Source organism: Endozoicomonas sp. ALC013, assembly GCF_049310205.1.
Lineage (GTDB): Bacteria > Pseudomonadota > Gammaproteobacteria > Pseudomonadales > Endozoicomonadaceae > Endozoicomonas.
On sequence record NZ_JBLYNS010000027.1, the window covers coordinates 1 to 43,999 of the forward strand.

General features: G+C 50.9%; 29 protein-coding genes. 13 read left to right on the plus strand and 16 right to left on the minus strand.

All coding sequences use genetic code 11. From position 1 onward, the window contains the following. Positions 1-54: 54 nt before the first annotated feature. The 3 genes from pckA to ACO6V1_RS07505 form a co-directional block, all read right to left on the minus strand. Complete coding sequence (gene pckA / locus ACO6V1_RS07495; protein WP_422466371.1) at positions 55-1,668, minus strand: phosphoenolpyruvate carboxykinase (ATP); 1,614 nt, start codon at positions 1,666-1,668, stop codon at positions 55-57. Between the two features lie 328 nt (positions 1,669-1,996). Beyond that, complete coding sequence (gene hslO, locus ACO6V1_RS07500) at positions 1,997-2,866, minus strand: Hsp33 family molecular chaperone HslO (protein ID WP_422466373.1); 870 nt, start codon at positions 2,864-2,866, stop codon at positions 1,997-1,999. 406 nt (positions 2,867-3,272) lie between these two features. Next, a complete protein-coding gene (locus ACO6V1_RS07505; RefSeq protein ID WP_422461036.1) occupies positions 3,273-4,583 on the minus strand; it encodes a TolC family outer membrane protein in 1,311 nt (436 codons plus the stop codon). A gap of 260 nt (positions 4,584-4,843) precedes the next feature. Here ACO6V1_RS07505 and pilG point away from each other — a divergent pair, with 260 nt between their 5' ends. The 6 genes from pilG to ACO6V1_RS07535 all read left to right on the plus strand — a co-directional run bounded on the left by pilG (position 4,844) and on the right by ACO6V1_RS07535 (position 15,535). Beyond that, positions 4,844-5,242 carry a twitching motility response regulator PilG gene (gene pilG / locus ACO6V1_RS07510; protein ID WP_101745268.1) on the plus strand — a complete coding sequence of 133 codons (399 nt, stop codon included), beginning with the start codon at positions 4,844-4,846 and terminating at the stop codon, positions 5,240-5,242. Positions 5,243-5,370: 128 nt separating this feature from the next. Continuing rightward, a complete protein-coding gene (pilH, locus tag ACO6V1_RS07515) occupies positions 5,371-5,745 on the plus strand; it encodes a twitching motility response regulator PilH (RefSeq protein ID WP_101745267.1) in 375 nt (124 codons plus the stop codon). Between the two features lie 98 nt (positions 5,746-5,843). Continuing rightward, a complete protein-coding gene (locus tag ACO6V1_RS07520; RefSeq protein WP_422449683.1) occupies positions 5,844-6,401 on the plus strand; it encodes a chemotaxis protein CheW in 558 nt (185 codons plus the stop codon). A 133-nt stretch (positions 6,402-6,534) separates the two neighbouring features. Continuing rightward, positions 6,535-8,511, plus strand: a complete 1,977-nt coding sequence (locus ACO6V1_RS07525; RefSeq protein ID WP_422450537.1) for a methyl-accepting chemotaxis protein — start codon at positions 6,535-6,537, stop codon at positions 8,509-8,511. 129 nt (positions 8,512-8,640) lie between these two features. Further along, positions 8,641-15,000, plus strand: coding sequence for an Hpt domain-containing protein (locus ACO6V1_RS07530; protein ID WP_422466375.1), 6,360 nt, complete (start codon positions 8,641-8,643; stop codon positions 14,998-15,000). A 67-nt stretch (positions 15,001-15,067) separates the two neighbouring features. Beyond that, positions 15,068-15,535 carry a chemotaxis protein CheW gene (locus tag ACO6V1_RS07535; RefSeq protein ID WP_422449681.1) on the plus strand — a complete coding sequence of 156 codons (468 nt, stop codon included), beginning with the start codon at positions 15,068-15,070 and terminating at the stop codon, positions 15,533-15,535. Between the two features lie 127 nt (positions 15,536-15,662). On the opposite strand, the gene ACO6V1_RS07540 is transcribed toward ACO6V1_RS07535, so the two are convergent. The 8 genes from ACO6V1_RS07540 to ACO6V1_RS07575 all read right to left on the minus strand — a co-directional run bounded on the left by ACO6V1_RS07540 (position 15,663) and on the right by ACO6V1_RS07575 (position 27,540). Beyond that, the gene (locus ACO6V1_RS07540) at positions 15,663-16,961 is read right to left on the minus strand and encodes a hypothetical protein (RefSeq protein ID WP_422449680.1); all 1,299 of its coding nucleotides are present in this window, start codon (positions 16,959-16,961) and stop codon (positions 15,663-15,665) included. Positions 16,962-17,236: 275 nt separating this feature from the next. Next, positions 17,237-18,196, minus strand: coding sequence for an FAD:protein FMN transferase (locus ACO6V1_RS07545; protein WP_422449679.1), 960 nt, complete (start codon positions 18,194-18,196; stop codon positions 17,237-17,239). Between the two features lie 71 nt (positions 18,197-18,267). Continuing rightward, positions 18,268-21,282, minus strand: a complete 3,015-nt coding sequence (locus tag ACO6V1_RS07550) for a flavocytochrome c (RefSeq protein ID WP_422466376.1) — start codon at positions 21,280-21,282, stop codon at positions 18,268-18,270. Between the two features lie 464 nt (positions 21,283-21,746). Then, positions 21,747-22,472 carry a 16S rRNA (uracil(1498)-N(3))-methyltransferase gene (locus tag ACO6V1_RS07555; protein ID WP_422461022.1) on the minus strand — a complete coding sequence of 242 codons (726 nt, stop codon included), beginning with the start codon at positions 22,470-22,472 and terminating at the stop codon, positions 21,747-21,749. 90 nt (positions 22,473-22,562) lie between these two features. Further along, on the minus strand, positions 22,563-23,423 hold the full coding sequence (gene metF / locus ACO6V1_RS07560; RefSeq protein ID WP_422461020.1) for a methylenetetrahydrofolate reductase [NAD(P)H]: 861 nt from the start codon (positions 23,421-23,423) through the stop codon (positions 22,563-22,565). 284 nt (positions 23,424-23,707) lie between these two features. Beyond that, positions 23,708-25,123 (minus strand): adenosylhomocysteinase, encoded by a 1,416-nt coding sequence (gene ahcY, locus ACO6V1_RS07565; RefSeq protein WP_422466378.1) that lies wholly within the window; start codon positions 25,121-25,123, stop codon positions 23,708-23,710. Positions 25,124-25,315: 192 nt separating this feature from the next. Then, the gene (gene metK / locus ACO6V1_RS07570) at positions 25,316-26,479 is read right to left on the minus strand and encodes a methionine adenosyltransferase (protein ID WP_422466380.1); all 1,164 of its coding nucleotides are present in this window, start codon (positions 26,477-26,479) and stop codon (positions 25,316-25,318) included. Positions 26,480-26,580: 101 nt separating this feature from the next. Next, complete coding sequence (locus ACO6V1_RS07575; protein WP_422466382.1) at positions 26,581-27,540, minus strand: ArsR/SmtB family transcription factor; 960 nt, start codon at positions 27,538-27,540, stop codon at positions 26,581-26,583. 288 nt (positions 27,541-27,828) lie between these two features. On the opposite strand from ACO6V1_RS07575, the gene ACO6V1_RS07580 reads away from it, so the two are divergent. Continuing rightward, positions 27,829-29,223, plus strand: coding sequence for an Npt1/Npt2 family nucleotide transporter (locus tag ACO6V1_RS07580; protein WP_422461013.1), 1,395 nt, complete (start codon positions 27,829-27,831; stop codon positions 29,221-29,223). Between the two features lie 39 nt (positions 29,224-29,262). On the opposite strand, the gene ACO6V1_RS07585 is transcribed toward ACO6V1_RS07580, so the two are convergent. Further along, positions 29,263-29,691, minus strand: coding sequence for a hypothetical protein (locus ACO6V1_RS07585; RefSeq protein WP_422449671.1), 429 nt, complete (start codon positions 29,689-29,691; stop codon positions 29,263-29,265). Between the two features lie 257 nt (positions 29,692-29,948). On the opposite strand from ACO6V1_RS07585, the gene tkt reads away from it, so the two are divergent. The 5 genes from tkt to ACO6V1_RS07610 all read left to right on the plus strand — a co-directional run bounded on the left by tkt (position 29,949) and on the right by ACO6V1_RS07610 (position 37,720). Further along, a complete protein-coding gene (tkt, locus tag ACO6V1_RS07590) occupies positions 29,949-31,946 on the plus strand; it encodes a transketolase (RefSeq protein WP_422466384.1) in 1,998 nt (665 codons plus the stop codon). Positions 31,947-32,291: 345 nt separating this feature from the next. Continuing rightward, positions 32,292-33,167, plus strand: coding sequence for a polyamine aminopropyltransferase (speE, locus tag ACO6V1_RS07595; protein WP_422449669.1), 876 nt, complete (start codon positions 32,292-32,294; stop codon positions 33,165-33,167). Between the two features lie 36 nt (positions 33,168-33,203). Then, positions 33,204-35,222: a biosynthetic arginine decarboxylase gene (gene speA, locus ACO6V1_RS07600; RefSeq protein ID WP_422466385.1), complete on the plus strand. Its 2,019-nt coding sequence runs from the start codon at positions 33,204-33,206 to the stop codon at positions 35,220-35,222. Next, positions 35,222-36,187, plus strand: a complete 966-nt coding sequence (locus ACO6V1_RS07605) for an adenosylmethionine decarboxylase (protein ID WP_422461055.1) — start codon at positions 35,222-35,224, stop codon at positions 36,185-36,187. Before speA ends, ACO6V1_RS07605 begins: the two co-directional genes overlap by 1 nt. Positions 36,188-36,481: 294 nt before the next feature. Next, positions 36,482-37,720, plus strand: coding sequence for a Bcr/CflA family multidrug efflux MFS transporter (locus tag ACO6V1_RS07610; protein ID WP_422466387.1), 1,239 nt, complete (start codon positions 36,482-36,484; stop codon positions 37,718-37,720). Between the two features lie 68 nt (positions 37,721-37,788). Here ACO6V1_RS07610 and ACO6V1_RS07615 read toward each other — a convergent pair whose 3' ends face one another. The 4 genes from ACO6V1_RS07615 to ACO6V1_RS07630 all read right to left on the minus strand — a co-directional run bounded on the left by ACO6V1_RS07615 (position 37,789) and on the right by ACO6V1_RS07630 (position 42,679). Next, complete coding sequence (locus tag ACO6V1_RS07615) at positions 37,789-38,805, minus strand: hypothetical protein (RefSeq protein ID WP_422449666.1); 1,017 nt, start codon at positions 38,803-38,805, stop codon at positions 37,789-37,791. Between the two features lie 172 nt (positions 38,806-38,977). Further along, complete coding sequence (locus ACO6V1_RS07620) at positions 38,978-40,045, minus strand: hypothetical protein (protein WP_422466389.1); 1,068 nt, start codon at positions 40,043-40,045, stop codon at positions 38,978-38,980. Positions 40,046-40,268: 223 nt separating this feature from the next. Beyond that, on the minus strand, positions 40,269-41,384 hold the full coding sequence (locus tag ACO6V1_RS07625) for a hypothetical protein (protein WP_422449664.1): 1,116 nt from the start codon (positions 41,382-41,384) through the stop codon (positions 40,269-40,271). Positions 41,385-41,605: 221 nt separating this feature from the next. Further along, the gene (locus ACO6V1_RS07630) at positions 41,606-42,679 is read right to left on the minus strand and encodes a hypothetical protein (RefSeq protein WP_422466391.1); all 1,074 of its coding nucleotides are present in this window, start codon (positions 42,677-42,679) and stop codon (positions 41,606-41,608) included. A gap of 184 nt (positions 42,680-42,863) precedes the next feature. Between ACO6V1_RS07630 and ACO6V1_RS07635 the strand changes: the two genes are divergently transcribed. Next, a complete protein-coding gene (locus ACO6V1_RS07635; protein WP_422466393.1) occupies positions 42,864-43,898 on the plus strand; it encodes a type I glyceraldehyde-3-phosphate dehydrogenase in 1,035 nt (344 codons plus the stop codon). Positions 43,899-43,999 lie beyond the last annotated feature (101 nt).

The following is a 43,999-nucleotide window of genomic DNA, read 5'->3' on the forward strand; positions in this document are numbered from 1 at the left end:
TCACCCAGGACGGGGAGATTATTGCCCCGTCCTTCCCACGGAACTGTATACCTATCAGCCCAGTGATGGACCGGCAGCTACCAGCGCCTTACCTTCTTCGTTATCGGTAAACTTAACAAAGTTGGTGATAAATCGATCCGCCAGGTCGTGTGCCTTACGCTCCCATTCTGCCGGGTCCTCATAGGTATCCTGAGGGTTCAGAATACTGCCATCAACGCCAGCAACACTTTGCGGTACATGCAATCCGAAGAAAGGCAGCGTTTTGGTTTCGGCCTTATCGATAGAGCCATCCAGAATGGCGTCAATGATCGCCCGGGTTGCCTTGATGGAGATGCGTTTGCCGGTACCATTCCATCCCGTATTTACCAGGTAAGCGTTAGCGCCATGGGCTTCCATCTTCTTAACCAGCTCTTCAGCATACCTGGTTGGGTGCAGTGACAAGAAGGCAGCACCGAAGCAAGAAGAGAACGTCGGTGTTGGCTCCGTGATACCACGCTCAGTGCCCGCCAGTTTCGCGGTAAAACCGGAGAGGAAGTGGTACTTGGTCTGCTCAGGGGTCAGACGGGAGACCGGCGGTAAAACACCAAAAGCATCGGCAGTCAGGAAGATCACTTTTTTGGCGTGACCAGCCTTGGAAACCGGCTTAACAATGTTATCGATATGATACAGCGGATAGGAAACCCGGGTATTTTCGGTTTTTGAGCCATCATCAAAGTCAATGTTACCCTGGACATCAACGCTTACGTTTTCCAGCAACGCGTCACGACGAATGGCGTGGAAAATCTCAGGCTCATTTTCTTCTCTCAGGTTAATGGTCTTGGCATAACAGCCGCCTTCAAAGTTGAACACGCCATCATCATCCCAGCCGTGCTCATCATCACCGATCAAGGCACGCTTGGGATCGGCAGAGAGTGTGGTTTTCCCGGTTCCGGACAGGCCAAAGAAAATGGCAGTATCACCCTGCTCACCCACATTGGCAGAACAGTGCATGGACGCTATGCCCCTGAGCGGCAGAAGGTAGTTCATAATGGAGAACATCCCTTTCTTCATTTCACCGCCATACCAGGTACCACCAATCACCTGAATCCGCTCTGTCAGGTTGAATGCCACAAAGTTTTCCGAGTTGAGACCGTGCTCCTGCCATTTCGGGTTGGTGCATTTGGCACCGTTCATGACAATAAAGTCCGGTTTAAAGCCCTGCAGCTCATCTTCGCCGGGCCGGATAAACATGTTCTTGACGAAGTGAGCCTGCCATGCCACTTCGGTCACAAAACGCACACTCAGGCGTGTTTCAGGATTAGCGCCACAAAAACCGTCAATAATGAACAGACGCTTGCCGGACAGTTGATTGGTGACCAGTGATTTAAGATCTGCCCAGACTTCTTCAGTAATTTCCTTGTTATCATTTTTACCCTGGTCTGACCACCAGATGGTATCCCGGGTTGTATCGTCTTTGACGATGTATTTGTCCTTCGGAGAACGGCCAGTGAAGATACCGGTATCCACCGACACTGCCCCCATTTCAGTAACTACCCCTTGTTCATAACCTTCCAGCTCCGGACGGGTCTCTTCCTCAAACAGCGTTTCATAAGAAGGGTTATAAACCACATCAATGACATCCTTGATTCCGACAGCAGCCAGAGCTTCCTTTACGTTTACATGGGCCATGCAAAGTTCTCCTAAGGCAATACGCTCAACTTAACGTTTTGTGTTGTTAGATTATGGTAATTTTTGTGACGTGCTATGATAGGGTATTGGATCTATTATTGAAATATAACTCTGGAATTACAGGTTATAGACCCCCTCATCACGCCTCTTGGTTAATTGAGTCTGGTAAAAACGTTAAACCTTTGTCGGCTTAAAAGTATTGCCCCGAGTCAAATTTATCATCAGTCACTGGAAGAAAATACAGACGAATACTGTCGCCTTTTACTCTGACTGGCCAGAAATTCAATGGAATTTCTGACCGGATCGGAAGGAGAGAAATCAGAAAACTTCAGTGAAGTTGTGGTTTTTCGTTAAAGATTGAATCGATGTCATCTTTACCAAAAACATATTGGTGATTGCAGAACTGGCAGTCCATCGCCACCTGACCTTCTTCTTCAATAATTGACTCAATTTCTTTGCGATCCAGAGTGCTGATGATTTTTGCACTTCTTTCCTGAGAACAGGTGCAGACGAAACGAACAGGCTCCTTGTCAAAAATACGGACCGTTTCTTCATGAAACAGTCTGACCAGCAGTGTTTCATGATCCAGCTCCAGCAGCTCAGCATCTTGAGTGGTTTCGGCAAGAGCCGTCATGCGCTTCCAGGATTCAGCGCGAACGTCCTCGGAAAGCTCCACACTGGCAGGCAGAGCCTGCAACAGAAAACCGCCACAGGTTTGGCCATCACAGGCCAGCCACAGGCGGGTCTGCAACTGTACAGATTGAGTAAAATAGTCTTCAAGACTGGCTGACAGCGTTTCCTTTTCCAGGGGAACAATGCCCTGGTAACGCTTACCTTTGACCGGGTCCACGGTAATCAACAGGCTTGCCTTGCCCAGAAGCTCCTGAAGCGTTCCCTCAGAAAGATCATCCTTGAATTGTGCAACCGCTCTGAACGACCGCTGGTCGGTACATTCCACCATAAGCAAAGTCAATGGCCCGTCACCTCTGGCCTGAAGGGTAAGCAGCCCCTCAAATTTCAGTGTTGTACTCAACAGAAGGGCAGAGGCCACCAACTCCCCCAGCAGGCGTCTGACCACCTCGGGATAATTATGGGCAGCCAGGGCATCAACATAACTGTGGTTAAGGGAAACAATTTCACCGCGAATATCGGTATTTTCAAAGATAAAGCGTTGTACTGCATTATCAGTTCTGCTCATGAGCAACATTCCGTTTCGGGCTTATCAGAAAACTGACGACAGCATAATAAGATGTTAACCAACTACTTAACTACCGACCAAGCACAGGCAAGCCACTGATTTACTAAAACACATAAAATTGGAAGCGGCGTATTATATTACGATTCAGACAAAAACACTTCGCCCTGTTTATAGCTTCTCTTTCTAAATCGTTGTTTGGGTATAATCCAGGGAGGCCAGCTTGAGCTGGGAAAGGGCATATCAGAAAGGTCAGGTGCTTAATAACACAGTATCTACATCACCCCATTTCACACCTTCCAAGCCAAAGATGAAGCATGGGCAGCTGATCCAGCCCAAACGCCATAGGTGTCGACACTCGCAATAATCCTCCTGTAGAAGGCTGACCGATTAGAAAATACGACGTTTTCTAACCATCCAGATGCCAGCTTTTCGGGATAGAAAATTCCACATTTTCCAGTAGCCTGCCCACCGCCGCCAGAACACGGTAACGGGCATAGGTTTCCTGATAGATGGCGGACGTTAAACTGTTGCTTGACTGAAATAATTCATTTTCGCTGTCCAGCAAGTCCAGCAGTGTCCGCTTACCAATGTTAAATTGCTCCCGGTATGCCGCAACCGTATCCCGGCTGGCATCTTCATGAAGCAATAAATACTCACGTTGTGCGCCAATAAACTGCAGAGCCGCCCAGCTGATACGCATTGTTTCTTCGACATTTCTCATGACCCTGGCTTTCTCGGAGCGCCGCTCTTCTGCCTGATGGGCACTCTCCAGCAAGCGAGCCTGATCACCGCCGCCACGGAATAAGTTGTAGCGAAGCCGAACCATGGCGACCGTATCACCATAATCACCCAGCTGGCCATCGGCATTGCGCCTCCAGCTTTGGTCTAACTCAGCATCCAGTGATGGCAGATAACTGCTTTTACGGGAAGAGTATGCGTGTTCCGATGATTCAACATCCATTTCAGCCGCTTTGACATTGGGGTGATCCTGCCTGCTGTTTTTAATGGCATTTTGCAAATCTTCTGGCAAATCAAGATGTGCAAAGCCGGGAAACTCCAAATCACCGGGACTGTGCCCGACCAGGGCACGGTACTCACTTTCAGCATCCATCAGATTATTTCTGGCACTGATGAGATTGGCATTTGCTCTTGCCCGCCGCCCCTCTACCTGAATCAAATCAGAGCTTCGGGCCACCCCCTGACGGGCACGACGCTCAATCTGATCAAAAATTTCGTGATGAATGTCCAGGTTTTCTTCTGCCAGTTCCACCAGGTCACGACGCTCAAGCACTTTGAGATAGACATTGATAACCTGCAGCGCCAGATCTTCCAGTGTAGAGTAGAGTCGCCAGTGCTCCGCCTCAGCACCTTTACGGGCACCCTTCACGTTGTACCAGGTATTAAAACCGGCAAAGAGGTTCTGTTTCAGAGAAAATGAAGCTTCCTTGCGGGTGAGCTTGTCCCCATCGGTATCTGGACTGGTATCCTTTTGCTGTCTGCCGATACCGGCCGCAAGATCAATCGTTGGCCAGAAATCGGCAGCGACAGCATCGATATTTTTTCTCTCAGCCTTTAGACGGCTAAGAGCGACTTTTGCCTGAGGGTTTGAACGCAGAGCCTGGCCCAGTGCTTCTTCCAGAGATTCAGCTGAGACGTCAGCATTCCATCCAAGCAGGCCAGAAAACACGCTGATCAGCAGAAATTGAAAACGGTTCATGGAGGTCCCTGTCTCTTTCGCACGGAGATTTATTATCTAGATACATCGCCATGAACCGTCGGGACTTTACAGTTGGTTGGAAAAATCGTGACTTGTAACCATTACGTTTCTGGTCAGCAATGACCAACTTATGATAAAAAAGGATATTAAACGGTCCAGATATCCGGTTAAAACAGAATTAAGCCATTGGGAACGGACCAACAAGAAAAGAATGGCAGCGAACCATTGTCGCTTCTTCTGCGGATTGCCAGGGGTAAAACATGCAAGGTAGCGGAACAGACCTCAAGGTCATGATCATCGATGACAGCAAGACGATTCGTCGTACAGCTGAAACACTTCTGACCAAGGCGGGTTGCCAGGTGGTTACCGCCACCGATGGCTTTGACGCCTTGGCAAAAATCGCCGAGTCCGAACCGGACATCATCTTTGTCGATATCATGATGCCTCGTCTGGACGGCTATCAAACCTGTGCGCTGATTAAAAATAACAACGCATTTAAACAGATTCCCGTCATCATGCTCTCCAGTAAGGACGGTCTCTTCGACCGTGCCAGAGGACGAATTGCCGGTTCAGATTACTACCTGACCAAGCCATTCAGCCGTGATGAACTGTTCACAACGATTCGGGAACACTGCCCTGACTATGCTCTGGCCGTTTAAACGTACGTGAATGGGAAACCCCTGACGACGTCTCTGTCAATGAGACCCGGAAGGGTTCAGAAAATAAATAAAAGCAAGTAACCAAGTTTGGTGCGGCCCTTATTCAGGCCAAAACACCCGGGGGATTTATGGCTAAGGTATTAATTGTTGACGACTCACCAACCGAACTGTACCAGCTGAGCGCAATGCTCGAGAAACATGGTCATACCGTAATGACGGCTGACAACGGTGCCGATGGTGTCGCCCTCTGCCGGGCAGAGCAGCCTGATGCGGTATTAATGGATATCGTCATGCCGGGCCTGAACGGCTTTCAAGCCACCCGACAACTCTCTAAAGATGGTAGCACTGGACACATTCCGGTCATTATTGTCACCACCAAAGATCAGGAAACGGATCGCGTCTGGGGCATGCGACAGGGAGCCAGAAACTATCTGACCAAGCCCATTAAGGAAACCCTGCTTCTGGAAACGCTGAACGAAGTCCTGAGTGATGCTGCGGCCTGAATCAGGCCCGGCTACTCCGAAAAACCCTTTCGGACACGAGGGCTATCCCGCATTCGTCACGGTCAATTGTCAAGGGAACAATGAAGGAAAGGAGTACTATGAGCAACTCCAGTCATCCGTTCGACTATCTGGAGACACTTGAGCAAAGTGCTTCCCTGTACAGTGCTCAAATCCCGATAGAGCAAACTGATCTGAGCTACTGGAAGGGTGTCAGCTTTGTGCTGGACGGCCAGCATTATATGGTTCAGGTTGGTTCAATATCTGAGATTCTTCCCGTTCCCCAGACAACGCCATTGCCCGGTGTGCAACGATGGGTCAGGGGATTAGCGAATGTCCGGGGACGTCTGATACCCGTCGTCAGCCTGGGCGACTTTCTGAAAAGTAACCAGGCCAGTTATGTTTCCAGTCAACCCAATCACAACAACCGGATACTTGTTATCGAGAAGAAAGACATTTCCGTTGGCCTTATCGTTGATGAAGTAAAAGGTATGCAGCAGTTTACCGTCGGCAGCCACGCAGATGAGATACCGGCATCCATTCCGGAAAATATTCATCCATTTACCCAGGGCTCCTATGTCAAAGATCAACGCTATGTCGTATTCAGTGTTGAGGGACTCGTTACCAACGAGCGTTTTCTAAAAGCCGCCAGCGAATAAACAGGATTTTGATTTCACGTCAGAAATCGGGGAATAAACCATGAAAGGCAATCAAGCGAATACGGGACAGGGAAGCAAGGCTAACAGAGCCACGATCGCTTCGATCACCATGCTGGTGCTGTCCCTGTCAGTAATGACAGGTGCATTTATCTATAATGACCAGCAGTCCCAGCTGCTGCACACCCATGAAACCAATGCCAGTGAGCTTCGGGTCCTTTCCCAGCAGATTGCCAAAAACGCCTCAGAAGCGGCCTCCGGTAAAGAAGAAGCCTTTCCGCTGCTGAAAGAAGCAACAGCGATGTTTGGCCAATATATTGATGAGCTGAACCGTGCCAGCCTTTCTGTTATTCCCTTTATTGACACATCCAGCAGTGCTACTGCCCAGCAAATTGAAGCCCTGGATTCTTCATGGTCTGAAATGAAGGTAGAAGCCGACAGTATTCTTGCGGCACAAGACACCGTACTGTCTCTGCATGAAGTTGCTACCACACTGAGTGAAACCATTCCCCAACTGCAAATTGAATACGACGAGGTGGTAGAAATCCTTCTGGATAATAATGCGCCCTCTGACCAGATTGCCATGGCTCAGCGCCAGCCCTGGCTGGCAGAGCGTATTATCCGGAGTGTTGCCAAGGTTCTGGAAGGTGGCGAAGACTCCATCATGGCGGCTGACAGCTTTGGCCGTGATGCCAAGCTCTTCGGTCGGGTACTGCAGGGTATGCTGGAAGGTAACCTTGCCATGCGCATCAGTCAGGTGACCGATGATGAGGCCGTTGACCGTCTTATGGAGATCTCTGACCTGTTTGAATTCGTCGATGGCAGTGTTGATGAGATTCTGGAAACCTCTCCTGAGCTGTTCCAGGTACGCGCCGCCTCCGACACTATCTTCACCGATTCACAACAACTGCTGCAGCAAACATCGGTGCTGGCAGATACCCTGTCCACGTCCACTATTGAACAGAAGGCACTGGAGCTGGCCATCATGGCTTCCGGAGGCCTTTCCCTGCTGTTTATCCTGCTCACCGCCATGTCCATCATTATGGATACCCGCCGTCGTCTGGAAGAAACCAAAACCCAGAGCGAGGCGACCAGAGCCCAGAACGCTGCTAACCAGCAGGCCATTCTGCGACTTCTGGATGAAATGGCGGATCTGGCAGACGGTGACTTGACGGTTAAAGCCAGTGTTACCGAAGACTTTACCGGGGCCATTGCCGACTCCATTAACTTCTCCATTGAACAACTGCGCGCCCTGGTTAACACCATCAACCAGACGGCCGTCAAGGTTGACGCAGCCGCCCAGGAAACACAGGCAACCGCCCGACTGCTGGCCGAAGCTTCCGACCACCAGGCCCAGGAAATCGGCGCTACAACCCAGTCCGTGAACCAGATGGCCGAGTCCATTGATAAAGTCTCCAGCGGAGCCTCCGACTCCGCAGATGTGGCCGAGCGCTCGGTACAGATCGCGGCTAACGGTGGGTTGGTGGTACGAAATACCATCGATGGCATGACCACTATCCGTGAACAGATTCAGGATACCTCCAAGCGTATTAAACGACTGGGTGAGTCCTCTCAGGAAATCGGTGACATTATCTCACTGATCAACGAGATCGCCGACCAGACCAACATTCTGTCCCTGAATGCCGCTATCCAGGCATCCATGGCCGGTGAGGCAGGCCGGGGCTTTGCCGTGGTTGCCGACGAGGTGCAACGTCTGGCAGAACGGGTATCGGCAGCCACCAAACAGGTCGAAGCGCTGGTATCAACCATCCAGACTGACACCAACGAAGCGGTCATTTCCATGGAACAGACCACCTCTGAAGTGGTACACGGAGCCCGTCTGGCGCAGGATGCCGGTGTGGCACTGGAAGAGATCGAGCAGGTGTCCAACAGCCTGTCAGGCCTGATTCGGAACATTTCTGAAACCGCAAAAGTCCAGGCACAGTCAGCCTCACAGATCTCCAGCCGCATGGTGGCCATCCGGGATATTTCGATTCAAACCTCCTCAGGTACCAAGGCAACCGCTCAATCCATCGGTGATCTGGCCGGTATGGCCATGGAGATGCGTCAGTCGGTTACGGGTTTCAAACTGCCTGAAACCTCAGAGTCCTGACACTGACTCTGCAAGAGACGAGAGTATGACAACAAGCATAATGCCCGCCGCTCGGGCGCTCTTGTTAAACAGAGCGTTAAAAAGAGCGCATACGACAGCGGGAATGGTAGCTGGAAACGGGAGCCAGGCATGGTCGAACAGCGTGAATACATAGGTCTGGACTGGGTTATCGGAGAGATTGAAGGCACCCTCACTGAAGCCCGTCAGGACCTTGAACAGTATGCTGATTCCACAGATGAGGCTGTGTTTCTGGAGAATTGTCGTACCAAAATCCAGCAAATTCACAGCACGCTGAAGATATTGAAACAGAAGGGAGCCCGGTTACTGACCCGGGAAATTCTGCTGTTATTAGATAGCCTGAATGAGACTCCGGCGAATAACAATCAGCAACGGCTGGTGGTACTGATGCAGGCGATGCTTCAGCTGCCAGGCTATCTTGTCCATACCTCCAGATCTGGCAGGGATACCCCCAGCCTGCTGAAGCAACTGCTCAATGAAATGCGCCAATTACGCGGGCAGCGGGCGCTGTCTGATATTGATTTTTTTGCACCGGCCATCGTTCACACCATTGCACCAATCCCGGAAGCACAGCTGAACAAGCTGCTGGCCAGCGGCTTTGCGGTTCTGGTACGGAAAATACGGCAGAAATATCAGCTGTGTCTTGCCGGCATTCTCAGGGACAGCCAGCGGGACCAGCAACTGACGGTCATCAGTAAAATATTTGCCAAGCTGCAAAACCTTTGCTGGGACTCGCCAATATCCCCGCTATGGGATGCCTGCACCGCATTCTCCGAGGGCCTCAAGGAAGGCTCTATTGCCATAGACAGTCACGCCATAAGAATCCTTCGTGAAATGGACAATCAGTTCAAGTGTCTGGCCAGTGAGGAAGCCAAACGCCTGAACACCCCGCCCTCGGAAGAGATACTGAGAGGGATTCTTTATCGGATCGCCAAAGCAAACAGTGATCATGCGCTTATCCTCTCTCTGAAGCGACGATACTCTCTGGACCAGGCCCTGGAGGCAGAGCCGCAGGATGCCAGGCTGCTCAACATTGATGCAGCAACATCGGTGGTGAAAGCCATCAAGGAAGAGCTCACTCATATCAAAGACGCTCTGGATCTCTACCTGCTGAACCCCGGGGACAATCAATCCAGGCTTCGGGATCAACTGGCCACCTGCCAGCAAATCTCTGACACATTAGGCATGCTTGGCCTCGAATCGTTGCAGAAAATCATGCACAGAGAGCATCAACATCTGCAGATGATTCTTACTGGTGACCACTCACCCGAAAAAGTGAACGACACCCTGATCAATACGGCGGCCCGGTTGCTTGAAGTGGAGTCCGGACTGAACCAGTTCATGGGCCTCAACCGATCGGTAACCGGCCAGAGTTCTGTATCAGCACAGATAAACGATATTCACCAGAAAGTAATTTATGAAGCCCGGAACAACCTGAAAGAGGCCAAAGGCGCTGTGGAGGGCTATCTGGGCAGTGATTATAATCCGGAGTTCCTGGTCAAGTTATTACCCCTGATGAAAAGCATCCAGGGCAGTCTTGCCATGATTCCTCTGGACCGTGTTGCTGAGTTAATCAGTCGCTGTTCAAGGCATATTCAACAGCAATGGCTGGACAAAAACCTCAAGCCCGGCCTCGATGAGCTGGATGCAATGGCCGATAGTTTGTCCAGCATTGAATACTATCTGGAACAGTTGAGTGGTGGGGCTTCTGCCTACGTCGAAAAAACGCTGGATATTACCCGGAAAAGTATTGATCGGCTTGAGTCATTCGTTACCGTCACAAAAGCAGAACCTGCGGTGCCAGCCATTTCATCCACCCCGAAACCTGAAGCCAAAGCTAACCCGTTCGCTGCCCACCTGCTTTCCGATGAAGAGAGAGCGGCCCAGGAGGAACAAGCGGCTGACAATGACGTTATTGAGTTTCACTATGAAAAGCCTCTGCCGTCAGCTACCGGAGCGGTTGCTGCCAGTGAAAAAGAAGCAGACTACGGCCCAACCATAGAGTTCTCAACCGACAGTCTGAGCCCCTCCCAGGCAGTTACCGGGAAACAGGACACGACCGACTCCAACTCGATCAATATAGTCCACAGGGAGAACCTGATTCCGGCAGCGGCGTCTATTGAAAGCCCGCTAACAGTGAGTGATGAGCTGGCACAGACGATTGATTTTTCGGCGAATGAAGAAAATCTGTCGGACCTGGAAAGCGGCTCTTCTGAAGAAACGTTCTCACTTTCTGAGGTTTTGACCTCTTCACCAGATAGTACCTTAACCACATATAACACCCCGGGCAGCGATGACATCACCGGGGATCTGACACCGTCACACCACTCTTCCCCAAAGGACACTCTCTCTAAAGAAGACACGCTCTCTAAAGAAGACACCTTCAGCCTGTCAATGGATGAAGATGATGACGACGACCTCCATGAAGTTTTCGTCGAAGAAGCGACAGAAGTTCAGCAACAGCTCAAAGCGCTACTGCCACAATGGCGCAGTAATATCCATGATGCAGCCACCACCAATGAGATCAGAAGAGCCTTTCATACATTAAAGGGCAGCGGCCGCATGATCGGTGCTGACGTTATCGGTGAGCTGGCATGGTCATTGGAAAACATGCTGAACAACGTGGTCAAAGGCACGATTAAAGCGTCTGAGCCAATAGCTGAGTTACTCCATGAAGTCATCGCTATGCTGCCTGAACTGGTGAATGATTTTGCCAGGGACAGTCAACAGCTAACACCGGAAGTTCTGCTGTGCATGGAAAAAGCAGATGCCCTGGGGAAAGGAAACCACTTTGTCGTTGATAGTGAGGAGCTGGTAGAGCCTGAGCAGCAAGAACCGGCCATGATGTTTGGCAACATTATCGAGGACAATGCCGAAGAAGCCCTGCATAGCGACGTTGATGAGCTGGATAATGAACTGACAGAGCCTCCGAAAACTGAGGCAATCAGTAACGTTGCAATTGAAGAGCAAACCGTTGAGCTGGATAGCGGGTATGACCAACAGTTACTGGCCATTTTTGATACAGAAGCCAGAAGCCATCTCAGTGTCGTCAAAGAGTTCATCGCCAGTAGCTATCAAATGGGTGGCGATATCCAGATTACAGATTCTGTCCAGCGGGCACTGCACACCCTGAAAGGCAGTGCCTTTATGGCAGAGATTACCCCCCTTGCCGAGCTGGTTGCCGCTATTGAAAAGACCATCAAGGAATTCCGGGCACACCTGGTGCCTGCTGATAGCCAAGTCATCAGCATGCTTGAACAAGGGGTAGACCTGATTGAGGATGCACTGCAACAATTGCAAACCAACTCCCACCCTCTGGAACTAAAAGTTGATAGCTTTCTTAACTGGCTTGGTGCGCTTCATAACCAACTACTCAGCAACAGCTTGCATGATGAGTCTGCCCCGGAGCCTGCACCAGTAAAGCAGCCAACAGGCCAACAGGCAGCACTTTTCCTGGCCAGCGACCTTGACCTGTTACTGGATGCCAGCAGCCATCTGAAATCATGGGTTAACGGCACGCCCCACGAGGAGCTTGACCGGTTCAAGTTTGAACTGAAAGTGCTTGCTGAGAATGCCAATGAAGCAGGTTTGTCGGCTATCACAGAGCTCTGTGATGTGTTACATGATGTCTGCACTTATCTGGAGACCCATGAGACCCGCCTTCCCCAACAGTTACTGCCGCCATTTACAGACGGCTTCGAAGCCCTGGTTGAAATGATGAACCAGGTGGCTTCACAGCAAACGCCGGAACCCCCACACGCAATTTTCAGCGCTCTGCGTGAAGCACTGGAGTCTTTGCTGTTTGAGCAGGCATTAAGTCAGGCAGACCCAGACCTGACGTTCGAAGAAGACCTCGAGGATCATGACTTTGATGCCCTGCTTGATTTTGATGTCGAAACAGAGGCAGCAGAAGACATCGACTTATCGTTCACTGAAGATAATCGTTTCAAACCGATAGCCCAGCCGTCCTGGAGTGCTTCAGTCACGGCAGAAGGCACCTCTTTTGCTCCGTACAGCAATGGGTCAGAGCCCGAGCCGGAGTTGCATAAGCTGTTTATCGAGGAGGCTTATGAGCTGCTCGAAGACTCAGCCCAGTCTCTGGAAACATGGCTGGGCAATACCAGCGATTTACAACCGGTTCATGAGCTTCAACGATGCCTGCACACCCTGAAAGGGGGAGCAATGATGGCAGAACTTCATGAGCTTGGAGAACTGAGCCATGGGCTGGAAGATATCTATGAATCCATTGCCAATGGCAGCTGTGAGCCTGAAATCGCCCCTCTGGCGCTGATTCAGAAAACTCACGACACCATAGAGACAACACTGAAAAACCCTGGCAACGGGCAGCCATCCCCTGACGTACAGCGCATGCTGGAAGAGCTCAGGCAATGGCAGCATAGACTGAACACCAGCCACTCAACCGCTGAAGAGCCTGACACTCTTCCTGACTACCTGGGGCAGGCTGCGCCAGCCAAACCTCTCGCCGGGACCTTTGATGAAGATACATGGGTCAATAACCTGTCAGAACTGCCAGCACCTGAACTACCGAAGCCGATGCCCGGTCAGGTACCGGAACCCGTTTCTACCATCCGGGTAGTGCCCCAGACCACTGCCGATGGGTCAGAGACAACGCTTCAGTCATCACTCAGTGAAATGGTCCGCATTCCCCCGGAACTTCTGGAAACCCTGATCAATCTTGCCGGGGAAACCAGCATCAGCCGCTCCCGCATTGAGCAGCAGACGACAGATGCCTCCAGAACCCTGGAAGAGATGAATCGAACCATTCTGCGGGTTCGGGAACAGTTGCGGCGACTCGATATCGAAACGCAGAGCCAGATCATCTCCCGGCACCAGGGCGATCTTGGTGATAACCCTGATTTTGATCCACTGGAAATGGACCAGTACTCAGAACTGTCACAGCTCTCTCACTCACTGGTGGAGTCCGCCTCTGACCTTATGGATCTGCGGGAGGCCCTGCAGGAAAAATCCCGGGATACAGAAACGCTGCTCCAGCAACAGTCCAGAACCCAGATTGAGCTCCAGGAGCAGCTGATGAAAGCCCGGATGGTATCGTTCAGCCGACTGGTTCCCAGGCTGCGCAAGATTGTCCGTCAGGTGTCTGATGACCTGAACAAGCCCGTCAAGCTTGTGGTCAGTAATGCTGAAGGTGAGATGGACCGAACCATGCTTGAGCGCATGCTTGCTCCGCTGGGTCACATGCTCCGAAATGCCATTGGTCACGGCATCGAAGATTCATCGGCAGAAAGACAGAATTCAGGCAAACCTGAAGTGGGCCAGATTGCCTTATCGATCCGACGCGATGGTGCCGACGTGGTGGTTGAGTTGTCCGACGATGGTCGTGGCATCGATATTGAAGCCGTAAAAGCCAAAGCGATTGAACAGCAACTGATCAGTCCTGACGAACCGGTAACGGATCAGGAAGCCATCGAACTGATCATGAAGTCCGGATTCAGTACCGCAAGCGAGGTGACCCACCTTTCTGGCCGCGGTGTCGGGATGGATGTTGTGAATAACTCGGTTCGCCAAATGGGCGGCAGTATACAGGTTAAGTCTGAGGCCGGGCTCGGCACACAATTCTCTCTCAGATTGCCATTTACCCTGTCCATTAACCGGGCGTTGATGGTGGAAGTAGGCAGCAGCCTGTACGCACTGCCGATGCATGCCATTGATGGCATCTCCATGGTGTCAGCAAGCATGCTGGCCGATTGCTACCAAAACAGAGCGCCACTCATCTATGGCAATGGTACCGAGCACCAGCTGATCTACATGGGCGCTCTTCTCGGTACTGGCAGCCCCAAAATAAGTGACGGCCAGTGTCCGGTCGTCATGGTGCAAAGAGGCAGTGAGAATATAGCGGTTCAGGTTGATGCTATCGTGGGTAGCCGGGAAATCATTACCAAGAGTCTGGGCATTCAGTTCTCCGGTCTTGCCGGGGTAAACGGTGCCACCATTCTTGGTGATGGTCGGGTTGTGGTCATCCTTGATCCGGCGGCACTTTACCGCAAACATCAGCTGGTCATTCAGGAAGCCAAACCTGACGCCGTGGAAAGGCATGAACCGGACAGCAGTGATCAGGCCATGAGAGTGCTGGTGGTGGATGACTCGGTGACCGTAAGAAAAGTCACCAGTCGTCTGCTAACCCGTCAGGGATACGAGGTGATCTCGGCACGGGATGGTGTGGAAGCCATGACCCGTCTCGCTGAACAGAAGCCAGACATTATGCTGCTGGATATCGAAATGCCCCGTATGGATGGTTTTGAGGTGGCCAGCGCGGTCAGGAATGACCCTGGGCTTCAAGACCTGCCGATTATCATGATCACCTCCAGAACCGGTGAGAAACATCGCCACCGGGCCTTAAGCCTGGGTGTCAATGAGTACATAGGCAAGCCTTTCCAGGAAGGGCCATTACTCGAAGCGATTGAAAAACTGATTGAAGTTGAGACAGCGTGATAACAGGGCTTCCCGGGAAGCCCTGCCCTTCACAACAACCGCACAGTAGCAGAAAGAAGAGGAAACCATGTCCCACAAGCCCATTTCGTCCGTGCTGATCCCCATGCAGCAGCGCCCCCTGCTGATACCTTCAGTATGCATCGCCGGTATTCAGGACTACAGTCGGCCGGAAGCCAATTACCCGGAAACCGAATGGCTGCTGGGTGATCTTGACTGGCGGGGCACAAAGATCCCGGTGGTTTCCTTTGAAAGACTGAACCAGGGACGATTTGCCGAGTTCTCTGCCACCAATCGTATTGCCATTATGCATCGCACCAGCAAAAACGATAGCCTGCCATTCTATGCCATGGTGGTGCAGGGGATTCCACAGCCATTAACACTGGTACGGGAAGAAGTACGGAATTCAGCCGAGGAAAAAGGCCCCATGGAGAAATATCGGATTATTATGAGAGACGTTCCTGCTTCAATTCCGGATCTTTCTCTTGTGGAACAGAAATTGACATCCTCCAGCGATTTAGCTGGTGGAGGTTGTTAATGAAACGAAAAAGCCAAACCATTACCTATTTGCCCGTTACTTATCCACAATTTGGTGACGAAAACTGTTCGCAATTTGATAGTAAGGCCATTCGTTTAATAATCAGTTCCCCGGTCCTGTAACTTATCTACCGAACTGCATCACGAACGTTGAGATAAAGGCGGACAGGATCAAAAGTTCTTTTTAACCGATTTAAAACACCAGATGTTAGTGATGTTTTTGCTATAAAATTCAAATTGCTATCTTTTATAGTGGTTTTGTATATCTGAAATAATTCAGATCCCAAATTGGCTTCCTGCTTGATTGTTGCACCATACCATTTTGGTGCCAACAACCTGTGCTTCACGCTAACGTTAAGTTTTGCTTCCAGAACCTGTTGGCAAAAAGCTTCCGTACTGTGAGCTTTGCCTTTAAGAAAAGCACTGTAGAGACCCGGCCTCAATGGCCATTCAACTTGATTAGCTGTTATCAGATTCTCTTTGATATGAACGCTGAGATTACTGGCTAAAACTAATTTACAAAAAACCTTAACACACTCACTGTGGTTTTTTTCCATGGCTTCGTGCAAAGCGGGCGCTCGATAATCTGGCCCGTCTAACCCTTCAATAGGAGATAAATCAATAGCCATTAGCTGTTCTTCTTTCCAGCAATCAGAGTTATTTGTTGATAGTATCCATTCGCAATAGGTGCGGGCAAGGTCAGCTTGGCCATTTCTCATAGCCAGAAGAAGACCTGGCGTGTTGTTTAAAAGGGCTTGGGGTGCCAACAGTTTCTGCTTCATTTCAACGTTCAGGTTACTGCATTGTACCTGATCGAGAAAGGCACTGATGCAGTCGGTATGACCTTTTTTGAGCGCTATGTAGAGACCGGGAATACCAGCAGGGTTTTTGGCTTCCAGCAGTGTTTGCTTTACCCACTCATCGCGGGGGCTGCCCAGTATTTGCTGACAATACTGGATGACAAGTTGAGCATTGCCAGCCTGGAAAGCATCAAACAGACGGGAAGAAGCCTCACAATCACTATTGTTGAGCACGGGCAAAGACTGATTCTTGCCAACTGACTGATTGGTTAATGCCACTGCATTTGCAAACGGGCCATTTACCGCAGTATTACTACCATTAGCTGAAGGACTCACTTCGGCTATCCCGATCTGAGGTGCAGTACCTTCAGGCACAATTGCCACTTTATTGGTAATTAATCTGCTGACATTTTTCTGGTCCAACCGGGGAAAACCCGGTTCACCCAGCTGAGGTTTGAATAATTCAGTTTGATTAACAAAAGCTCTGGTAATTTTGTCGGTTTGGATTTGCGTTACTTCATACAAACCCTGGAAAACATGACTGGCAGATGTATCATCCGGACGTGGGCTTTCAGGATTATAATTAATACCTGCACTGGGATTATTGTCATTATTAACTGCAAACATACAAATTATTTCTCTAACTGGTTATGGCGATTCAGGCAATCCTGTGCATGAATAAATTATCATAGTGCAATATTTATTCTTCGCAAACGATTCAATAATCCCAAAAATTTTCAGGTGGTTTTTAATTCAACAGTTAATATTCCTTCTGTTTTAAATCGGATGCTTTTTCGGCAACGTGTGTTTAAACCGTCATGGTTGCTGGCGGGATTCCCGCAGCCAGTGCTTCTCATACCGCAGACATGAACTGGAGCAGGACTGGCTGGTAGATGGTCTATTCACCGCAAAGCAATATAACGACCATGGTCAACCAGTCCATCGGTCATCTTAACGGTGCCATCCTTTGCCACAACAACGGCTTCGATAAATGCCTGTTGACATAAATAGTGCAACGCATCATCCGCCGAGGATAAAAAGCCGGCAGTACTCCAGATTTCACCATCAACGGAGTGTTTGGAAATAATGGTCAGACTGGCAATATCCGTGGCAATGGGCATACCGGTTTGTGCATCCAGCAGATGGTGGTAACGCTGACCATTGACATCAAAATAGCGTTCGTTGATGCCAGAGGTGACCATGGAAGCATCGTTCAGTGGCAGCGCACGAATAATGGCACCCCGCTCTGCCAGAGGGTTTTGAATACCCACATTCCAGGCCCGGTTGGCATTGGTGGGGGAGTGACCGATGGTGACCACATTGCCCCCAAGACTGATAAAGCCATGGTCAACACCGGCGTTGACCAGCGCTTGTTTGACCTGATCGGCAAAATAGCCTTTCGCGATGGCCCCCAGGTCGATCTCCATACCGGGTTGACGCAAAAATACCGTTCTCTCCTGCTCGTTCAGGACAATGTTATCGGGATCAACCAACGCCAACCGTGCCGATATCTCCGCCGCTGAGGGCAGTCTGGCATCCCGAAAGCCGATGCGCCAGAGCTTGACCAGAGGGCCAATAGCAATATTGAAGGGATTGTGCCTGTCCTTACTTACCGCCTTGGCGACGTTGATCAGGTGAAAAAGATCAGACTCAACCGCGATGGGTGCGATACCCGCATTTTGGTTGATCGCCATCAGCTCACTATCTGGTTGATTGACAGCAGGCTGATTGACCGTGAACCGCTGGGCGTATTGGGAAAGTTGGTGATAGGCCGCTTTGAGCAGCTGCTCACCATTTTGATGATAAACGACCAGATCAATCAATGTTCCCATCATCTGGAATCTGGTCTGGTACTTTTGCATGAAATAGTTCGCTGCTAAAAAGCCCGCCCCGCCACTTGGCAGGGCAGGCTTTTGGTTGTCGCCGCTACACCTTAAACAAGGTCCGCCGCACTTTCACCAGCAATACGGCCAAACGTGAAGATATCGATCAGGGCGTTACCACCCAGACGGTTACCGGCATGGATACCGCCAGTGACTTCACCCGCTGCGTACAGGCCAGGAATAACGTTACCATCCTTACCAATCACTCGTGTGCTGGTATCGATCTTCAAGCCACCCATGGTGTGGTGAATAGAAGGCTGACGTGGTGTGGCGTAGAACGGTCCGTGCTCCACCTTCAAGCCGAACGCACTCTTGTTGAATTCAGGATCGTGGCCCTGCTCAACACATGTGTTGTACTGCTTGATGGTTTGCACAAATTCCGCCTGTGGCACACCAATCTTGTCGGCCAGTTCTTCCAGCGTATCCGCTTCCAGGATGATGCCTTCGCTGATTTCACGGGCGATGGTTTCATCGGAGGTGTTGGCCGCTGTTTTGCGAATCTCGGCATCGGCAATCATGTAAACAGTACCACCGTTGTCGAAGAAAGAGTCGGCCAACTTGTCACGGGTACCGCACTCATCAACAAAACGCTTGCCCTTCTGGTTAACGAAGACAAAGTTCTCCGGTGGTACAATCAGGCCAGTCAGCAGAGCACCGGACTTCGGATCACCGATTGGCATCAGCTGGGCAAAGCCCATTCCCACCAGCTCGGCACCGACTTTTTCACCCATTTCGATACCATCACCCACCAGCGCAGGGGAGTTGGTGGTTTTGATATCGTCAGCAATATTTTTCCAATAGGTGTTGTACTTCTTGATCATCTGGGTATTGGCACCAAAGCCGCCAGAAGTCATGACCAAACCGTGGCTCGCTTTTACAATCAGATCATTACCGTTGGCCTGGATCGCCTTGACACCCACAACCTTGCCATCTTCAACGATCAGGTCAGTAGCCCGGGTATCGGTGATGATGCGACCATTCTGTTCCAGAATGCGCTTTTGCAGCTTATCAACAAACTCAACACCTTTTGGACGCTTTGGCTTGTGGGCACGACGCCACAGGGCACCAACAGCGATATCCACCAGGCCACGCTCAAACTCGATGCCTTTCTCGCTCAGCCAGTCAATGGACTCCATGGAGCGGGAAGTCAGCTGCTTGACCAGATCGTATTGACCATAGATGGTTTCGCCATTCAGGTCGGTACGCTTACCGCCCAGGTAGGTCTGGATGCGGTGCAGTTCAACCGAGTCGAACAGGTATTTGTTGCCATGGTCGTGCTGGTTGAAGTAATCATCCAACTGTGACTTCAGGGTACGGAAATCGTCCAGATATTCGCCGACGAACTCAGACTCTGGCGTCTCAGCCAGGGCCATCAGGGTCTCTTTTTCACCCGCCAGTGCCGCGAAATCAACCTGCCACGCGGGCTCAGCAGCGTTAACCCAACCGCCGGTACGAACCGTGTTACCACCGATGGCCGGGAACTTCTCCAGCAGGATAACTGACTTGCCTTTGTCCAGGGCTGTCAGTGCCGCACTCAAACCGGCACCGCCACCACCGATCACCACCACATCGGCGCTCTCTTCGATGGTTTGCGCGATCCACTCAACTGCCTTACGCGCTTTCACACGCAGAGCCTCGGAGTGACCACCGGCCAGATCAACCGCATTGGAAACACCGTCGATTACCGCCTGACTACTGACGGTTGCGCCGGAGATCACGTCAATATTGAGCGTCTGCTCATCAACGATCTGCTGTGGAATACGCTCAAAGGCCGGGTTGGCGATACCGTCTGACTCTCTGGAAGAGTCCACCACAATCTCAAGAATCTCATCTTCAGAGAAGGTTACCGTCACCGGCAGGTCACCATTGTGGCCACGGCCATAAGCGGTATAAGTTCCTGGCTGGAAACGGATCTCAATACCTTGCAGCTCTTTGATGCGCTGATGTTTTTCCGCTTCTGCCGCACTGTCGACAATCATGTAATCCATGATGTCCCACAGCGGCGTCGGGATCAGCAGGGCTTCCTGCTGAGCGATATCGGCGAACTCGGCGCAGGTTTCATTGTTCAGAGCCTTGGTTGCCCAGGTAGGTTCAACCAGGTAGCCCTTGCCCACGGCCACCATATCATAACCCTGGGCCAGTGCTTTTTGTGCATCGGCAGTCTGGGCAATACCACCCACACCGATCACCGGTACGCTGGCCACCGCCTCAGACTGCAGCTGACGATACTTGTTGATCAGTGGCTCTTTGTCTTCCGGGTTTACGATGGAGTTACGTGCCCAGCTGCCCATAGAGAAGTGGAAATAGTCCAGGCCTTCTGTCGCCAGTTTATCCAACAGGAACATGGTATCTTCAAAGCGGATACCCGGCTCTTCGATCTCTTCAGGTGAGAAGCGATAACCGACAATGAAATCAGCCTTGTTATGAGACTGTGCCACCTGCTTGGTTTTGGCCAGAACAGCCAGCGGGAATGTGGTGCGCTTTTCAATATCGCCACCCCACCGGTCATTTCTGCGGTTGGAGTGTGGCGAGAAAAACTGCTGGATCAGGTAAGTGTTGGCACCGTGGATTTCAACACCATCAAAACCGGCGATAATGGCACGGTTCACGGCATTGCCGAACAACTCGATCATCTCTTCGATTTGCTCTTCGGTCATCTCCAGCGGGGTTTCCGCATTATCACGCAGCGCAGCGACAGGGCTGGCCGAGATCGGTTTATGGCCACCATTAAACTCAGGCGTTGCCATACGACCGGCGTGGTAGATTTGCAGAATAGCTTTTGAGCCTCTGGCCTTGATGGCATCCGCCAGTTGCTTCAGACCAGCAATTTTGCCGTCAGTATCGATACCCAGTGCGCCGGGGAAAGCTCTGCCGTAATTTTCCACAAAAGCACTTTCGACAATTACAGCACCCGCATCGCCAGAGCGAGCGGCGTAATAGGTAATCATCTGCTGGGTGACGCCGCCATCAAAAAAGGCGGATTGAATCGTCATCGGAGCCATCAAGATACGATTCTTGAACTTGTTACCTGATTGAAACAGAACTTCGTCGATCAAATGAGCCATCAAGACTTCCTTATTTCAACCCAATGACCGTACAAACGTTTGCTCACTGGGCTGACTGTTTATGGAATAAATACTTTTGTTAAGACCAGTATCAAGACAAGGGCTCAATATTAAGCCCAGCGAAAAATCATCGGCATTTTTTCACACCATCAACTTTGCATGTATAGTGATAAACACCCATATATCCCTTTGAGTTGCATGAAGTTTTGCTATAAAAATGGTTTTGGGGCGCTAATTTAGGCGATACCGAAAACAGCCGCTGAAACAGGACCAGAACACGAGATGGCCGGTGGTTTCTGATAAGGTGGGCGCAGGTCTTTTTCGGTAATAAGAAAGTCAGTAGCAAGGAGAAGTGGGGTAGTTTCGTCAACCCTTCTATTCTGATCCTGAAAACGGCCCGGACACCGACCAATAGTGTGAAGAATCACAGAATAACCGTTATGGCAGCACCGGGCGACAAACATTCAGTAGTCTCCCCAGAGGTACTGCATCAGCGTAATCGCCACTACCGGTGCAGTTTCCGTTCTCAGCACACGGGGGCCTAACGCCAGCGGGTTGAAGCGGTGACCCTCAGCCAACTCAATTTCCTGAGCGGTTAATCCACCCTCCGGGCCAATCAACAGAGATACCGATTCTGGCTGGGCAAAACCACTGAGTTTCTCTCTGGTTCGATGATGCAGTACAAAGTTCAGTTCAGTCGCCCGGGTGGTGAGCCAGTCTTCCAGCTTAACGGGCGTATGTATGGTCGGTACGATGTTACGGCCACACTGTTCACAGGCACTGATAGCCACCTGTTGCCAGTGTTTGACCCGTTTATCCAAACGTTCTGCATTCAGCTTCACCTCACAACGCTCACTCCATAATGGGGTAATGGCGGTAACACCCGCTTCCGTTGCCTTCTGAATGGCATAATCCATACGCTCACCACGGCTGAGTGTCTGACCCAGCTCAATAGTCAGGGGGGACTGGGCATCACCCTCGATAAACGACTCAAGATAAACGGTAACCGACTTTTTGCTAACGCTCTCTACGGTTCCCTGCCAGGCTCCCCCTTGACCATTAAACAGCACCAGGGGCTCTGAGGGTCTCATGCGCAAAACACGGCCAACATGATTGGCGGCATTTTCAAAAAGTTCGATGGAGCTGTCAGCCTGAAGCGGCTGCGCTGAATAAATACGAGGGTTTCTCATGGAGGGGCACTGGGTTGAGAGTTATGAGTTACGGAGGAACAGGAATAATAATACCATTCACAATTCCCTCACAACTCATAACTCATGCCATCAATCAGCCAAAATGCCCAGGTTATCGCAGATACCCTGGCAGGGAACCGCCTGATTAAGGGTATAAAAGTGCAAACCCGGAGCACCACCTTGCAGTAACCTCTCACAGAGCCGGGTTACCACCTCTTCACCAAACTGCTTAATACTGCTGATATCATCGCCATAGGCTTCCAGTTGCTTACGAATCCATCGTGGAATCTCGGCACCACAGGCATCGGAAAAGCGAGCCAGGCGGCTATAGTTGGTGATCGGCATGATTCCGGGAATCACCGGGAGATCAATGCCCAGTGAGTGCGTACGCTCCAGGAAATAGAAATAACTGTCTGCATTAAAGAAATATTGGGTAATCGCCGAATCCGCGCCGGCATCCACCTTACGCTTGAAGTTTGCCAGATCCTTTTCCATATTGGGTGCCTGCGGATGAACTTCCGGATAAGCGGCAACCTCGATATGAAAGTGATCCCCGGTTTCAGTACGAATAAACTCCACCAGCTCATTGGCGTAGCGCAGTTCGCCACTGTCACGTCCCATACCTGAAGGCAGATCACCTCTCAGGGCAACAATACGCTCAATGCCCTGGTCACGGTAAAAATTCAGCAACTCTTTAATCTGCTCCCGGGAGTCACCAACGCAGGAAAGGTGAGGAGCGGTTGCTATTCGAGTCTGGCTCTGAGTTGACAGCACAGTTTCAAGGGTTCTGTCCCGTGTTGAGCCACCAGCACCGTAGGTCACCGAGAAAAATTCCGGTTGGTATCTGGCCAGGCTGAGGGCATTCTGCTCAAGTTTCCGGGCACCCTCTTCTGTTTTAGTGGGAAAGAACTCAAAGCTGACAGGAGTATTATTGGTTATTGTATTTGCCATGGTAATCACCAGCAGAGGTCGCTGGCTGGTGAAGAGACATCAGCCAGCGAAAAAGACATCCAGGAGGCTGTCCGAGAATAGACTGCCCTACGCGGCAACTGCTCCTGCGTTGCTCTAGCTCCTGCGTCCATGCAGTCGTGCGGTGGCAGCAAATTGGTCTAAAAATTCGCTTTTGTTCGGCAAATAGCCCCGCTATTCACCTCACAAAACCGAATTTTTATCCTCAATTTTCTGTCATCCTCGCTACGGGGTCGCCTAGACGGGCGCTATTCTCGGTCAGCCTCCTAGTACTTGTAATCGTCGCTCTTGAAGGGGCCATCAACAGGTACATTAATGTAGTCGGCCTGGCCTTGAGTCAGCCGGGTAATCACACCACCAAAGCCTTCCACCATGTAGGCAGCGACTTCTTCATCCAGTTTCTTGGGCAGTACGGTCACCGCCAGCTTGTCTGATTTTTGATCGGCTGGCAGATCAGCAAACCCTGCTTCATAAAGATGAATCTGGGCCAGAACCTGATTGGCAAAGGAGCCGTCCATGATACGCGACGGGTGTCCGGTAGCATTGCCCAGGTTTACCAGTCGCCCTTCGGACAGCAGAATCAGGTGATCATTGCAGGAGTCATCCCGGACGATCTTGTGAACCTGCGGCTTGACCTCTTCCCAGGTCCAGTTATCCCGCATGAACTGCGTGTCTATTTCGGTATCAAAATGGCCAATATTGCAAACCACACAGCCATTTTTCAGGGCTTTCAGCATGTGCCGGTCACAGACATGAACGTTACCCGTGGTGGTCACCAGCAGGTCAGTGGTGGTCAGCAGCTCCCGGTTGATAGAAGCGTCGGTGCCATCGTTAACACCATCAATATAGGGTGAAACCACTTCAAAGCCATCCATACAGGCCTGCATGGCACAGATCGGATCCACTTCCGTGACCTTTACAATCATCCCTTCCTGACGCAACGAAGCGGCGGAACCTTTGCCCACATCACCGTAACCAATCACCAGCGCTTTCTTGCCCGCCAGCAGATGGTCGGTGGCCCGCTTGATGGCATCATTCAAAGAGTGGCGACAGCCATACTTGTTGTCGTTCTTACTTTTGGTGACCGCATCATTGACGTTGATGGCCGGTACTTTCAGGGTACCTTTTTCCAGCATCTCCAGCAGGCGGTGAACCCCGGTGGTGGTCTCTTCAGAAATGCCGTGAATGTTGTCCAGCAGTGCAGGGTACTTGTCGTGTAACAGCAGTGTCAGGTCACCGCCGTCGTCCAGCACCATGTTGGCTTGCCAGGGCTTACCGGCACCATCGAGGACCGTCTGCTCAATGCACCACCAGAACTCTTCTTCGGTCTCACCCTTCCAGGCAAATACCGGTATGCCAGCTGCGGCAATGGCGGCGGCGGCGTGATCCTGGGTAGAAAAGATATTACAGGAAGACCAGCGTACCTCAGCACCAAGTGCGACCAGCGTTTCAATCAGTACCGCAGTCTGGATGGTCATGTGAATGCAGCCCATGATCTTTGCGCCTTTCAGCGGCTGAGAATCACGGTATTTGGCTCTGATCGCCATCAGTGCCGGCATTTCACCTTCAGCAATCTGAATCTCGCGCCTTCCCCAGTCCGCCAGGGAAATATCAGCCACCCGGTAGTCCGGGCCCTTGGTGGCGCTGTGCAAATCAGCAATTAACTCAGGGTTAGCACTCATAAAACGTATCCTGTTCTGCGTATTATCCGAATTATTTTGCAGTCTAGCAGCGGCAACAACCTATATCAACAAACTTTGATATAGATACCGCATTCGCTTTATTGGCAAGGTTGAACAATACAGAGGAAAGGAAAGAGTATTGAGAAAAGCAGGTAAAAAAGGCAGCCAACCGGCTGCCTGAAGAAGGAAAAATTAAAGGCCTGCCGCCTTGCGAAGCTGTTCCGCTTTATCGGTGCGCTCCCAGGTGAACTCGGCCTCTTCCCGGCCAAAGTGGCCATAGGCTGCCGTGGATTGATAGATTGGACGCTTGAGATCCAGCATCTTCACCAGTCCACCGGCACGCAGATCAAAATATTCACGCACCAGTTCAACAATACGCTGATCGGACACCCTACCGGTGCCAAACGTGTTAATGGAAATCGAGGTAGGCTCAGAAACACCAATGGCGTAGGACACCTGAATCTCACAACGATCCGCCAAACCGGCAGCAACAATGTTCTTGGCAACATAACGGCCGGCGTAGGCGGCAGAACGGTCAACCTTGGATGGATCCTTACCGGAGAAGGCACCACCGCCATGACGGGCCATGCCACCGTAGGTATCAACAATAATCTTGCGTCCGGTCAGACCGCAGTCACCAACAGGCCCGCCAATCACAAATATACCCGTCGGGTTAATGTGGTATTTGGTGTCTTCATGGAGCCAGCCTTCCGGGAATACAGGCTTGATAATCTGCTCCAGCACTTCACGACGAATTTCATCCAGAGAGACATCCGGAGAGTGCTGGGTAGAAAGCACCACAGCATCGACACTCTGCACCTTACCATTCTGGTCGTAACGCATGGTTACCTGACTCTTGGCGTCAGGACGCAACCAGGGTAACACACCATTCTTGCGCAACTGCGCCTGGCGCTTAACCAGCTCATGGGCATAGTACACAGGGGCAGGCATCAGCACCGGTGTTTCATTGGTAGCATATCCAAACATCAGGCCCTGATCACCAGCGCCCTGTTCGTGTTCGTCGGTTTCATCAACACCAACGGCAATGTCCGGAGACTGCTTGCCAATGGCATTCAGAACCGCAACGCACTCACCATCGAAGCCCAGGTCTCCATGGTTATAACCAATGCTGGTGACGACATTACGAACCAGCTCTTCAATATCAACATAGGTGGTGGTGCGTACTTCACCGGCAACAATCACCATGCCGGTTTTCACCATGGTTTCTACCGCAACCCGTGCTTCCGGGTCATCCTTGATGATGGCGTCCAGAATAGCATCAGAAATCTGGTCAGCAATTTTGTCTGGATGCCCTTCAGATACCGACTCCGATGTGAATAGCGAATACTCAGACATAGCCGTTTTACCCTCTTGAAAAAATTGAGTGCGCCTCTTTGATTTCATGAAACCATCTGCTCATAAAATACGTTCAATTGAGGCGTTAACCAGGTCATCGTTTATCCGGCAAGGAAGAAACGTCGGACCTGGATCTGAAAACCATTGCGTAACCCCAGATACTGGGATTCACCGCTGATTAATCCCGCTTTATCCGCCCATTGAGCCAACTCACTGGCACTGAAACCAAGCCACAGATCACCACAGGACTCCCGAACCCAGTCCTGGTCATGATGGCTGAGTTCACTGATAAACAGGCTCCCACCAGGCTTCAATAGCCGGGAAGACCAGTTAAAGATGTCCGCCGGACTGGGAACATGATGCAGCACCATATTGATGACGATACAGTCAAAGGCGCTGGTCATGTTGCTCAGCGACTGGATCTCGCCATGAACAAAAGTGACATTGCCAATGCCTTGCTGTTTGGCCAGCGCCCGGGAGTAACTCAGCATTTTTTCCGAGTTATCCAGTGCGTAAACCAGCTTGAACACAGAGGCGAGTATTGGCAGAAAGTTTCCCTCACCGGGACCAAGCTCCAGGGCCAGGCTCTGTTCAGGAAAGTCGGTAGTCTCAATAAGGTCTGCCACCGTTTCAGCATAGAGCTGGTGCTCGGCAATCAACTCCTGGTGCTGACGGAATTCTTCGCTATTGCGGGCAAAAAATGCCTGGGACAGTTCCGCCCGCTGCAGGCGAATGGCCTGAAGCTGTTCGGCAAGATCTTGAGGTAGCGGTATACCATCCACCGCCTGAAACAATGAGCGGACAACCCCTTCAAGATGACCTGCCGATGTGGGCAGTGCCCGACGGTAGAAAACCGTGTTGCCTTCTTTGCGGGTTGAGACTAACCCGGCCTGAGACAAAACCTTCAAATGATGGCTCATGGCTGGCTGACGCATGGCAAACACACCGCTCAGCTCCAGCACACCGAGAGACTCTGTGCTCAAGACCCTCAGAATCTGTAATCTCAGAACATCGCCACTGGCTTTGCTCACCGTGGCCAGCTGCTCAAAAGCATCCGTCAACACACGTCATCCTTTCCAATCACTTAAGCACAGTAAATCATTGACTCATTTACCGGGATATTCGAAGGGGGAAGTTTAGCAAGAGCCAAAATCTATATCAAAATATTTTTATATACAATCAATAGACACAAGAAATCCAATCTCTGCACTATATTTATCCAGCACTTTCTGTGCCTGAATGACAACAGCCTGCTGAGCATCAGTATCTGGAAGCAATAACGGGAGGTAGGAAACACGCGGTATATGACTAAAAATTCATCCAGAAACGTTGCTGGTAATTCAAATTCGATGCTTTATCTGCAAATTGCCATGCTGTCCTGTTGCACCTTCAACTTTGACATACTCTGGAACCTGAAAGAGTCATTGCTCATAACCCGGCTTGGTGCGGAAGCCATTCCCTTCATCAAGTTGATCGTTGTCATGCCTGTCGCTTTTATTTTTTTAATCACCTACAGCTTTCTGGCTAACCGGCTCAGTAAACGTACCCTGTTTGCCGTTGCATTAATCCCTTTTCTGATCTGGATGCCGTTGTTTTCCATGGTGATCCATCCAAACCTGGAGTCTTTCGCCCCCACCGCAGCGCTTGCCCTGCTGTCCCCACTCATCCATGAAAACCTGCAATTTATTGTCGGCATGGTCTATTACTGGCCCCTGACGCTGTTCTTTGCCGTGGCGGAACTCTGGGGATCGGCGGTGATCTGCACCCTCTTCTGGACAGCCGTCAATGATTTCCACAATGCCCAGAGTGCCACCCGGCAATATCCCCTGATCACCATGATCGGCAGCAGCGCATCCATTATTTCCGGCCCTATGCTTTACTACTGCGTTTCCAGGGGAGTTATGGCCCCGGATTCAGGCTGGCAGGAGAGCCTGGAGATCTTATCACTTCTGTTCGTGCTTTTCGGGCTGTTGATTCTGCTGCTCAATGAATACTGCTACCGCTTAACTTCGAACAACCTCACAGGTAGCGCCAGCGGGAAGACACACACCCCAACCAACCTGCCGTTGCTGGCCAGCGCACGATACCTGTTGCGCTGCCCGTACCTGGCCAGCATTGCGCTGGTTATGCTGGCTTATTGCATCGCCATTAACATGGTTGAGCTGGCCTGGAAAAGCCAGCTGGTGCAGCTGTACCCCTGCGAGGCAGACTACTCGATGTTTATGGGCAAGGTGGCCATGATCAGCGGCATAGGCAGTCTTATCTGTGGTCTGCTAACGCCAACCCTGCTGAAGATCAGCTGGTGGGCAGCGGCTTTCGCAACCCCCATTATTCTGACAGCCACGGCCCTGCCTTTTTTTCTCCTGGCCATGTTTCAGAAATCACAGGTCAGCTTTTTCGGTATTTGTTATATGGATCTGACCATGATCGGCTTGCAGATCGGCATGTACTGCCATGCCCTTGGCAAGTCGGCAAAATATACGCTGTTTGATGCCACCAAAGAGATCACTTTCGTACCTCTTGATGCTGAGCGAAAGTACAAGGGAAAAGCAGCTATTGAGTTAGTGGTGACTCGGGTTGGCAAGTCAGGCAGCTCTTTTTTTCAACAGATTTTAATTACCCTTTTTGGCTCCCTCAGCCTTGCCATGTCCTGGCTGGCAGGGGCTTTTATACTGGCCATTGCCCTGTGGCTGATCGCCATCAAGCATTTGGGCAGACATTACCATGAGCGAACGGAACTCTAGGAGGCTGACCAACTGATGCCCGGATTATGAAGCCTGTCTTTATCTCCAGTGCTTACCGATCAGCATTGCGCCTTCCGGAATATGGCCTGCACAACCAGGCACAGGACACTGAGGATAACCTGCAATGTTCACGCCATTCAGACCCCAGGACCAGATGCCATCCTGGCGGTAGTCATGCATCACTTCCTTTTTACTGACACAGGTATTGGAGTTATTCTGCTGGTCAGCGGCCATCCGGCATTTTGCACAGTATTCGTCGTGCATTTTTCCTTCTGCACCGACAGTTATGGCATTTCTTTTACCGTCAACCTTGATATTGTAATCTGACAGCCCTCTCTGGTTACTCTGTGGCAAGGATTGCTTTGACTCTATCGACATGGCTCTCTTATCGACAGCCTTCTCCTTCTTTGATTCTGGCGTGGTAAAACTATCCCTGGGGAGCGGTTGGGTACCAGTTAAGGGGCTCATAAAGCCTCCGGAATTCAACGTACAAAACACGTACATATGTGACACCACGCACCGATGATAGTTCAACGTTTCAATCACTTCATTAATAGGCCTGCCTTGTTTTCCATCTCACCTGTTGTTTTCAATCTCACAGACAGTAATAGCAGATTATTTCTCTGCATCTAGTCAGTAAACCAATATGGATGAAGAATGCTGCCGGTTTCGCTAAACTAGCGCGCGAATTTAACCAGACTGGATTCCCAGGAGCAAAGATTCCCATGTCCTCACGTCGTGAGCTTGCCAATGCCATTCGCGCCCTCAGCATGGACGCCGTACAAAAAGCCAAATCCGGTCATCCCGGTGCCCCCATGGGGATGGCTGATATTGCTGAAGTGCTGTGGCGCGACTATCTGAATCACAACCCCGCCAATCCAGAGTGGGTGGATCGTGACCGTTTTGTGTTGTCCAATGGCCATGGTTCCATGCTGATCTATTCCCTGCTGCACCTGACCGGGTACGATCTGGGCACTGATGACCTGAAAAACTTCCGTCAGCTGCACTCCAAAACGGCAGGCCATCCCGAGTATGGTTATGCACCGGGCATTGAAACCACCACCGGTCCCCTGGGCCAGGGCATCGCCAATGCCGTTGGTATGGCCGCCGCCGAGAAGGCACTGGCCGCTCAGTTCAACAAGCCTGGGCACGATATTGTTGACCACCATACCTACGTCTTTATGGGTGATGGCTGCATGATGGAGGGTATCTCCCATGAAGTTTGCTCCCTGGCGGGCACCCTGGGCCTGGGCAAACTGGTGGCATTTTACGATGACAACGGCATCTCCATTGATGGTGAAGTGGAAGGCTGGTTCACCGACGACACCGTCAAGCGCTTTGAAGCTTACAACTGGCATGTCATTCCGGCGGTTGACGGTCACGACCCTGAAGCGATCAAAGCCGCCATTGAAGCCGCCCGCGCCGAACAGGACAAACCCACGCTGATCTGCTGTAAAACCATTATCGGCTTTGGTTCACCCAACAAAGCCGGTAAAGAGGAGTGCCACGGCGCGCCGTTAGGCGATGATGAAATCAAGCTGACCCGCGAGCGTCTCGGCTGGCAGCATGCACCGTTTGAAGTGCCTGCTGACATCTACAACCAGTGGAATGCCACAGCAGCCGGTGCCGCCAAAGAAACCGCCTGGAATGAAAAGTTCGCAGCCTATCAGGCCGAATACCCGGAGCTTGCGGCAGAATTTACCCGTCGCCAGAAAGGTGATCTGCCCGCTGACTTTGCCGAAAAGGCATCGGCTTATATCAAGTCCTGCCAACAGGAAGGTGAAAAGATCGCCAGCCGTAAGGCCTCCCAGAACACCCTGAACGCTTACGGTCCGATCCTCCCGGAACTGCTTGGTGGTTCGGCAGACCTGGCGGGCTCCAACCTGACCCTGTGGAGCGGCTCCAAAGGCATCAAGCGTGACGATGCTGATGGCAACTACCTGTTTTACGGCGTCCGTGAATTCGGCATGACCGCCATGATGAGCGGTATTGCCCTGCACGGTGGTTTCATTCCTTACGGCGCAACCTTCCTGGTCTTTATGGAATACGCCTGCAACGCCGTCCGTATGGCCGCGCTGATGAAACAGCGCTCAATCCTGGTCTACACCCACGACTCCATCGGCCTGGGTGAAGATGGTCCAACCCACCAGCCTATCGAGCAAATCGCCAGCCTGCGCATGACACCGAACATGAATGCATGGCGTCCATGTGACACGGTAGAATCTGCCGTCGCCTGGAAACATGCCATCGAACGTGTTGATGGCCCCAGTGCCCTGATCTTCTCCCGCCAGGGCCTGCCATGCATGGCCAGAACCGATGAACAGATTGCCCGGGTTGAACGGGGTGGTTACATCCTGAAAGAGTGTGAAGGTACGCCTGAGCTGATTCTGATAGCTACCGGCTCAGAAGTAGAACTGGCTATGAACGCCGAGGCGGCTCTCTCTGCCCAGGGACATAAAGTACGTGTGGTCTCCATGCCATCCACGGATGTGTTTGATGTCCAGGATGCTGAGTACAAACAGTCCGTTCTGCCCCTGGAAGTGCCTGCCCGTATTGCAATTGAAGCCGCTGCTGCTGACTTCTGGTACAAGTACGTTGGCCTGGATGGGCGCATTATTGGCATGACCTCCTACGGTGAGTCCGCTCCGGCAGAAGACCTGTTCCCATACTTTGGCTTTACTGTTGACAATATCGTGGCAATTGCCGAAGAACTGCTCGGTTAAATCCATTCAGCCATCCCGGTAAAGGGATGGCTGTCCTCTCATCGTTGAAAACGACCATCTGCACTATTGGCCTTTTTTTCCTCACTATCCCAACTTGCCATCCAATATCCATGCAGGTTTAATTCAGCTTTTTTAAAATAAAACATTTCAATCTGACAATGTCGTCTTATTTCCCCTGGGTGGGCCTTGCGGCAACAGGGAATAACCAAAGTTCATACCCGTGAACAACCGTTTCCCCATCAGGCCCGCTGCCAATCATTTGGCTATTGGTCCAATATTCAACAGATTCATCGGCATACAACGAGTATTTGCGGTTCTTTTTATTTATCGACAGGATTGGCAACAATGCACTGCGAAGATACCTATCAGGAAACACTGTATTCAGGCTATGGACAGAATTTTTCGATTGACCGGCTGCTGTTTGAAGATCACACCGAACACCAGCATCTGATCATCTTTGAAAACCGGTTCTTTGGCCGCATCATGGCCCTGGACGGCGTGATTCAAACCACCGAAAAAGACGAGTTTATCTACCATGAAATGCTGACCCATGTGCCCATCCTGGCCCATGGCAAGGTAAAGCGCGTACTGATTATTGGCGGTGGCGATGGCGGTATGCTCAGGGAAGTACTCCGGCATCAATCCATTGAACAGGTCACCATGGTGGAAATTGACCGGGCTGTGGTCGATCTCTGCCGCCAGTGGCTGCCGAACCATTGTGCCGGGGCCTATGATGACCCGAGAGTTAACCTGGTGATTGAGGATGGCGTCCGGTTCGTCAACAACCACGGGATCGCCGACCATAGCTTCGATGTTATTATCTCTGACTGCACCGACCCTATCGGTCCGGGGGAAGTCTTGTTCTCCTCTGAATTTTACCGGGGATGCAAACGACTGCTGACTGATAAAGGCATTTTCGTTGCCCAAAACGGGGTACCGTTTATGCAGTTGAATGAGGTAACAACCACCGCCCATCGCCTGGCCAGCTATGTATCGGACCTGCATTTTTACAGCGCCGCCGTTCCCACCTACGCCTGTGGCATCATGACCTTTGCCTGGGGCACCGATGACCTTAAAGCCCGCCATATCCCCCTGGTCGAACTCGAAGCAAGGTTTGCCCTCAGCGGTATTACCACGCGCTACTATACTCCATCGGTCCATCAGGCAGCTTTCGCCCTGCCCCGTTACATTGAAACAGCTATTTCAGAAGCAATGGCGTAAAGCAGTAAGGCAGCCTCCCGGGGGTTAAGGCAGGTAATGGCGAAAAAAACAGAGTTAACGAACACAACACCAGCCGGGAGCAGCGATGGGACTGAAGCGTTAACCGCCAGAGATCCGCAATATTCTGGCAATAAGGATCGCGACGGGTGGAACCTTGATCAAGCACGCTCCACCTATAACATCCGTTTCTGGAGCCAGAATCATTTTGATTTGAACGATCAGGGTCATGTCACGGTCAATATCAAAGGCATACCACCGGTTGAACTGAGTACCATTGCCAGCCAGCTGAACCGTCAGGGCGTATCCCTGCCGGTACTGGTGCGTTTTCCGCAGATTATCCATCAGCGTCTGGATAATCTGTGCCACGCCTTTAACCGGGCCATCCGTGATTACGGTTACAACCATCGATACCTGGCCGTTTACCCGGTCAAGGTCAACCAGCAGCGGACGGTGGTGGAAGATATTTTGAACAGTCAGTCCTCCGGCAAACAGCCACAGCTGGGCCTGGAATCGGGTAGCAAACCGGAACTGCTGGCAGTTCTGGCCCTGGCCAAACGGGCCAGCTCAGTGATTATCTGTAACGGCTACAAAGACCGGGAGTATATTCGCCTGGCCCTGATCGGGGAAAAGCTGGGTCATCAGGTTTTTATTGTTCTGGAAAAGCTCACCGAACTGGACATGGTACTCAGCGAAGCGGCCAGCCTGGGTGTTCAGCCCCGTCTGGGCCTTCGGGTACGTCTGGCTTTTCAGGGCAAAGGCAAGTGGCAGGCCAGTGGTGGGGAAAAATCCAAGTTCGGTCTTTGCGCCAGCCAGGTACTCCATGCGGTGGAACGGTTAAAGCAGGCCCGGCAACAGGAGTCTTTGCAGCTCCTGCACTTCCACCTGGGTTCCCAGATCGCCAATATCGAGGATGTGCGCAAGGGCGTCAGTGAATGTGGCCGCCTTTATGCCCAGTTGCACCGTATGGGCTTGCCGATCCGGTTTGTTGATGTGGGCGGCGGCCTGGCGGTGGATTACGAAGGTTCTCGCAGTCAGAGTTCCTGCTCCATGAACTACAGCCTGCAGGAGTACGCCAACAATATCGTCTTCACCCTGGGCGATATCTGCCAGCAGTACGACCTGCCGGTTCCGGGTATTATTTCCGAGTCGGGCCGACACCTGGTGGCACACCATGCAGTCCTGATTACCGATATCCTGGGGGTGGAAAGCTATGAACCGGCAGTACTGACACCACCCACCGCAGATGCCCCCCTTCTGCTGCATAATATGTGGAGTTCCTGGCAAGACCTGAGTCATAGCCGGGGTGAACGCACCCTGACCGAGATTTATCACAACAGCCAGGCTGACCTGGCAGAAGTCCACACCCAGTTTGCCATGGGACTGTTGGGGCTTGAGCACCGGGCCTGGGCAGAAAACACCAGCCTGCGACTCTGCCATGAACTGAAGGCCCGGCTCTCCCCCCACATCCGGGCCCATCGCCCGCTGATTGATGAACTCAGTGACAAACTGGCGGACAAATTCTATGTGAACTTCTCCCTGTTTCAATCCCTGCCCGATGCCTGGGGTATTGATCAGATCTTTCCGGTCATGCCCCTGTCCGGTCTGGATCGCCCGCCAAGCCGCCGGGCAGTAATGCTGGATATCACCTGTGACTCCGACGGCGTCATTAATCAGTACGTAGACGGCCAGGGCATAGAAACCACCCTGCCAGTGCCTCAATGGCAGCCGGAAAACCCGTTCCTGATCGGTATTTTCATGGTGGGTGCCTACCAGGAAATTCTGGGGAATATGCATAACCTGTTCGGGGATACCGATGTGGCCTCGGTCCACATCAATGGGCAGGGAGAAGTGGAAGTCACCGGTTACCAGGCGGGCGATACCGTGGAAAAGGTGATGCGTTATGTCAACCTGCAGCCGGAAAGCTTTCTTCGCACCTACCGGCAGCTGGTCAGGGAAAACCTGCCACCAGGACAACAGCGGGCCATACTGGCGGAACTGGAATCAGGGCTCCGGGGCTACACCTACCTGGAGTTTATTGGAGGGAGCCTGCCGTGATGTTTTTTGAAGGCTCAGAAAAAAAAATAGAGATCGTCACCAGCCCGGAATGGATTTCCCTGAGGACCCTGGGCAGAAGCTTCTGGGCACAGATGGTGGCCAGAGCCCGGGCCGACATCCTGGCCATTCTCAGCAACGAACACTGTGACGCTTATCTATTGTCGGAGTCCAGCCTGTTTGTCTGGCATGATCGGTTTCTGATGCTTACCTGTGGCACTACTACTTTGGTGGATGCTGCCCTCTACTTTTTTGAACAGACCCCTCTGGAGCATATCCGCTGCGCCCGATTCCAGCGCAAAAATGAGTACCAGCCCCATCTTCAGATGACGTCCTTTATGGACGACGTTGACCGACTGAGCCAGCGTGTGCCCGGCTGTGCCTTTCGTCTGGGCTATCCGGATGGCCATCATAGCTTTGTATTCCATCTGGACAAGCCCTATGGACCAGCGCTTGATGACACCACCAGCGAACTGCTGATGTACCATATCCGGGGGGAGAATGCTGACAGCCTGCGCTGTGAGCACCAGACGATTAAAGACATCCGTCGTTTGCTTAAACTGAACAGGCTGTTTCCGGACTTTGCCCTGAGCGACTGGCTGTTTACCCCCTGTGGTTACTCCCTGAATGCGATTCGGGGTAACCGCTATGCCACCATCCATATCACACCGCATAAAAACAGCTCATACGTCAGTTTTGCCACCAACCTTGATCTGGCCAACTCACCGATTGTCACCATACTGCTGAAACAGCTGAACCCTGGCTGCTGGGATCTGATCGGTTTTAATGCCCGGCGACCAGAAGAGTTACTGGCGGAAAATACGCCATACCAATGTCTTGCAACCGGTGAAATCCAATTAAGCTGCGGCTATCGCATGAGCTTCAATCACTTCCAGCACCCGAATCACAGGAACGTGGCGGCAGAAAAATTATCACCAGAGAAGCGACCGGCAGTAAATGCATGGTAAGTACTATTTATACAAGTGTACTTTTCTATTTATCGCTTAATGCTTTTATGAAAGAATTATTTATAGCCGTATAAACTATAAATTGATGCCGTTACCTGTCCGTTACCAACCATTGCTTTAGCGGACAAGACGTTCCCTCATAAACAATAAACCAGTGTCGTGCATTTCTCAAAGTGCTACAGCGGTTCGGCTGTTAAGTCAGACAATTTTTATATAAATGCAGCCACCGCCATTTCGGGACAAAAACCTCTTGAAACCCAAACTCCCGGCTGCCCGAAAATATGAGCCTGAAAAATGACAACGTCAACTCATCTGGTAACAACAGAGAACCGGGGCGAGCGCTTGTTCCTGATTCTGACCCTGGGGGCGCTAACAGCACTTGGGCCGTTGGCCATTGACCTCTACCTGCCCGCCATGCCCACCATCGCAAAGAGCATGGGGGAGCCATTAAGCCGGATACAGTACACGCTGAGTGCCTATACCATTGGCTTTGCCATAAGCCAGCTGGTGTATGGCCCGTTATCGGACCGGTTCGGCCGGAGAACGGTCATGTTCCCGGGCATCATCTTCTATATCCTGACCAATATTCTGGCCGCCCTGTGTACCAGCGCCACCCAGCTGATTATTGTCCGGGTACTGCAGGCGATGGCCGGAGCGGCCATTATGGTGACGATTCCGGCCATGATCCGGGATCTGTTCCCCAGGGAACAGGTAGCCAAAGCACTGTCCTCCATTCTCATGGTCATGACCGTGGCACCCTTGGCTGCGCCACTGTTGGGCGGGCAGATTCTCAAGTTCTTTGGCTGGCAGAGCCTGTTTATCTTTCTGGCGATAACCGCCTGCCTGTCATTAATTCTGGCCTTTTTCCGGGTTAAGGAGACATTGCCAGCTGAAGACCGGCTTATGGTGTCGCCAGTACAACTGGCACTGAACTACGCCAACATCCTGAAAAACCGGGAAGCCATTGGCTGTATTCTCTGCCATGCTTTTTTCTTTGGTGGCATGTTTGCGTTTATTTCCGGCTCTCCCTTCGTCTACATTGAGCTGTTTGGCATCCCCGCTGAACAGTATGGGCTGTTCTTTGCCATTAACATCCTGGCCATGGGGATCACCAATATGGTGAATATCCGCCTGGTTGAGCAGTTCAAACTGTTTACGATTCTGCGCTCAGGCAGCCTGATCGCAGCGGTCTCTGCACTTTTGCTCCTGCTAAACACGGTTACCGGCTTTGGCAGCCTGCCCGGACTGATGATCCCGATTGCCTGCTATATCGCCTGTATTGGCTTGACGGGTCCTAACTCCAACGCCCTGGCCCTGGCCCACTTCCCCAAATCGGCAGGAACAGCAAATGCCCTGGCAGGCGCACTGCGTTTTACCATGGGGGGGATTGCCTCTGCTTTGGTTGGTTACCTGCATGATGGAACAGCCATTCCCATGGCAGCGGTGATGGCTGGTTGCGGAATACTCTCTATCGCTTCACTGTCGTTGGTAAAGAAAGAAGGAGAAATAGAAGCGCCTGTAACGGTAGGTTAAGGCTGTCCGAAAATTGTCCCTGAACTTTATCTGGTTCAGGGACGCTGAAATAGCCCACTCACTCACATTTACGGTGTGGTTTGTGCAAAAATATTTCTACATTTCTGAACAGCTTTAGCTGCTTTTGACATCTTGCGTTGCAGTTTTTCATCCGCCCGGATCAGTCCAGCAATGGCACTTTTGTCAATGCGGGATAACAGCGAATCAAAAGCATCCAGATGCTCCTTCATTATTGCTCTCTCAATATCTGAAACCGGATCTGGTACGCGAATTGACCTGTCTGGTAGAACAAAGGATTTCAGGTTATGTTTAATGTTATCGAGATCCGCCATTAGTTTAAGAGTGTGATCCTGTTGCACCTTAGTCACATCCTTCAGCTGTTGATACTCCCTTTCTAACAACGCAATCTTTTCAGATTTATCAATACGCTGGTGACCATTAATAATCGATTGGTCTACGCGTAAAAGTTGTGCCAATTCCAGAAAGAGCTTGTCATCAAATGGTTCTTTAGTTTTTAGAATATCCAATTGTTTCCTGGGATTAAACAGGTCGGGAGCGTTTGTTAAGCAATGGATAAATAGGTGATTAAGAACAATACCAACTTTTCCTTGCCCGCGGCACAATTCGAGCTTACACGTCTCCAGATCAGCTAAACCCGGTCTAACCGGTGTCGGCGCGCCCCTGTAAACCGAGCTTGTCGTATAATTGGCAGGAGTATGGGTCTTGTGGGTGGCCAACTGACTGAGCGGTTCTGACTGATCTGTGCTACACAGTTCGACTGCGCCTGTATCATCAGGATCATCTGACAATGACTGCAGGCTTGCCCCTGATGGATCCACGTTATGGTGACTATTGCCAAACAGCAGGGATAATCCGGACACCGCGAAAATCGCGCCACATACCGCAGCCAGAACATAGAAGCCAGTGGACAGGGCAGCCACAGCGGCTACTCCCGAGACAAAACAGGTCACTGCTTTAAGTGCTTTAATAGCGCGACCAAGCCAGCGGCCAGAACCAGTAGATGCCGGATCATCTTGAGCAGATCCCAAGCTATTTGGGGGGGGCATCGGGGCTTCAGAGATCATAAATTATATTCCTTTAGAATGCCCTAATTAGAGTGTGCAGCTGTTAAAAAGTTTTATTTATGAAAAAAAATAATTGCTGCTGGAACAAGCCCCGGCTGGAGGAATGCCTGGGAGGCTGTCCGAGAATTGGTCCCTGAACTTTCTCTGGTTCAGGGATACTGAAATAGACCACTCACGACCATTTACGGTGTGGTTTGTGAAGAATATTTCTACATTTCTGGACAGCTTCAGCTGCTTTTGACATCCTGCGTTTCAGTTTTTCATCAGCCCGGATCAGTTCAGCAATGGCACTTTTGTCAATGCGGGATAATAGCGCATCAAAAGCATCCACATGCTCCTTCATTGTTGCTATATCAATATCTGAAACCGCATCAGATTCGCTAATTAAACTGTCTGGTAGAACAAAGGCATGCAGGTTCTGATTAATGTTCTCGAAATCCTCCTTTAGTTTACAAATACTATTCCGTTGCAACTCAGGCACTTCCGCCAGCTGTTTATACGCCCTTTCTAACAACGCAATCTTTTCAGATTTATCAATACGCTGGTGACCATTAATAATCGATTGCTCTACGCGTAAAATTTGTGCCAATTCCAGAAAGAGCTTGTCATCAAATGGTTCTTTAACTTTTAGAATATCCAATTGTTCCCTGGGATGAGTCAGATCGCGACAGTCTTTTAAGCAATGGTAAAATATGAGACTAAGAACTGTATTAACTTCTGCTTGCCCGAGGCGCAATTTAATCTTACACATCTCCAGGTCAGCTAAACCCGGTTTATAGCGATTACCGGGGATTTCATTGCCCCTCTCTGACCTCGTTGTATTAACCGGATCCGAAGGGTTCCGGTAAAACATCTCCTCTCTGAAATGACCAGAGACACTTTCGTAAGTAGAGTTACGTGTTATCGGGCAAGTACCAATATAGCCGAGAACTTCTTCTTTATCACCATCATCTGTCGGTGATTGTGAATCGGACTCTGAAGCATCCTCAGCTTGAATAATATTATCAAACAGCGAGGGTATTGCTGGCACAACGAAAACTGCCCCCAATAACGTTGCCACAAGATAAACGCCTGTAGCCAGAATCACGACAGGCAAAGCGACTACCCCCGAGACAAAAAGACCCACTGCCTTAAGTACCTTGATCGCTCGCCCCTTCCAAGAGCCAGAATCAGGAGATGCCGGATCATTTTGAGCAGCTCCCAAGCTATTTGGCGGGGTTGCAGGGTTTCCAGAGATCATAAAATATTCCTTTATTGCATTAGAATTTCCTTATTAGAGTGTGCAGCTGTTAAAAAGTTTCATTTATGAAAAAAATAATTGTTTACCTGAACAGCCCCGATTGGAGGAATACCAAGGGATTAACCACATTGGTGTATTTTTCGGTATAGAACGGCCTTCCCCATGAAAGCCGTGATTTTTGTTCAAACAGGCTATTTCAGGATCCCAGAAATAGCCCACTTCATTAATATTTACGATCAGTCCCGTTTAAAATATTTCGACATTTCTTAATCACTGCATCCGCTTCTGACAACCGTCTCTGCAAAAAACCATCGGAGTCGATAAAGCAACCAGGCGGCGAGCACTTTCTAATTTCGGCCAACAGTGTATCCAGAGCATCCAAGTGACAATTCATTTGTGCCACTTCATTTTCTGGGACCGGATCGGGTATGGAAATAATCCTGCGTACCAGGGAATAGCGTTTCAGGTCTTTTTCAAGGTTTTCCAGATTGACCATGTGAGTGTTAGCATGCTGCAACTGCGCTTGTAATCCTTCCTCCTGCTGTTCAACCAGTTTCTCCAGCAACTCAATCTTGACAGCCTTATCCGTTTGCTGGTGACTATCAATAACCGATTTCTCTACTTTTAAATTTTTTGCCAGAAGCAGAAATAAATTTTCATCAAATGGTTCACTGGCCCTGAGATCACCTATTCGTTGCCTGTAATCAGAACCACTGAGCCCTGTCAAGCTATTCATCCTCATGGCCTCAAGAACAAATCGGACATTTCTGATCACATCGTTCAGCTCACTGCCACACCTTAACAGTTCAGTTGTGGACAGCAGGCCCATGCCATTATTGGTGCTGACATTAACCGTCGGCGGATTCACTGGCTGCAACGGTGCCGACGAGCCCCCGTAAACCGGGTTTGTCAAAGGATCGGCAGGAGTATGCGTCTTGTGGGTGGCCACCTGACTGACCGGTTCTGACTGGTCAGTGCTACACAGTTCAACCTGACTGACCGGTTCTGACTGATCAGTGCTACACAGTTCGACCGCGCCTGAATCATCAGGATCATCTGACGGTGACTGTGGGCTTGCCCCTGATGGTTCCACATCATTATGACTTTTGCCAAACAGCAGGGATAACCCGGATACAGCGAAAATCGCCCCGCATACCGCAGCCACAACATAAAAACCAGTAGCCAGGGCAGCCACAGCGGCAACTCCCGAGACAAAACAAGTCACCCCTTTAAGAACCTTAATAGTGCGACCAAGCCAGCTGCCAGAACCAGTAGATGCCGGATCATTTTGAGCAGCTCCCAAGCTATTTTGGGGGGTTATCGGGGCTCCAGAGATCATAAAGTATATTCCTTTATTGTCTTAGAATTCCCTTTTTAGAGTGCGCACCTGTTAAAAAGTTTCATTTATGAAAAAAATAAATATTACTGCAACAAGCCCCGGTTGGAGGAATACCAGGGGATTGACCACATGTGATATTTTTCGGTATGGCACACCCTTCCCCATGGCAGCCGTGATTTTTGTTCAAACAGGCTATTTCAGGGTTCCTGAAATGGCCCGCTTCAATAATATTTACGATCAGTCCCATTTAAAATATTTCGACATTTTTTAATCGCTGCATCCGCTTCTGACAACCGTTCATGCAATGAGTCATCAGCGTCGATAAGGTCAGCAAGCGAGCGCTTTCTAATGTTGGCCAACACTGAATCCAGGGCATCCACATGACGCTTCATATGTGACACGTTACTTTCTGGTACCGGATCAGGTATTGAACTAATGTTGAGTAACGGGGAGTGGCGTTGCAGGTCTTCTTTAAGGTTTTCCAGATTGACCATTTGAGTTTTAACATGCCCCAGCTGCACTTTGGGCACATCCTTCTGCTGTTCAACCAGTTTCTCCAGCAAATCAATCTTGACCGCCTTATCCAGTTGCTGGTGACCATCAATAACCGATTTATCCGCCTTTAAACGTTTTGCCATAAGCAAAAATAAATTTTCATCAAATGGTTCATCAGTTCTAAGAGTATCTATGTGCTTCCTGTAAAGTGACGGGCTGTCGGCTGATAAACTATACAGCCTCATGGCATCAAGAGCCACATGGACATTTCTGATCCCATCGTCCAGTGTACTGTGACACCTCAGCAGTTCAGCCTTGGGCAGGAGGCCCCTGCCATTACTGGTACTGACATTAACCGTCGGCGGACTCATTGTCTTCACCGGTGTCGACGCGCCCCTGTAAACAGTGCTTGTCGTATAATCGGACGGAGTATGGGTCTTGCGGGTGACCACCTGACTGACCGGTTCTGACTGATCAGTGCTACACAGTTCGACTGCGCCTGTATCATCAGGATCATCTGACAGCGACTGTAGGCTTTCCCCTGATGGTTCCATGTTATTATGACTATTGCCAAACAGCAGGGATAATCCGGACACCGCGAAAATCGCCCCGCATACCGCAGCCGCAATATAGAAGCCAGTGGACAGGGCAACCACAGCAGCTACTCCCGAGACAAAACAGGTCACCGCTTTAAGTACGTTAATAGCGCGCCCCAGCCAGCTGCCAGAACCAGTAGATGCCGGATCATCTTGAGCAGTGCCCAAGCCATTTTGAGCCGGTATTGGGTTACCGGAGATCATAAGATATATTCCTTAATTCTATTAATAATGCCCCCTTAGATTGAGTGAATGTTTAAAAGTTTCATTTATAAAAAAAAGAATAATTGTTTGCTGAAACTTGGGGCAGGCGCTCAGAGACTGGTCACATTCCTGATATTTTCCGGTACAATGCCCAGCGCTAACAACCGCTGGAAACAAACAAACGATGACATACAGGGTGGCCATTAACGGGTATGGGCGAATCGGCCAGTGCGTGCTGCGTGCACTCTATGAAAATGGCTTTCGTGATCATCCTGTGCATGGTATGGAAGTGGTCGCCATCAATGAGCTGGCCAATATTGACACGCTGACCTACCTGACCCGCTATGATACAACCCATGGCCGTTTTCCGGGCCGGGTGTTGGCAGACGATAGCCACCTGTTTATCGGCGATGACCGCATTCGGGTGTTTAACCAGCCAGATCCACAGGAAATCAACTGGCAAGACCTGAACATCGACCTGCTACTGGAATGCTCAGGCTCGTTTAATGATCGGGCTACCGCAAATCTTCATATTGAACGGGGAGCTTCCCGTCTGCTCTTTTCCCAGCCAGCAAAACCGGACGTGGATGCAACCATCGTTTACGGTATCAATGAACAGCAGTTAAACGCCAGGCACTGTATTGTTTCCAGTGCATCCTGTACCACTAACTGCATTGTGCCTGTGCTCAAAACGTTAAACGACGCCCTCGGGATTGACTATGGCTCCATGACCACCATCCATTCCGCCATGAATGATCAACCGGTTATTGATGCCTATCATCAAAACGACCTGCGTCTGACCCGCAGCGCCCTGCACTCCATCATCCCGGTTGATACAGGCCTTGCCAAAGGCATTAACCGTTTGCTGCCTGAACTCAGGGGGCGATTTACAGCCAGTGCCGTGCGGGTTCCCACCATTAATGTTTCCTGTATTGACCTGACAGTTCAGGTCAGCAGAAACACCTCAGCAGCAGAAATCAATCATATTCTGGAACAGGCCACCTCTGGTCGTCTTGAAGGGATACTGGGTATGACCAACGAGCCCCACGCCTCAGTGGATTTTAACCATGATGCCCGCTCTTGCATCGTTGATGGTACACAAACCCAGGTTTCTGCCAATCGTCTGGTCAGGCTACTATGCTGGTTTGACAATGAATGGGGCTTTGCCAATCGGATGCTGGATGTTGCGGGTTACTGGCTAGGAGCCTGTCGGACTTAAGACTGTCCTACGCGGCAACTGCTCCTGCGTTGCTCTAACTCCTGCATCCATGCAGTCGTGCGGTTGCGATAAATTGGTCTAAAAATTCCTGCTTCTTCGTC

Coding starts and splice junctions, on each gene's coding strand:
- pckA (WP_422466371.1), bottom strand. CDS start 1,668: ATGGCCCATGTAAACGTAAAGGAAGCTCTGGCTGCTGTCGGAATCAAG.
- hslO (WP_422466373.1), bottom strand. CDS start 2,866: ATGAGCAGAACTGATAATGCAGTACAACGCTTTATCTTTGAAAATACC.
- ACO6V1_RS07505 (WP_422461036.1), bottom strand. CDS start 4,583: ATGAACCGTTTTCAATTTCTGCTGATCAGCGTGTTTTCTGGCCTGCTT.
- pilG (WP_101745268.1), top strand. CDS start 4,844: ATGCAAGGTAGCGGAACAGACCTCAAGGTCATGATCATCGATGACAGC.
- pilH (WP_101745267.1), top strand. CDS start 5,371: ATGGCTAAGGTATTAATTGTTGACGACTCACCAACCGAACTGTACCAG.
- ACO6V1_RS07520 (WP_422449683.1), top strand. CDS start 5,844: ATGAGCAACTCCAGTCATCCGTTCGACTATCTGGAGACACTTGAGCAA.
- ACO6V1_RS07525 (WP_422450537.1), top strand. CDS start 6,535: ATGACAGGTGCATTTATCTATAATGACCAGCAGTCCCAGCTGCTGCAC.
- ACO6V1_RS07530 (WP_422466375.1), top strand. CDS start 8,641: ATGGTCGAACAGCGTGAATACATAGGTCTGGACTGGGTTATCGGAGAG.
- ACO6V1_RS07535 (WP_422449681.1), top strand. CDS start 15,068: ATGTCCCACAAGCCCATTTCGTCCGTGCTGATCCCCATGCAGCAGCGC.
- ACO6V1_RS07540 (WP_422449680.1), bottom strand. CDS start 16,961: ATGTTTGCAGTTAATAATGACAATAATCCCAGTGCAGGTATTAATTAT.
- ACO6V1_RS07545 (WP_422449679.1), bottom strand. CDS start 18,196: ATGCAAAAGTACCAGACCAGATTCCAGATGATGGGAACATTGATTGAT.
- ACO6V1_RS07550 (WP_422466376.1), bottom strand. CDS start 21,282: ATGGCTCATTTGATCGACGAAGTTCTGTTTCAATCAGGTAACAAGTTC.
- ACO6V1_RS07555 (WP_422461022.1), bottom strand. CDS start 22,472: ATGAGAAACCCTCGTATTTATTCAGCGCAGCCGCTTCAGGCTGACAGC.
- metF (WP_422461020.1), bottom strand. CDS start 23,423: ATGGCAAATACAATAACCAATAATACTCCTGTCAGCTTTGAGTTCTTT.
- ahcY (WP_422466378.1), bottom strand. CDS start 25,123: ATGAGTGCTAACCCTGAGTTAATTGCTGATTTGCACAGCGCCACCAAG.
- metK (WP_422466380.1), bottom strand. CDS start 26,479: ATGTCTGAGTATTCGCTATTCACATCGGAGTCGGTATCTGAAGGGCAT.
- ACO6V1_RS07580 (WP_422461013.1), top strand. CDS start 27,829: ATGCTTTATCTGCAAATTGCCATGCTGTCCTGTTGCACCTTCAACTTT.
- ACO6V1_RS07585 (WP_422449671.1), bottom strand. CDS start 29,691: ATGAGCCCCTTAACTGGTACCCAACCGCTCCCCAGGGATAGTTTTACC.
- tkt (WP_422466384.1), top strand. CDS start 29,949: ATGTCCTCACGTCGTGAGCTTGCCAATGCCATTCGCGCCCTCAGCATG.
- speE (WP_422449669.1), top strand. CDS start 32,292: ATGCACTGCGAAGATACCTATCAGGAAACACTGTATTCAGGCTATGGA.
- speA (WP_422466385.1), top strand. CDS start 33,204: ATGGCGAAAAAAACAGAGTTAACGAACACAACACCAGCCGGGAGCAGC.
- ACO6V1_RS07605 (WP_422461055.1), top strand. CDS start 35,222: ATGTTTTTTGAAGGCTCAGAAAAAAAAATAGAGATCGTCACCAGCCCG.
- ACO6V1_RS07610 (WP_422466387.1), top strand. CDS start 36,482: ATGACAACGTCAACTCATCTGGTAACAACAGAGAACCGGGGCGAGCGC.
- ACO6V1_RS07615 (WP_422449666.1), bottom strand. CDS start 38,805: ATGATCTCTGAAGCCCCGATGCCCCCCCCAAATAGCTTGGGATCTGCT.
- ACO6V1_RS07620 (WP_422466389.1), bottom strand. CDS start 40,045: ATGATCTCTGGAAACCCTGCAACCCCGCCAAATAGCTTGGGAGCTGCT.
- ACO6V1_RS07625 (WP_422449664.1), bottom strand. CDS start 41,384: ATGATCTCTGGAGCCCCGATAACCCCCCAAAATAGCTTGGGAGCTGCT.
- ACO6V1_RS07630 (WP_422466391.1), bottom strand. CDS start 42,679: ATGATCTCCGGTAACCCAATACCGGCTCAAAATGGCTTGGGCACTGCT.
- ACO6V1_RS07635 (WP_422466393.1), top strand. CDS start 42,864: ATGACATACAGGGTGGCCATTAACGGGTATGGGCGAATCGGCCAGTGC.